The sequence below is a fragment of the Xanthomonas sp. NCPPB 3582 genome (assembly GCF_041475735.2).
GTDB lineage: Bacteria > Pseudomonadota > Gammaproteobacteria > Xanthomonadales > Xanthomonadaceae > Xanthomonas > Xanthomonas codiaei.
Genome location: NZ_CM192968.1, coordinates 1 through 57,671 on the forward strand (window position 1 = coordinate 1; position 57,671 = coordinate 57,671).

Annotated in this window: 45 protein-coding genes, 1 other RNA gene and 2 pseudogenes (1 of these 48 running past the window's edge); 27 read left to right on the top strand and 21 right to left on the bottom strand. The window is 66.7% G+C overall.

Annotation, left to right across the window (positions count from 1 at the left end; genetic code table 11):
- The 13 genes from dnaA (at nt 1) to ACCQ05_RS00065 (ending at nt 14,194) form a co-directional block, all read left to right on the top strand.
- Nucleotides 1-1,329 carry a chromosomal replication initiator protein DnaA gene (gene dnaA, locus ACCQ05_RS00005; RefSeq protein ID WP_104542981.1) on the top strand — a complete coding sequence of 443 codons (1,329 nt, stop codon included), beginning with the start codon at nt 1-3 and terminating at the stop codon, nt 1,327-1,329.
- Between the two features lie 276 nt (nt 1,330-1,605).
- Complete coding sequence (gene dnaN / locus ACCQ05_RS00010) at nt 1,606-2,706, top strand: DNA polymerase III subunit beta (protein ID WP_064507855.1); 1,101 nt, start codon at nt 1,606-1,608, stop codon at nt 2,704-2,706.
- A gap of 974 nt (nt 2,707-3,680) precedes the next feature.
- Nucleotides 3,681-4,787 carry a DNA replication/repair protein RecF gene (gene recF, locus ACCQ05_RS00015; protein WP_372394238.1) on the top strand — a complete coding sequence of 369 codons (1,107 nt, stop codon included), beginning with the start codon at nt 3,681-3,683 and terminating at the stop codon, nt 4,785-4,787.
- A 114-nt stretch (nt 4,788-4,901) separates the two neighbouring features.
- Entirely contained in the window at nt 4,902-7,346 is a 2,445-nt protein-coding gene (gyrB, locus tag ACCQ05_RS00020) for a DNA topoisomerase (ATP-hydrolyzing) subunit B (RefSeq protein ID WP_372392510.1), read from the top strand.
- A gap of 67 nt (nt 7,347-7,413) precedes the next feature.
- On the top strand, nt 7,414-8,250 hold the full coding sequence (locus ACCQ05_RS00025; protein ID WP_372392511.1) for a CPBP family intramembrane glutamic endopeptidase: 837 nt from the start codon (nt 7,414-7,416) through the stop codon (nt 8,248-8,250).
- Between the two features lie 60 nt (nt 8,251-8,310).
- Nucleotides 8,311-8,386, top strand: a non-coding RNA gene (locus ACCQ05_RS00030) — sX9 sRNA.
- A 337-nt stretch (nt 8,387-8,723) separates the two neighbouring features.
- Nucleotides 8,724-9,530 carry a M48 family metallopeptidase gene (locus tag ACCQ05_RS00035; RefSeq protein ID WP_228961739.1) on the top strand — a complete coding sequence of 269 codons (807 nt, stop codon included), beginning with the start codon at nt 8,724-8,726 and terminating at the stop codon, nt 9,528-9,530.
- Nucleotides 9,531-9,807: 277 nt separating this feature from the next.
- Nucleotides 9,808-11,004, top strand: a complete 1,197-nt coding sequence (locus ACCQ05_RS00040; RefSeq protein WP_228961738.1) for a tetratricopeptide repeat protein — start codon at nt 9,808-9,810, stop codon at nt 11,002-11,004.
- A gap of 152 nt (nt 11,005-11,156) precedes the next feature.
- Nucleotides 11,157-11,828: an energy transducer TonB gene (locus ACCQ05_RS00045; RefSeq protein WP_046345197.1), complete on the top strand. Its 672-nt coding sequence runs from the start codon at nt 11,157-11,159 to the stop codon at nt 11,826-11,828.
- Between the two features lie 85 nt (nt 11,829-11,913).
- On the top strand, nt 11,914-12,675 hold the full coding sequence (exbB, locus tag ACCQ05_RS00050; RefSeq protein ID WP_029218134.1) for a TonB-system energizer ExbB: 762 nt from the start codon (nt 11,914-11,916) through the stop codon (nt 12,673-12,675).
- Between the two features lie 46 nt (nt 12,676-12,721).
- On the top strand, nt 12,722-13,144 hold the full coding sequence (locus ACCQ05_RS00055) for an ExbD/TolR family protein (protein ID WP_005912447.1): 423 nt from the start codon (nt 12,722-12,724) through the stop codon (nt 13,142-13,144).
- A 3-nt stretch (nt 13,145-13,147) separates the two neighbouring features.
- On the top strand, nt 13,148-13,561 hold the full coding sequence (locus tag ACCQ05_RS00060; protein ID WP_104542995.1) for an ExbD/TolR family protein: 414 nt from the start codon (nt 13,148-13,150) through the stop codon (nt 13,559-13,561).
- A gap of 225 nt (nt 13,562-13,786) precedes the next feature.
- Nucleotides 13,787-14,194, top strand: coding sequence for an ExbD/TolR family protein (locus ACCQ05_RS00065; RefSeq protein ID WP_372392512.1), 408 nt, complete (start codon nt 13,787-13,789; stop codon nt 14,192-14,194).
- A gap of 359 nt (nt 14,195-14,553) precedes the next feature.
- Here ACCQ05_RS00065 and ACCQ05_RS00070 read toward each other — a convergent pair whose 3' ends face one another.
- The 6 genes from ACCQ05_RS00070 to ACCQ05_RS00095 form a co-directional block, all read right to left on the bottom strand.
- Nucleotides 14,554-15,321 carry a pyridoxine 5'-phosphate synthase gene (locus ACCQ05_RS00070; RefSeq protein ID WP_372392513.1) on the bottom strand — a complete coding sequence of 256 codons (768 nt, stop codon included), beginning with the start codon at nt 15,319-15,321 and terminating at the stop codon, nt 14,554-14,556.
- Between the two features lie 8 nt (nt 15,322-15,329).
- Nucleotides 15,330-15,599, bottom strand: a complete 270-nt coding sequence (locus ACCQ05_RS00075) for a hypothetical protein (protein ID WP_372392514.1) — start codon at nt 15,597-15,599, stop codon at nt 15,330-15,332.
- Between the two features lie 70 nt (nt 15,600-15,669).
- Nucleotides 15,670-17,130, bottom strand: coding sequence for a cardiolipin synthase (gene cls, locus ACCQ05_RS00080; protein WP_372392515.1), 1,461 nt, complete (start codon nt 17,128-17,130; stop codon nt 15,670-15,672).
- A gap of 247 nt (nt 17,131-17,377) precedes the next feature.
- Nucleotides 17,378-18,508: a PA0069 family radical SAM protein gene (locus ACCQ05_RS00085; protein ID WP_372393851.1), complete on the bottom strand. Its 1,131-nt coding sequence runs from the start codon at nt 18,506-18,508 to the stop codon at nt 17,378-17,380.
- Nucleotides 18,509-18,681: 173 nt separating this feature from the next.
- Entirely contained in the window at nt 18,682-19,386 is a 705-nt protein-coding gene (locus ACCQ05_RS00090; RefSeq protein WP_372392516.1) for a 2OG-Fe(II) oxygenase, read from the bottom strand.
- Nucleotides 19,387-19,555: 169 nt separating this feature from the next.
- The gene (locus ACCQ05_RS00095) at nt 19,556-20,896 is read right to left on the bottom strand and encodes an outer membrane protein transport protein (protein ID WP_104543005.1); all 1,341 of its coding nucleotides are present in this window, start codon (nt 20,894-20,896) and stop codon (nt 19,556-19,558) included.
- 218 nt (nt 20,897-21,114) lie between these two features.
- Between ACCQ05_RS00095 and ACCQ05_RS00100 the strand changes: the two genes are divergently transcribed.
- From ACCQ05_RS00100 to ACCQ05_RS00110, 3 genes are read left to right on the top strand one after another with little or no spacing between them, the layout of a single operon-like run.
- Nucleotides 21,115-21,807, top strand: coding sequence for a rhomboid family intramembrane serine protease (locus ACCQ05_RS00100; protein WP_024939139.1), 693 nt, complete (start codon nt 21,115-21,117; stop codon nt 21,805-21,807).
- Nucleotides 21,808-21,860: 53 nt separating this feature from the next.
- Nucleotides 21,861-22,181 carry a DUF1820 family protein gene (locus tag ACCQ05_RS00105; protein ID WP_372392517.1) on the top strand — a complete coding sequence of 107 codons (321 nt, stop codon included), beginning with the start codon at nt 21,861-21,863 and terminating at the stop codon, nt 22,179-22,181.
- Nucleotides 22,181-23,167, top strand: a complete 987-nt coding sequence (locus tag ACCQ05_RS00110) for a D-2-hydroxyacid dehydrogenase family protein (RefSeq protein ID WP_372392518.1) — start codon at nt 22,181-22,183, stop codon at nt 23,165-23,167. The genes ACCQ05_RS00105 and ACCQ05_RS00110 overlap by 1 nt, the downstream gene beginning before the upstream one ends.
- A gap of 208 nt (nt 23,168-23,375) precedes the next feature.
- On the opposite strand, the gene ACCQ05_RS00115 is transcribed toward ACCQ05_RS00110, so the two are convergent.
- Complete coding sequence (locus ACCQ05_RS00115) at nt 23,376-24,887, bottom strand: S41 family peptidase (protein ID WP_372392520.1); 1,512 nt, start codon at nt 24,885-24,887, stop codon at nt 23,376-23,378.
- Nucleotides 24,888-25,176: 289 nt separating this feature from the next.
- Nucleotides 25,177-26,475 carry a murein hydrolase activator EnvC family protein gene (locus tag ACCQ05_RS00120; RefSeq protein WP_372392521.1) on the bottom strand — a complete coding sequence of 433 codons (1,299 nt, stop codon included), beginning with the start codon at nt 26,473-26,475 and terminating at the stop codon, nt 25,177-25,179.
- Nucleotides 26,476-26,572: 97 nt separating this feature from the next.
- Here ACCQ05_RS00120 and ACCQ05_RS00125 point away from each other — a divergent pair, with 97 nt between their 5' ends.
- Nucleotides 26,573-27,229 (top strand): DUF4097 family beta strand repeat-containing protein, encoded by a 657-nt coding sequence (locus ACCQ05_RS00125; protein ID WP_372392522.1) that lies wholly within the window; start codon nt 26,573-26,575, stop codon nt 27,227-27,229.
- A gap of 55 nt (nt 27,230-27,284) precedes the next feature.
- Complete coding sequence (locus ACCQ05_RS00130) at nt 27,285-29,096, top strand: M28 family metallopeptidase (protein WP_228961729.1); 1,812 nt, start codon at nt 27,285-27,287, stop codon at nt 29,094-29,096.
- A 311-nt stretch (nt 29,097-29,407) separates the two neighbouring features.
- Here the strand turns inward: ACCQ05_RS00130 and ACCQ05_RS00135 are convergent, their stop codons facing one another.
- The 4 genes from ACCQ05_RS00135 to ACCQ05_RS00150 all read right to left on the bottom strand — a co-directional run bounded on the left by ACCQ05_RS00135 (nt 29,408) and on the right by ACCQ05_RS00150 (nt 34,090).
- Nucleotides 29,408-29,851: a PepSY domain-containing protein gene (locus tag ACCQ05_RS00135; protein ID WP_146091951.1), complete on the bottom strand. Its 444-nt coding sequence runs from the start codon at nt 29,849-29,851 to the stop codon at nt 29,408-29,410.
- A gap of 230 nt (nt 29,852-30,081) precedes the next feature.
- A complete protein-coding gene (locus ACCQ05_RS00140) occupies nt 30,082-31,185 on the bottom strand; it encodes a glycoside hydrolase family 5 protein (protein ID WP_228961727.1) in 1,104 nt (367 codons plus the stop codon).
- Between the two features lie 362 nt (nt 31,186-31,547).
- Nucleotides 31,548-32,597, bottom strand: a complete 1,050-nt coding sequence (locus ACCQ05_RS00145; RefSeq protein ID WP_372392524.1) for a glycoside hydrolase family 5 protein — start codon at nt 32,595-32,597, stop codon at nt 31,548-31,550.
- Nucleotides 32,598-33,013: 416 nt separating this feature from the next.
- Nucleotides 33,014-34,090 carry a glycoside hydrolase family 5 protein gene (locus tag ACCQ05_RS00150; RefSeq protein ID WP_372392525.1) on the bottom strand — a complete coding sequence of 359 codons (1,077 nt, stop codon included), beginning with the start codon at nt 34,088-34,090 and terminating at the stop codon, nt 33,014-33,016.
- Nucleotides 34,091-34,398: 308 nt separating this feature from the next.
- On the opposite strand from ACCQ05_RS00150, the gene ACCQ05_RS00155 reads away from it, so the two are divergent.
- A complete protein-coding gene (locus ACCQ05_RS00155) occupies nt 34,399-35,457 on the top strand; it encodes an NAD(P)-dependent alcohol dehydrogenase (protein ID WP_372392526.1) in 1,059 nt (352 codons plus the stop codon).
- 102 nt (nt 35,458-35,559) lie between these two features.
- On the opposite strand, the gene ACCQ05_RS00160 is transcribed toward ACCQ05_RS00155, so the two are convergent.
- From ACCQ05_RS00160 to ACCQ05_RS00175, 4 genes are all read right to left on the bottom strand, one after another.
- Nucleotides 35,560-36,138 (bottom strand): hypothetical protein, encoded by a 579-nt coding sequence (locus ACCQ05_RS00160; RefSeq protein ID WP_372392527.1) that lies wholly within the window; start codon nt 36,136-36,138, stop codon nt 35,560-35,562.
- Nucleotides 36,135-37,616: a glutamate synthase small subunit GltD family protein gene (locus ACCQ05_RS00165; protein WP_372392529.1), complete on the bottom strand. Its 1,482-nt coding sequence runs from the start codon at nt 37,614-37,616 to the stop codon at nt 36,135-36,137. The genes ACCQ05_RS00160 and ACCQ05_RS00165 overlap by 4 nt, the downstream gene beginning before the upstream one ends.
- 433 nt (nt 37,617-38,049) lie before the next feature.
- A complete protein-coding gene (gene gltB / locus ACCQ05_RS00170; RefSeq protein WP_372392531.1) occupies nt 38,050-42,522 on the bottom strand; it encodes a glutamate synthase large subunit in 4,473 nt (1,490 codons plus the stop codon).
- Nucleotides 42,523-42,724: 202 nt separating this feature from the next.
- Nucleotides 42,725-43,105: an I78 family peptidase inhibitor gene (locus ACCQ05_RS00175; protein WP_104543027.1), complete on the bottom strand. Its 381-nt coding sequence runs from the start codon at nt 43,103-43,105 to the stop codon at nt 42,725-42,727.
- Between the two features lie 55 nt (nt 43,106-43,160).
- On the opposite strand from ACCQ05_RS00175, the gene ACCQ05_RS00180 reads away from it, so the two are divergent.
- On the top strand, nt 43,161-44,432 hold the full coding sequence (locus ACCQ05_RS00180; protein WP_372392532.1) for a DNA topoisomerase IB: 1,272 nt from the start codon (nt 43,161-43,163) through the stop codon (nt 44,430-44,432).
- Between the two features lie 101 nt (nt 44,433-44,533).
- Here ACCQ05_RS00180 and ACCQ05_RS00185 read toward each other — a convergent pair whose 3' ends face one another.
- Entirely contained in the window at nt 44,534-44,878 is a 345-nt protein-coding gene (locus ACCQ05_RS00185) for a hypothetical protein (RefSeq protein WP_104543031.1), read from the bottom strand.
- 397 nt (nt 44,879-45,275) lie between these two features.
- Between ACCQ05_RS00185 and ACCQ05_RS00190 the strand changes: the two genes are divergently transcribed.
- The 5 genes and pseudogenes from ACCQ05_RS00190 to ACCQ05_RS00210 form a co-directional block, all read left to right on the top strand.
- Entirely contained in the window at nt 45,276-45,611 is a 336-nt protein-coding gene (locus ACCQ05_RS00190; RefSeq protein WP_228961955.1) for a hypothetical protein, read from the top strand.
- Between the two features lie 427 nt (nt 45,612-46,038).
- Nucleotides 46,039-48,435, top strand: coding sequence for a penicillin acylase family protein (locus ACCQ05_RS00195; RefSeq protein WP_228961956.1), 2,397 nt, complete (start codon nt 46,039-46,041; stop codon nt 48,433-48,435).
- Nucleotides 48,436-48,596: 161 nt separating this feature from the next.
- On the top strand, nt 48,597-48,983 hold the full coding sequence (locus ACCQ05_RS00200; protein ID WP_104543998.1) for a BlaI/MecI/CopY family transcriptional regulator: 387 nt from the start codon (nt 48,597-48,599) through the stop codon (nt 48,981-48,983).
- A 3-nt stretch (nt 48,984-48,986) separates the two neighbouring features.
- Nucleotides 48,987-50,160 (top strand): annotated as a pseudogene (locus ACCQ05_RS00205) (M56 family metallopeptidase); the annotation flags it as partial.
- 101 nt (nt 50,161-50,261) lie between these two features.
- Nucleotides 50,262-50,672 (top strand): annotated as a pseudogene (locus tag ACCQ05_RS00210) (M56 family metallopeptidase); the annotation flags it as partial.
- Between the two features lie 580 nt (nt 50,673-51,252).
- Here the strand turns inward: ACCQ05_RS00210 and ACCQ05_RS00215 are convergent.
- Nucleotides 51,253-51,483, bottom strand: coding sequence for a hypothetical protein (locus ACCQ05_RS00215; RefSeq protein ID WP_506191533.1), 231 nt, complete (start codon nt 51,481-51,483; stop codon nt 51,253-51,255).
- Between the two features lie 85 nt (nt 51,484-51,568).
- Between ACCQ05_RS00215 and ACCQ05_RS00220 the strand changes: the two genes are divergently transcribed.
- Nucleotides 51,569-52,135 carry a hypothetical protein gene (locus ACCQ05_RS00220; RefSeq protein WP_372392533.1) on the top strand — a complete coding sequence of 189 codons (567 nt, stop codon included), beginning with the start codon at nt 51,569-51,571 and terminating at the stop codon, nt 52,133-52,135.
- Nucleotides 52,136-52,212: 77 nt separating this feature from the next.
- Complete coding sequence (locus ACCQ05_RS00225) at nt 52,213-53,331, top strand: saccharopine dehydrogenase family protein (protein WP_372393853.1); 1,119 nt, start codon at nt 52,213-52,215, stop codon at nt 53,329-53,331.
- A 125-nt stretch (nt 53,332-53,456) separates the two neighbouring features.
- Here the strand turns inward: ACCQ05_RS00225 and ACCQ05_RS00230 are convergent, their stop codons facing one another.
- The 3 genes in view from ACCQ05_RS00230 to ACCQ05_RS00240 are tightly spaced (each overlapping or abutting the next) and all read right to left on the bottom strand, a layout consistent with a single transcriptional unit that may run on beyond the window.
- Entirely contained in the window at nt 53,457-55,619 is a 2,163-nt protein-coding gene (locus ACCQ05_RS00230) for an FUSC family protein (RefSeq protein WP_372392534.1), read from the bottom strand.
- Entirely contained in the window at nt 55,616-57,061 is a 1,446-nt protein-coding gene (locus ACCQ05_RS00235; protein WP_372392536.1) for an efflux transporter outer membrane subunit, read from the bottom strand. The genes ACCQ05_RS00230 and ACCQ05_RS00235 overlap by 4 nt, the downstream gene beginning before the upstream one ends.
- On the bottom strand, nt 57,058-57,671 hold the 3' portion of the coding sequence (locus ACCQ05_RS00240; RefSeq protein WP_372392537.1) for an efflux RND transporter periplasmic adaptor subunit. The gene runs 310 nt beyond the window's last position; the window shows 614 of its 924 coding nt (coding positions 311-924); its start codon lies beyond the right edge, outside the window — the gene reads right to left on this strand; the stop codon is at nt 57,058-57,060. Before ACCQ05_RS00240 ends, ACCQ05_RS00235 begins: the two co-directional genes overlap by 4 nt.

Below are 57,671 nucleotides of genomic sequence, written 5' to 3' on the forward strand. Positions count from 1 at the left end.
ATGGATGCTTGGCCCCGCTGTCTGGAACGTCTCGAAGCCGAATTCCCGCCCGAAGATGTCCACACCTGGTTGAAACCCCTGCAAGCCGAAGATCGCGGCGACAGCATCGTGCTGTACGCCCCGAACGCCTTCATCGTCGACCAGGTCCGCGAACGCTACCTGCCCCGCATCCGCGAGTTGCTGGCCTATTTCGCCGGCAACGGCGAGGTGGCGCTGGCGGTGGGGTCGCGACCGCGTGCGCCGGAACCGCTGCCCACACCGGCGGCGGCGCCCAGTGCGCCGGTCGCCGCGCCGATCGTGCCGTTCGCCGGCAATCTCGATTCGCACTACACCTTCGCCAACTTCGTGGAAGGCCGCAGCAACCAGCTTGGGCTGGCGGCAGCGATCCAGGCCGCGCAAAAGCCCGGCGACCGTGCGCATAACCCGCTGCTGCTGTACGGCAGCACCGGCCTGGGCAAGACCCACTTGATGTTCGCGGCCGGCAACGCGCTGCGCCAGGCCAACCCGGCCGCCAAGGTGATGTACCTGCGCTCGGAGCAGTTCTTCAGTGCCATGATCCGGGCGCTGCAGGACAAGGCGATGGACCAGTTCAAGCGCCAGTTCCAGCAGATCGATGCGCTGCTGATCGACGACATCCAGTTCTTCGCGGGCAAGGACCGCACGCAGGAGGAGTTCTTCCACACCTTCAACGCGCTGTTCGACGGCCGCCAGCAGATCATCCTGACCTGCGACCGCTACCCGCGTGAGGTCGAGGGCCTGGAACCGCGGCTCAAGTCGCGCCTGGCCTGGGGCCTGTCGGTGGCGATCGACCCGCCGGATTTCGAGACCCGCGCGGCGATCGTGCTGGCCAAGGCACGCGAGCGCGGCGCCGATATTCCGGACGACGTCGCGTTCCTGATCGCCAAGAAGATGCGTTCGAACGTGCGCGACCTCGAAGGGGCGCTCAATACGCTGGTGGCGCGGGCCAATTTCACCGGGCGGGCGATCACGGTGGAATTCGCCCAGGAGACGCTGCGCGACCTGCTGCGCGCGCAGCAACAGGCCATCGGCATCCCCAACATCCAGAAGACCGTGGCCGACTACTACGGCTTGCAGATGAAGGACCTGCTCTCCAAGCGGCGCACCCGCTCGCTGGCGCGCCCGCGTCAGGTGGCGATGGCGCTGGCCAAGGAGCTCACCGAACACAGCCTGCCCGAGATCGGCGATGCCTTCGCCGGCCGCGACCACACCACCGTGCTGCATGCCTGTCGGCAGATCCGCACGCTGATGGAGGCCGACGGCAAGCTGCGCGAGGACTGGGAAAAGCTGATCCGCAAGCTCAGCGAATGAGGGTTCGAGGCCCTTTTCGGCACGCTTGGAAAAAAGCGTGGATCAGTTGGGGTCAAATGCGGGAGAATCTGTGGATAACGTTGCGCCGCGGTTGGTACGGAATACTATCCACAGGTTTTACCGCGCCACCAGGGGCAGTAGTCCAACGGCTTTCGGGTGCTGAAATTCCTTTAAGAACAAGACGTTATGGTGGTTATCCGCTGAAAACGGCCCTACCATCACCACCAAGCTTTTGATTTATCCATTTATTTTTAAAGCATAGGGGCACGGAACCACATGCGTTTTACACTGCAGCGCGAAGCCTTCCTCAAACCGTTGGCCCAGGTGGTCAATGTGGTCGAACGCCGTCAAACCTTGCCGGTTCTGGCAAACCTGCTGGTGCAGGTGAAGGACGGTCAGGTGTCGTTGACCGGTACCGATCTGGAAGTGGAAATGATCTCGCGCACGATGGTGGAAGACGCGCAGGATGGCGAAACCACGATCCCGGCGCGCAAGCTGTTCGATATCTTGCGTGCCCTGCCAGACGGCAGCCGCGTCACCATCTCTCAGACCGGCGACAAGGTCACGGTGCAGGCAGGACGCAGCCGGTTCACGCTGGCCACCCTGCCTGCCAACGACTTCCCGTCTGTTGACGAAGTCGAAGCCACCGAACGCGTGGCCGTGCCGGAGGCGGGCCTGAAGGAACTGATCGAGCGCACGGCGTTCGCGATGGCGCAGCAGGACGTGCGCTATTACCTCAATGGCCTGCTGTTCGACCTGCGCGATGGTCTGCTGCGTTGCGTGGCGACCGATGGCCACCGCCTGGCCCTGTGCGAAACCGAGCTGGAGAAATCCGGTGGTGCCAAGCGCCAGATCATCGTGCCGCGCAAGGGCGTGACCGAGTTGCTGCGCCTGCTGGAAGCGGCAGACCGCGAGGTCGAGCTGGAAGTCGGTCGTAGCCATATCCGCGTCAAGCGCGGCGATGTCACCTTCACTTCCAAACTGATCGATGGCCGCTTCCCCGATTACGAGGCGGTGATTCCGATCGGCGCCGACCGCGAGGTCAAGGTGGATCGCGAAGCGCTGCGTGCCTCGCTGCAGCGTGCGGCGATTCTGTCGAACGAGAAGTACCGTGGCGTGCGCGTGGAGGTCTCGCCGGGTCAGCTCAAGATCAGCGCCCACAATCCCGAGCAGGAAGAGGCCCAGGAAGAGATCGAGGCAGACACCAAGGTCGACGACCTGGCCATAGGCTTCAACGTGAACTATCTGCTGGACGCCCTGTCCGCGCTGCGCGACGAGCACGTGGTCATCCAGCTGCGCGATGCGAATTCGTCTGCCTTGGTGCGTGAGGCCAGCAGCGAGAAATCGCGTCATGTGGTGATGCCGCTGCGCCTCTGACCTTGCGTTCCACGTGGAACACGGAAAGCCCGGCGAAAGCCGGGCTTTTTCGTGGGCGAAGTTCCACTGACGAAGCCGAGCCTTGGATAAAGCAGGACGTCCTGGGAGCGAAAGGGGGCGGCAGTCGTGCATCGATAGTCCCAAGCGTCAGTGGCTCGATGTTGGGGCATACCCGGGGCACATCTCTTGTGACGATAAGCGCTCCCGGCGCGCGGTGTCGACGGACGACAGGCAACAACGGTTGTCTGGGCGAGCTACCGCAGACAGATGCTTGGCTGCAGTGCGGAGTATCGCTGTTGCGGTACGCAACGATGAGATACGCCGGCAAAGACCACGCTCCTCGGAGCAGTGGTCTACATTGAATGCTCTGGATGAATGGAGCTTTTCGCTAGTCTCCGACCCCTATCGCACCGCATGCCTGAAAAGCTGCCAGTAAAAACACACCAAAGAGACCAAGTCTCACATATCGACTTACCAGTGCTCGATCCGTCAACATCAAATGAGATGGGGTGCTGGTCGAGCTCAACCAGCAGGTCTCATAGGTGCGAGAGACAAGTCCGCCGACCTCATCTCTGCTCTCGTCGCTCTTACTTCAGGTTGAAGTCCCTGACTTGCAGCCTGCTCCACCCTCAAGGAGCTGCAAGTTTTGACTTATGCACATCTGCTTTTGCTTTTAAATCTATAAATAACTTAAGAGCTTTGTAGTGATGGTAGGAGCAGATTTCGCCGAAAAGTAGGTTAAGTGTCTGTTTTAGATCGACTTTAATGGCTCGAAACCCTGTGTTTTAAGGCCTGTTTTCAGCCTGATAGCTTGTGGACAAGTCTTTCCAGGGTCTCCATCCGCTTTTTTGTCCCCAAGTTATCCCCAGGCTACGGCCTGCCAGGTTTCGAAGCTGACTGCGCGCACGCCGCTCAATCACGTATCCTCCGCTGCGACCGGAAACGCCGGATCACAGCCCGGAGTACCCCGATCGATGCACGTAGTGCGGTTGTCCATCCATCGACTGCGTCGATTCGAGACAGTGGAGCTCTATCCTGCCGGCGCGCTGAACCTGCTGACGGGTGACAACGGCGCAGGCAAGACCAGCGTGCTTGAGGCACTGCACCTGATGGCCTATGGCCGTAGCTTCCGCGGCCGGGTGCGCGATGGATTGATCCAGCAGGGCGCCAACGAGCTCGAGGTCTTCGTGGAATGGCGCGAGGGCAGCGGCACCGCACTGGCCCGCACGCGGCGCGCTGGCCTTCGCCATAGTGGGCAGGAATGGACGGGGCGGCTCGACGGAGAGGATGTCGCCCAGCTTGGGACCCTTTGCGCGGCGCTTGCCGTGGTGACATTCGAGCCGGGGAGCCATGTCCTGATCAGCGGTGGGGGCGAACCGCGTCGGCGCTTCCTGGATTGGGGCTTGTTCCACGTGGAACCTGACTTCCTGGCGCTATGGCGTCGCTATGCGCGTGCACTCAAGCAGCGCAATGCCCTGCTCAAGCAGGGGGCGCAGCCCAGGATGCTGGATGCCTGGGACCATGAGCTTGCCGAGTCGGGAGAAACACTTACCTCCAGGCGACTGCGCTACCTCGAACGACTGCAGGAGTGCCTGATCCCGGTCGCCACCGCCATCGCACCCTCCCTGGGGCTGTCTGCGTTGAGTTTCGCCCCGGGGTGGAAACGTCACGAGGTGTCGCTGGCAGATGCCTTACTGCTGGCACGCGAGCGCGATCGCCAGAACGGCTATACCTCGCAGGGGCCGCACCGCGCCGACTGGGCGCCGCAGTTCGCTATGCTTCCCGGCAAGGATGCGCTGTCGCGGGGCCAGGCCAAGCTAACTGCTCTTGCCTGCCTGCTCGCCCAGGCGGAAGACTTTGCCCGAGAGCGCGGCGAATGGCCGGTGATTGCGCTGGATGACCTTGGGTCCGAGCTGGACCGTCATCACCAGGCCAGGGTGCTGCAGCGACTGGCGCAGGCCCCGGCGCAGGTTCTGATCACGGCGACCGAGACGCCGCCAGGGCTGGCCGACGCCGGCGGGTTACTGCACCGGTTCCACGTGGAACACGGCTCGCTCATCCAGCAGGCAGCCTTGTCGTGAGCCCAACGGCCGATGCGGGCCGACTGGTATAATTTCAGCGCTAATCCCCCTTTTCCCACGGTGCGAAGCGGCTGCCGCCGTCTGCGCCCGTGTTGTGGAGCCAACGGCACGCGCATGACCGACGAACAGAACACCCCGACGACCCCCAACGGCACTTACGACTCCAGCAAGATCACCGTGCTGCGAGGCCTGGAAGCCGTCCGCAAGCGGCCCGGCATGTACATCGGCGATGTCCATGACGGCACCGGCCTGCACCATATGGTCTTCGAGGTGGTCGACAACTCGGTCGACGAGGCCCTGGCCGGCCACGCCGACGACATCGTGGTGAAGATCCTGGTCGACGGCTCGGTGTCTGTGTCCGACAACGGCCGCGGCGTGCCGGTCGACATCCACAAGGAAGAAGGCGTGTCCGCGGCCGAGGTCATCCTCACCGTGCTGCACGCCGGCGGCAAGTTCGACGACAACAGCTACAAGGTGTCCGGCGGCCTGCACGGCGTGGGCGTGTCGGTAGTCAACGCGTTGTCCGAACACCTGTGGCTGGATATCTGGCGCGACGGCTTCCACTACCAGCAGGAATACGCGCTGGGCGAGCCGCAGTACCCGCTCAAGCAGCTGGAGGCCTCGACCAAGCGCGGTACCACGCTGCGCTTCAAGCCCGCGGTGGAAATCTTCAGCGACGTCGAGTTCCACTACGACATCCTGGCCCGCCGCCTGCGCGAGCTGTCTTTCCTCAACTCCGGCGTCAGGATCACCCTGATCGATGAGCGTGGTGAAGGCCGGCGTGACGATTTCCACTACGAAGGCGGCATCCGCAGCTTCGTGGAGCATCTGGCCCAGCTCAAGACCCCGCTGCACCCGAACGTGATTTCGGTCACCGGCGAGCACAACGGCATCGTGGTGGACGTGGCCCTGCAATGGACCGACGCCTACCAGGAAACCATGTACTGCTTCACCAACAACATCCCGCAAAAGGACGGCGGCACCCACCTGGCGGGCTTCCGTGGTGCGCTGACCCGGGTGTTGAGCACCTACATCGAGCAGAACGGTATCGCCAAGCAGGCCAAGGTCTCGCTGACCGGCGACGACATGCGCGAAGGCATGATCGCCGTGCTGTCGGTCAAGGTGCCCGACCCCAGCTTCTCCTCGCAGACCAAGGAAAAGCTGGTCAGCTCGGACGTGCGTCCGGCGGTGGAAAACGCCTTCGGCGCGCGCCTGCAGGAGTTCCTGCAGGAGAACCCGAACGAAGCCAAGGCCATCACCGGCAAGATCGTCGATGCCGCGCGTGCGCGCGAGGCCGCGCGCAAGGCGCGCGACCTGACCCGCCGCAAGGGCGCGCTGGACATCGCCGGCCTGCCCGGCAAGCTGGCCGACTGCCAGGAAAAGGATCCGGCGCTGTCGGAACTGTTCATCGTCGAGGGTGACTCGGCAGGCGGCTCGGCCAAGCAGGGCCGTAACCGCAAGAACCAGGCGGTGCTGCCGCTGCGCGGCAAGATCCTCAACGTCGAACGCGCCCGCTTCGATCGCATGCTGGCCTCCGACCAGGTCGGCACGCTGATCACCGCGCTGGGCACCGGTATCGGTCGCGACGAGTACAACCCGGACAAGCTGCGTTACCACCGCATCATCCTGATGACCGACGCCGACGTGGACGGCTCGCACATCCGTACCCTGCTGCTGACCTTCTTCTACCGGCAGATGCCGGAGCTGATCGAGCGCGGCTACATATACATCGGTCTGCCGCCGCTGTACAAACTCAAGCAGGGCAAGAGCGAGCTGTACCTCAAGGACGATGCCGCGCTCAATGCCTACCTGGCCAGCAGTGCGGTGGAGGGTGCGGCGCTGATTCCGGCAGCCGACGAACCGCCGATCACCGGCGAGGCGCTGGAAAAACTGTTGCTGCTGTTCGCTGGTGCCAACGATGCGATCGCCCGCAATGCGCACCGCTACGATCCCGCCCTGCTCACCGCGCTGATCGACCTGCCGCCACTGGACGTGGCCCAGCTGCAGGCCGAAGGCGACGTCCACCCCACCCTGGATGCGCTGCAGGCCGTGCTCAATCGCGGCACCCTGGGCACGCCGCGCTACCAGCTGCGCTTCGACCCGGCCACCGAGAACACCGCGGCGACGCTGGTGGCGATTCGTCGTCACATGGGCGAGGAATTCACCCAGGTGCTGCCGATGGGCGCATTCGAAAGCGGCGAGCTGCGTCCGCTGCGCGAGGTGGCGCTGGCGCTGCACGGTCTGGTCCGCGAGGGCGCGCAGATCGTGCGCGGCAACAAATCCCACCCCATCACCAGCTTCGGCCAGGCCCATGCCTGGCTGCTGGAAGAGGCCAAGAAGGGCCGCCAGGTGCAGCGCTTCAAGGGCCTGGGCGAAATGAACGCCGAGCAGCTGTGGGAGACCACGGTCAACCCGAACACGCGCCGGCTGTTGCAGGTGCGCATCGAGGATGCGGTGGCCGCCGACCAGATCTTCAGCACCCTGATGGGCGATGTGGTGGAACCGCGCCGCGACTTCATCGAGGACAACGCGCTGAAGGTCTCCAACCTGGATATCTGAGCCGCCGTTGTCGGACCGGCGCAGCGCCATGGTGCTGTGTCGGCGATACGGCGTTCGCAGGACGACGATGCGCACAGATCTCCCCCATTCCCCGGCGCAGCCCGGTGCCGCTGGCAAGCCGCCGCTGCTGCCGGTGCTGCTCGGGTTCGGCATCGATGCACTGATCGCCATCGGTCTGTTGCTGAGCCTGAGCGTGGCCGGTTTCGCGTTATGGGGCGCGTTCCGCGGCATCGCCCACGTACAGGCGGCCAAGGCGCAGGGCCTGACGCCCTCGCCCGCCGAGGTCATGGCCGCGATCGGCCAACCCGGGGTGATGGTGCAATTGCTCACCGCCCTGGTCAGCACCGCCACCCCGGCAGTGCTGCTGTATTACTGGCGCCGCCGCGCAAGCGCGCGCGAGCAGGCCGACTCGCGCGCGGCAGTGAGGCGGACTTCCACCTGGGGCTGGACAGCATTGGTCGCGGCGGCGGTCTTCCTGCTCAGCAACCTGGTCAGCGTGGCGGCCTCGGCGCTGGGCATCAAGCCGGTGCCGACCAACCTGCCGCTGATGGAAGAGGCGATCGAGCAATGGCCACTGGCGCTGACGGTCTTTGCGGTGCTGATCGCGCCGGCGTACGAAGAACTGCTGTTCCGGCGGGTGCTGTTCGGCCGCCTGCTGGCCGCCGGCCGCCCCTGGCTGGGTGTGGTGCTCAGCGGCGTGTTGTTCGCATTGGTGCATGAGGTGCCCGGCATCAGCGGCAATGGCGCGGCCGCCATCGTCCAGCTATGGCTGGTCTACGGCAGCATGGGTGCGGCATTTGCCTGGTTGTACTGGCGCACCGGCACCTTGTGGGCGCCCATCGCCGCCCATGGCATCAACAATGCCACCGCCCTGGCTGCGCTGTATTTCTTCGGCTTCGGCTAAGAGCAGCCAGCAGACCTACTGCGCGGCCCCTAGGCGGGCGCGGTCGTGCCCGGAATCGGTATGTAGCACTCGTACATCCCGGTTCCTCCGCGCCATCTGTATCCACCTGACGACCGCTCGCCATGTTTCTTGGGCGCTGCAAGCGTGGCGGACAGGCCGCGCAACCGCCTCGCGGGTGCGGACGGGGCCCGGACATGCTGAGCACTGGTCGCCGTTACGGGACCTGTGCGTCATCCACATGATCTCCGGCAATCGACCGCTGCGCTCTCCTCGCCACCAGTCAGCCCGACATCGCCTGAGCCGCTCTCTGACCGTCCTGCGCAGGCAGCTGCATCGCCTGCGCGCGCCGCTTCCAGCGCAGCAACGGTATGCGCGGCCTGCACTTGGCTATGTTTTTACGGGTAATCCAGCTCGCTTGACGAAAAGTTAAGACGAGCCTGCCAAAATGGCCCGCAGGGTTACAGGGGGATCCAATGAAAGCCAAGCGGTTGATCGTTATTGCCGTGCTCGCATTGACGGCGTGTGCCACCACGACCTCGCCGACCGGGCGTCGCCAGGTGGTGGGAGGCGTGTCGCAGGAACAGCTTGACCAGTTGGGTGCGCAGTCGTTTGCGCAGACCAAGGCCAAGGAGAAGGTCAGCACCGACGGCCGGCAGAACGCCTACGTCCAATGCGTGGTCAATGCGCTGGTGGCGCAATTGCCGCCGCAGTGGCGTGAGACCAAATGGGAGACCGCGCTGTTCGTCGATGACGAAGCCAATGCGTTCGCCCTGCCCGGCGGCAAGGTCGGCGTCAATACCGGCATCTTCACCGTGGCCAAGACCCAGGACCAACTGGCGGCCGTGCTGGGGCATGAAATCGGCCACGTGATTTCGCGGCATCACGAAGAACGCATCACCCGCCAGCTCGGCGCGCAGACCGGGCTTGGGATCATCGGTGCCCTGGCCGGTGCGGCGTACGGCGACGGTGCGGCCAGTGCGGTCAACCAAGTCGGCGGCATGACGGCTCAGACAGTGTTCCTATTACCCGGCTCGCGCACCCAGGAAAGCGAGGCTGACGTCGTCGGGCAGCGATTGATGGCCCAGGCCGGGTTCGATCCGGCCCAGGCGGTCAACCTGTGGCAGAACATGATGGCCGCCAGTGGCAACCGTCAGCCGCAGTGGCTGTCCACGCACCCCGATCCGGCCAACCGCATCCGCGAGCTGCAGGCCGACGTCAATCAGCTAGAGCCCGTCTACCAGCAGGCCCAGCAAGCTGGGCGCAAGCCGAAGTGCGGCTGATCGCGCGACCCGGCCGGACGTCCCGGCAGGATCCATGCAATCAACGGTGCGAAGCGTGCCGCGTCGGGCCGAGCGCCCTGCCGCAGCCATGCGCGCCCTGCCGATGACGTCGCGTTAGCCGCCCTAAGCAGAGGCCGTTCATCCGGTTTGTCGCAACACAGCATGGAAACCGTTTTCGGGAACTGGGACTTTCTGCTAAGTTTGCCGGCTCAGATTTTTCGTACAGCTTCCATTCCGCTTTTCGTACCGCCCGACGGCGGCTCGTCCGAGGTGAAACATGAAACTGCTCAACCGCAAGCAAGCCCTGTTGTCCCTGTTCATCGCAGCGTCCCTGGGCGGGGCTGTCATCACCGACGCGGTCGCACAGTCGGACCGCTCGTCCGAGCGCGCCAGCCGCAAATCCAAGAACAGCGGCAAGGCCGAAGAGCTGTACCCGCAGTCCACCCGCCAGGCGCCGACGATCAAGCCCTCGTCCAAGCTCAGCAGCAAGCTGCAGAAGCTGATCGAAACCTTCAACAAGGGCGAAGATTACGCCGCCGTGCGCAGCCAAGCCGATGAAATCCTCGCCAATGGCGCGGCAAACGAAGCCGACAAGGCGCTCGCTGCGCAACTCGCTGCGCAGGCCGCCTACAACCTGGACGACACCGCAGGCGCCAAGAAGTACCTGCAGCAGGCCATCGGCCTGAATGCGCTGGACAACAACGGCCAGTTCCAGTCGATGCTGATGCTGGCCCAGCTGCAGATGCAGGACGACCAGCAGGCCGAGGGTCTGGCCACGCTGGACAAGTATCTGGAAGAGAGCAAGTCGCAGCGGCCGGAAGACCTGATCCTCAAGGGCCAGGCGCTGTACCAGGCCGAGCGCTACAAGGAAGCGATCCCGATCCTGAAGCAGGCCATCGCCGCCTCGCCCGAGCCCAAGGACAGCTGGAACCAGTTGCTGATGGCGTCCTACGCCGAAGCCGGCCAGACCGGCGAAGCGGTCGCCGCCGCCGAAGCCCTGGCCGCCAAGACGCCCAACGACAAGAAGGCCCAGCTCAATCTGGCCAGCATGTACATGCAGGCCGATCAGATGGACAAGGCTGCGGGCGTGATGGACAAGCTGCGCGCCGCCGGGCAGTTGACCGAGGAGAAGGAATACAAGCAGCTGTATTCGATCTACGCCAACACCGAGAACAAGGAAAAGGACGTCATCGCGGTGATCAATGAGGGTATGCAAAAAGGCATCCTCAAGCCCGATTATCAGACATACCTCGCACTGGCGCAGTCGTACTACTACAGCGAGGACGTGCCGAAGGCGATCGAGAACTGGCAGAAGGCCGCACCGCTTTCCAAGGACGGCGAGACCTACCTGAATCTGGCCAAGGTGCTGCATTCGGAAGGTCGCATCCCGGAGGCCAAGCAGGCCGCCCAGCAGGCGATCGCCAAGGGCGTCAAGAAACCCGAAGACGCCAAGAAGATCATCAACCTGAAGTAAAAAAGAAAATAAACCCCCGAAATCCCTGTGTTTTTAGTGGTTACAGGACTCGGGATTGGTATAAGCTTGGGAGTTCCTGCGGTGTCAAAGCCGTCCGAAAACCTGGGGATCATCACAGTGATCCGGGCCCCCACTGAAAGAGCCATTGGCGCATGACGGAACAACTCGTTATCCACAGGCATGACTATGATGCCGGGAACCAGGGTCTGAGCTGGGCCCGCATTATCGGTATTGCTTTTGTAATTGCCCTGCACCTCACTGCACTGATGATGTTGCTGATCCCTGCAGTGGCGCCGAAGGCTCCGGCAGAGAAGGAGCGCACCACCATGGTCACCCTGGTGGATGCACCGCCTCCTCCCCCGCCGCCGCCGCCGCCGCCGCCGCCGGAAGACAAGCCGCCACCGCCGGTCAAGAATCTGTCGCCGCCGAAGCCGTCACCGGTTCCGCCGCCGCCGGAAGCGCCGGTCGTCGATGTTCCCGAACCGCGTCCCAGCGATATCGTCACGCCGCCGAGCCCGCCGGCTCCGCCGCAACCGCCGAGTGACATCGGCGCCAGTGTCGATATCTCGTCCAAGAACATGAACCCGCCGAAGTACCCGCCGGCAGCATTCCGTGCCGGCGTCCAGGGCGAGGTCATCCTGATCGTGGATGTGGACGCCAACGGCAACGTGACCAACGTGTCGGTCGAAAAGTCCAGCCGCAACCGCGACCTTGACCGTGCCGCGATGGACGCAGCACGCAAGTGGAAGTTCAACGCCTCCACCGTCAACGGGCAGAAAGCCGCCGGACGCGTCCGCGTCCCGGTCAACTTTGCTCTGAACTGATCCCACGGGCCGGCTTCGGCTGGCCCAGGATCCTGTCTTCCTTTCGCTCCACCCTTCATCACCACACACAACAAAGGTAAGCGTCATGCTGCAGGAATTCTTTATCGCCGCCGCTGCAGGGGGCTCCAATCCGTCGGCCGCTCTGTCGCAGATGGGCTTCGAGCACTTGATCACCGAAATGACCTCCAGCCCCGGCGACTTCGCCGTGTCCTGGGTCGTGCTGATCACCCTGATCGCCATGTCCGCTGCCTCTTGGTACTGGACCGTCATCAACATCTTCCGTGCCACCCGCCTGAAGAGCGCGGCTGACCGCGTGACCACCGCGTTCTGGGATGCCCCGAATGCACAGGACGCCATCCGCGCCATGGAAGAACAGCCGGCTTCCGAGCCGTTCTCCAAGATCGCACTGGACGCTGCCCAGGCAGCTGCCCACCACCAGCGCGCCGAAGGCAACACCGGTGGCCTGGGCGAGAGCCTGAGCCGTTCGGAATTCGTCGATCGCGCCCTGCGTCAGGCCGTGACCCGCGAAAGCACCAAGCTGCAGTCGGGCATGACCCTGCTGGCCACCGTCGGTGCGACCGCTCCGTTCGTCGGCCTGCTCGGTACGGTGTGGGGCATCTACGGCGCGCTGATCAAGATCGGTGCGACCGGTTCGGCCTCGATCGACGCCGTTGCCGGCCCGGTGGGTGAAGCGCTGATCATGACCGCGATCGGTCTGTTCGTCGCCATCCCGGCCGTGTTCGCCTTCAACTTCTTCTCCAAGGTCAACAGCTCGGTGATCGCCAAGTTCGACACCTTTGCCCATGACCTGCACGACTTCTTCGCCACCGGTTCGCGGGTTCGCTAATCCGGTCGTCAAGAACGCCTTCGCAACGATTTAGACGGAGCCCGTTATGGCCTTCAGTAGTGGAAACAGCGGCGGCCCGATGGCCGACATCAATGTGACGCCCCTGGTGGACGTCATGCTGGTGCTGCTGATCATCTTCATCATTACGGCGCCGCTGATGTCCCACAAGGTCAAGGTGGAGCTGCCAGAGGCCAACTTGATCCAGAAGGAAGATGCGGAGAAACGCGCCGCGCCGATCACCCTGGCCGTCAAGGAAGACGGGTCGCTGTACTGGAACGACGAGCCGATTTCCAAGGAAGCCCTGGAATCGCGCCTGTCCACCGCCGCACAGCAGACCCCGCAACCGCCGCTCAACCTGCGCGGCGACCGCACTACCAAGATGCGTACGATCAACGAGATCACCAAGATCGCGCAGGGTCAGGGCATGCTGGACGTCGGTTTTGTTGCAACCAAAGTCAAGGGGCAATAAGCCATGGCATTTAGTACTGGTGGAGGCCGTGGGCCGATGGCCGACATCAACGTCACGCCCCTGGTGGACGTGATGCTGGTGCTGCTGATCATCTTCATCGTGACCGCGCCGATCATGACCTACCCGATCGCCGTGGACCTGCCGCAGCGGGTACTCAACCCGCCACCGCAGACGACCGAACCGCCGCCGCCGATCGAGCTGCGTATCGACGCCAGCAACCAGGTGTTCTGGAACAACAGTCCGACACCGGTCGATCAGCTGCAGCAGAAGATGGAAGAAGTGGTCCAGGCCGATCCGACCAATCAGCCGGAACTGCGCATCGACGCCAACGAAGATGCCGAGTACGACGTGATGGCCAAGGTGCTGGCCGCTGCGAAGAACTCGCAGATGAAGAAAATCGGCTTCATGCAGCAGTAAACGTATCTGTACGACCGCAACACCACAGTCATGACGCGACTGCAACGCCACCGGAAACGGTGGCGTTTTTTTCTGCGTGCCACGGTCCGCTGACGCGCTTTCGATCGCACGAAAGCACGTCAGCACCGCGCCTCTTCGACCCGCCGACAAGCCGCTCTACCAAGTGGTTATGGCAGGTGTATGCTCGCTCGAGCAGTACCCACGATCACAGAACCGGAGGCAGTCATGGCTTTCAGTACGACAGGGACTCGGGGACCGTTGGCCGACATCAACGTCACGCCGCTGGTGGATGTCATGTTGGTGCTGTTGATCATCTTCATCGTGACCGCACCGATGGTGACGCGCACGATCGCGCTGGACCTGCCGCAAGCCAGCCGCCAGCCGCACACGCCACTGGAACCGCCTGCACCCATCGCCTTGCGCCTGGATGCCGATGGCCAGCTGTTCTGGAACGCCAGCCCGGTGAGCCTGCAGGCGCTGCAGTCGCGATTGACCGAACAGATGCGCGAAAGGGCCGGCAATCAGCCCGAGCTGCGCATCAGCGCCAACCCGGATGCCGAGTATGCAACCCTGGCGAAGGTGCTCGCCGCGGCCAAGAACGCCCAGGTGCAACGCATCGCGTTCGTGCAATAGTCCCGCAGTCGCAGCGCGGTCGCTGCATCACGGCAGCGACTGCGTTGGTCGTAGGCGTCGCAGCGGCCGTGGCCGCGGGCCGGGCCACCGCCATCTGGCCGCAACCCGCACCTCATCTCCAGGCCTGTGGGTCCGGGTGCTGCCGTTCGCTCATCTGTGCCGCGCCAATGCCCGCTGCGAGCGCCGCTGCGCCGCTGCACGCGACACCGCGGCGCGACCAGGCGAGCGCACTTGCCGGCATGCGCTGCATTGTCCGTCGACCTAGGTGGCGCGATGACGGCTACCGCGCGGAGCGCTGCGTTGGCCTGCCGCGATGGTTGGCCGGGCGTCAGCACAGCGCTCGTGCCCGGGCACGGTTGCTATGCCGGCGCGCCTGCCGTGTGCAGCAGGTGCACGTAGGCGCGGACTGTCGCGTCCAATCCCTGGTAGAGCGCTTCTCCGATCAAGGCGTGGCCGATCGAGACTTCCAGCACGCCCGGCACGCTGGCGAGAAAATCGCCAAGGTTGGCCTGCGACAGGTCATGGCCTGCATTGATCCCCAGGCCATGTGCTGCGGCGCGACGCGCGGCGTCCGCGAACCCGGCCAACGCATCGGCTGGCTGTCCGTCGGCATGCGCCTGTGCATAGGGGCCGGTATACAACTCGATGCGGTCCGCACCCAGCACCGCCGCCTCGCCGATCCGGGCATTGCCGGCATCGACGAACAGGCTGACGCGGCTGCCCAGTGCCTTGAAGGCGGCGATCAATTCGCCCAGCTGGGGGGTGTCCTGCGCGAAATCGAAGCCATGGTCGGAGGTGAGCTGGCCGTCGCTGTCGGGGACCAATGTCACCTGCTCCGGACGCGTGGCACGGCACAGCTCCAGCAACCCCGGGTAGCCGGGGCGTGGCGGCGCGAACGGATTGCCTTCGATATTGAATTCGACCCCGTGTTCGCGGGTCAGCGCACTCAGCGCCAGCACGTCGTCGGCGCGAACATGCCGCTGGTCCGGGCGCGGATGCACGGTGATGCCGTGCGCACCGGCGGCGATGCAGGCGCGTGCGGCCTCCACCACATCCGGGTCGCGGCCGCCGCGCGAATTGCGCAGCACGGCGATCTTGTTGACGTTGACGCTGAGCCGGGTGGTCACAGGTGCACTCAGGCCTGCGGCTCGCCGTCGCGCGCCGCGGCCGGTGCCGCCGCCTTGCGGGCCTCGGCCACTTCGCGCAGGCGGCGCAGCTCGGCCGGGTCGATCATGCTGCTGGTGTCGCGCTGGGTGTCGCCCATGCGCGAGGCAAACCAGCCGCGTGTCCACAGCAGCAACAGCACCAGCGCCACCAGCAGCGAGACCACCAGCAACCACACGTGCGGCGTGCTGAAGGCCAGCACCAGCGCACCTAGTGCCATAAGCAGAAACAGCCAGTGCATGACGAGCTCCCCATTGAGTGGCGGCAGTGTAGCGCTGCGCCCGGTCCGGTTCTACGTGGGGCGGGCGGTGTCAGAGCAGCGGCGACAATAGCCGCGCGAAGGCCTCGGGCAGGCGCGAGCGCCACAACGGGCGCAGGCGCACGAAGAGGACCTCCTGCGCGTGCTGCAGGTCGGTGCCGATCATGCCGGCCAGCTCGGCGGCCAACGCCTGGTCGCGGAACAGCATCGACAGTTCGAAATTGAGGCGGAAGCTGCGGCTGTCGAAATTGGCGCTGCCGACGATGCAGACCTCGTCGTCGGCCAGCAGCGCCTTGGTGTGCAGCATGCGCGGGCCGTACTCGTAGATGCGCACGCCGGCCTCCAGCAGCTCGTCGAAATACGAGCGTGCCGCGTAGGTGACCAGGCGCGAATCGCTGACCCGCGGCACCAGCAGGCGCACGTCCAGCCCGCCCAGCGCGGCCGAGGTCAGCGCCATCCGTGCGGCTTCGCCGGGTACGAAGTACGGGGTGACCAGCCAGACGCGATGCTTGGCCTCATGGATGGCGGCCACCATCAGCCGGTGGATCGCCTCCCATGACGAATCCGGCCCGGATACCAGCACCTGCGCATCGACCGTGCCCTGCGCGCGGGTGGGCACATCCTCCGGCCACAGCTGCTGGCCGTGGAAGGCAGCGCGGCCCTGGCCGGTGGCATACAGCCAGTCTTCCAGGAACACCAGCTGCAGGCTGCGCACCACGTGGCCCTGCAGGCGCACATGCAGGTCGCGGTAGGCATCGGCGCGCACCCGCTCGTTCTCCTCGTCGGTGACGTTGATGCCGCCGGTGAAACCGACCCGGCCGTCGACCACCACCAACTTGCGGTGAGTGCGCAGGTTGAGCCAGGGCCGCTTGAACGGCTTGAGGAACTGCGAGGGGTGAAACCAGGCGGTTTCCACGCCGGCCTCGCGCAGCGTGCGCAGGACGCGCCGGGTCATCGCCGAGGAGCCGATCGCATCCATCAGCAAGCGCACCTTGACCCCGGCGCGGGCGCGTTCCATCAGCGCATCGCAGATCGCGGTGCCGCTGTGGTCGGGCTGGAAGATGTAGTACTCCAGATGGATGTGGTCGCGTGCGTCGCGGATGGCCTCGATGATGGCGGCGTAGGTGGCCGCGCCATCCACCAGCCAATGGACTTCGGTGGCGGTGCTGGGTGCCAGGCCGGTGGTGGATTGGCCGATCTTGGCCAGCTCGGTGCAATCGGCATCCGGCGGGCACACGCTGCTGTAGCTCTCCATGCCCGAGCGCGAGCGGCCGCGGCGCAGACGCTGCCGCTTCACCTTCTGCGGGCCCAGCCAGTAATAGATCAGCAGCCCCAGGTACGGCAGTGCCGCCAGCGACAACACCCAGCTCAGCGTGGCCACTGGCTCGCGTTTCTGCAGCACGATCCAGCTGGCGATCCACAGCAGGTAGAGCACGTAGGCGGCCAGAAGGAGCGCTTCGAGATGGGGAAGGTTGGCCAGCCAATCCCAAGCGCCCTGTGCAAGTGCGGGCATGCGCGGATTCTACGGGGCGCACACGGTGTTGCGATGACCGTTGGCACCGACCTGGCGCCAGCAACGGTGCGAGCCAAGCTGCTGGCCTGTGCACTGCTGGGCGTCATCCGGTACCGCCGATGTCGACCCGGGAGGCGATTGCCGACAGCGTGCTTGGCACCCGCCTGGCACCGGACGCGCCGCACACACGAGTCAGAGCCGACGCCCATTCCGGCATCGCGGGTGGGCAGGACCCCACCCAGCAGGATCAGAACAGGGCCAGCTGCGGTGTCTGCGGCCTGGGTGCACGGAACTGGCTGGTATCGAGCCGTGGCAGCCGCCCGAAGCCAAGGCGTCGATACGCAATCGAAAAGCGTTGCGCGATCAGCTCCGCAAACGGGCCTTCGCCGACCATGCGCCGACCGAAGCGGCTGTCGTAGTCCTTGCCGCCACGCATCTGCTGGATCAGGCTCATGACGTGCCTGGCGCGATCCGGATAATGCAGCTCGAGCCATTCGCGCCACAGCTGGGTCAGCTCGTGTGGCAGGCGCAGCACCACATAGCCGGCCGAGCGCGCGCCATGCGCCCTGGCCGCTTCCAGAATGCGCTCAAGTTCGGTGTCGTTGATCATCGGAATCACTGGAGCCACCAGCACGCCCACCGGGACGCCGGCCTCGTGCAGGGCCCGCATTGCGCGCAGCCGTGCATGCGGCGCCGCGGCGCGCGGCTCCATCTTCGCCGCAAGGCGATTGTCGAGCGTGGTCACCGAGAAATACACCGACACCAGGTTGTGCTGGGCCATCTCGGCCAGCACATCGATGTCGCGTTCGATCAAGGCCGCCTTGGTCACGAAGCTGACCGGGTGCCGCGCCTCGGCCAGCACCTCCAGGCATTGCCGGGAAATCCCGCGGTGCCGTTCGGCCGGTTGATAGGCGTCGGTATTGATGCCCAGCGCGATCGGCGAGCACTGGTAGGAGGGGCGCGCGATCTCTGCGCGCAGCAGCGCCGCGGCATTGGGCTTGGCGAAGATCCGCGTCTCGAAATCCAGGCCGGGCGACAGATCCAGATAGGCGTGCGAGGGCCTGGCAAAGCAGTACACGCAGCCATGCTCACAGCCGCGATAAGGGTTCACCGACTGCGAGAAGCCGATGTCGGGCGAGTTGTTGCGGCTGATGATGCTGCGCGCAACCTCTTCCGTCACCACCGTCCTGGGACGTACGACGGTCTCGGCTTCCGCCTCCACCGTGCCCCAGCCATCATCGATCTCGGTGGCAGTGGTGACCGAGAAGCGACCGGGCACATAGGACGTGGTGCCGCGCCCCTTGATCACCGTCCGCGAGCTACGAACATCCCGATCGGCCCCGTCGCTAGCGCCCGCTTGAACATTCTTGGTAGGCATGCCGTTAGTATTAATGCTAACAACCCGCGCAGCAAGCAGGGCGGCTGAAATGCCGCCACCGGCATAGAAGCGCGCGACCAAGCCCGCCGCCGCTGAAGCCTGCCTACAAAACACAGCCAACCCGCACCGCCGATCAACCAGCCTTTAACCAATCCCCAATCCCGACTCCCGAATCACCGCTCAGCTCCATACAACACCTGCGCCGACTGGAACAAAATCCAGCTGGTGGCGATGAACTTGTCGCCGCCCACCGGGCGGTTGCCGCGGTGGGTATGGGTGAAGGCGGTGGGCGCGATCAGCAGGCTGCCGGTGCGCGGGCGCGCCTTGCGTTGCTGGAACAGGAATTCGGTTTCGCCTTGCGCGAAATCGTCGTTGAGGTACAGCGTCCATAGCAGGTGCCGGTGCAGCGTGTCGGCGCTGGCATCGCGGGGATACAGCTCGCAATGCCAGTACGGGTAGCCGCCCTGATCGGCGGCGTACCACTGCAGATTGATCGCGCCCGGACGCAGGCAGGTGCGTGCCAGATCGCCCAGCGCCTGGTCGCTCATCTGCACGATGTCCTCGGCCACCAGCCGGTGCGGCGTGCCGTCCGCCGTGGTCACCTGCAGCATCAACGGCGAGATCAGCGCCTGTGGATAGGTGCGCAGATAGGTCAGCACACCGTCGAACACGGCCTGTTGCAGGCGACTCTCCACCGCGGCCCATGCGTCCACGCCGCTGATGCGCAGATCGCGGCTGTGTTTGAGCTCGGGAAATACGCCGCCACCGATGCGGCCCGGATGCAGCTGCTGGCTTTCGCGCATGCGCTGCACGATGGCCGCGCAGTCGTCGGCCGCAATGGCGTTGTCGGTGATCTGGATGAAGTCGGGTTGGCTCATGCGCACGACCATAGCAACCCACGCCGCCGACTGCACCGGTCCCCTTGCCTGCCGCACGTCGGGCCGGCACGTCGCAGGCCTTGCCCCCGTGCGGCGCATGCATCCGGCAGCGCAAAGAAAAACCCCGCCGAAGCGGGGTTTTTCCGGGACGCGTTGCCTGCTGCGACGATCAGAACTTGTAGTTGATCGAAGCGGCCAGGATGTTGCCCTGCACGTCGTAGCTGCCGGCCAGTCGATCGCCGGTGGCGCTGCGGGTGTCGCTGGTCGGGTCGCTGACGAACAGGTGGGTGTAACCGAAGTTGTATTCGGCCTGCTGCGACGGACGCCAGCTCAGACCCAGCGAGACCCACTTGCGGCTGGCATCGGGTACGCGCACGTCGCGGTGCTCGGCGGTGGTCGGGGTCTGGTCGTAGGCCAGGCCGCCACGCAGGGTCAGCGTGTCGCTCACGCGGTAGTCGGCACCGATCGAGGCGAAGGTGGTGTCGCGGTAGGAGAAGTCCAGCAGGCTGTCGGGCTGGTTGGAGGCGAAGTCCACCGTTACCTGGTCGAACTTGCTCCAGGCAGTGCGGGTCACGTCGGCCATGATCGACCACTGCTCGTTCACGTTGTGAGTGAAGCTGGCGGTGGCACTGGCCGGCAGCTTGACGGTGGCGCGGCCCTTGGTGTCGACGAAGGTACCCGGCGCAGCGATACCCAGCACGGCAGCGGCGTTAGGCGGGGTGGTGAAGTCGGCATCGCCGTCGGTGATCTTGTGCTCCACTTGCGAGCGGTAGCTGAAACCGATGTGGGTGTTCTCGTCGATGCTGAACAAGCCACCCAGGGTGAAGCCCACTTCGGTGCTGTCGCCCTTGATGCGCGAGTAGCCATCGGCGCTGCCCGGCGCGAAGCCCGGCACGCGACGCGCAGCCAGGATGCTGCCGAAGTCCACTGCATTGGCCAGATCGATATCCAGACGCTCGGCGAACACCGAGGCACCGAAGGACACGTACGGGTTCACGTCGTAGGAGAACGCGACGTTGAAGTCCAGCGCCTGCAGCTCGGTCTTGGTGCCGTGGTAGCGGCCCACCCAGTCACGGTCGTAGTCGGTCTTGAAGCCGAACGGCACGGTCAGCGAGGTGCCCAGGTGCATGTTGTCGTTCTCGCCGAACGGCACGTGGAAATACATCGCCGGCACCGGCGCGATCATGCCGGCGTCGCCGCCGTTGCCGCCGGAAACCGGCGCGCCGTTGGCGTAGTTGGCGGTCTCGGGATCGAACTTGGCCGAGAAGTGGATGGCGCTGACGTCGGCTTGGAACATGCGGCCGTCCAGCTGGCGCATGCCGGCTGGGTTGTTGACGATGATCGAGGCGTCATCCGGGGCGCTGCCCGAGCCTGCGAACGCGCGGCCGAGGCCCTTGGCGCTGTTTTCCTTCAGCTGGAATGCGGCGCCGTGCGCCTGGCCAACGGCCAGCACACCGGCGATACCAACGGCCAGCAGGGTGGCGCGGCTGAGAGTGGAAGCGGTAGACATAAGTTGTAGCTCTCCGGATAAAGACTGCAATGGTCGGTTCAGCGCCCGCGCCCAGCACCAATCCAGTGCCTGGAGCGCGCCGGAGACCCCCCCCCGACATACGACGCCGTACGCAGTATACCCACCACGATTAACCGAACAATAACGGCTTTAGTCCTGAACGCGCGGCTGGGTTGGGGCTGGGTTCAGGCCCGTGGACCGGCTATTGTGCCAATCCGATGTTCGTCTCCCTCCCCTCCCGCAAGAAGCCCACCCCGCGCTGGGCGGTGCCGCTGCTGTTCGCCGCGGTATGGCTGGCGTATCTGTGGTCGATCAGCCGGCCGGGCGAGGCGCGCAATACGCTGTGGCTGGACTGGGGCGCGCTGTCCAGCGGCGTGTCCAACCTGGGCGACTGGTGGGCGACGCTGCGCGACGGCAGCGTGCTGCGGCTGTTCACCGCGCTGTTCCTGCATGCCGATTGGTCGCACCTGCTGGGCAACCTGGTGTTCCTGCTGATCTTCGGGCTGCCGGCCGAACGCATCCTGGGGCCGTGGCGACTGTTGCTGCTGTTCCTGGTGGGCGGCGCGGCATCCAACCTGGCGGCGATCTTCGCCATCGGCACGCCGGATCGGGTGATCATCGGCGCCTCGGGCGCGGTGTCGGCCCTGATCGGCACCTACCTGGCGCTGTTTCCCGGTGCCAAGCTCGGGGTGGTGCTGCCGCTGGGGCTGTTCCTGGAATTCATCCGCGTGCCGGCGCCGCTGCTGATCGGCGCATGGGCGCTGCTGCAGGTGGTGTTCGCCTATATCGGCCCGGCGTTCGGCATGGTGGCGTGGTCGGCACATATCGCCGGCTTCGTGTTCGGCATCGTCTACGGGCTGTATGTGCGCGCGGCCATCGCCCGGCGCCTGCGCAAGCGTCACGGGTTCTAGCGCGTCACGCGGCGCGACTGCGTCCACTGCATTGGCGCGCCTATAATCGGCGCATGTCCAAGCCTCTGTACAAGGTCACCTTCCTCAATCACGGCAAGGTGTATGAGCTCTACGCACGCGAGGTGACCGGCAGCCATCTGTGGGGCTTCAACCAGATCGGCGAGCTGGTCTTCGACGTGCACGACGGGCTGGTGGTGGATCCCACCGAAGAACGCCTGCGCGAAGAATTCGGCAACACCAAGACCTTGCACCTGCCGATGCAGAGCATCGTGCGCATCGAAGAGGTGGAAAAGAAAGGCCAGTCGGTGATCCGCGATGCCGCCACCGGCGACAAGGTGGTCACGCCCTTCCCGCTGCTGGGCAAGCCACGCTGATGCGCATTGTGGTGCCCGATGATGACCAGGGCGCCGTGCGTCAGCTGCACTGCCTGCAGCGCTTGCAGGGGCATGACGTGCAGGTCCTCGGCGCGCTCGCCACCGATCCCAACGAATGGGCCGAGCGTCTGGTCCAAGCCGATGCGCTGGTGCTGATCCGCGAACGCACGCGCGTGGATGCCACGCTGCTGCTGCGGCTGCCACGGCTCAGGTTGATCAGCCAGACCGGGCGCGTCGGCGTGCATGTGGACGTGGCCGCCTGCACCCAGTTCGGCGTGGCGGTGGCCGAAGGCGTCGGCTCGCCGGTGGCGCCGGCCGAACTGACCTGGGCCTTGATCCTGTCGGCCAGCAGGCGTCTGGGCGATTACCAGCGGGCCCTGCATCAGGGCCGCTGGCAGGCGCTTGGCGATCCCGGGCTGGGCCGCATGCTGCATGGGCGCACGTTGGGCATCTGGAGCTACGGACGCATCGGCCAACGCGTGGCGCACTTCGGGCGCGCATTCGGCATGCAGGTGCTGGTGTGGGGCGGCAAAGAATCGTGCGCACAGGCGGCGCGCGATGGCTTCGCCATCGCCGACAGCCGCCAGGCGCTGTTCGAACGCAGCGATGTGCTGTCGCTGCATCGCCGGCTGACCGCGCAGACCCGCCACCAGGTCACCGCGCAGGATCTGACGCGCATGCGCACCGATGCCTTGCTGGTCAACACCAGCCGCGCCGAGCTGATCGCCCCCGGTGCCTTACTGGCCGCGCTGGAGACCAGCCGGCCTGCGCAGGCGGCGGTGGATGTATTCGAGCGTGAGCCCGTGCTCGATGCGCACGACGCCCTGCTGCAGCATCCGCGCGTGCTGGCCACGCCGCATCTTGGCTATGTGGAGCGCGACAGCTACGAGCAGTATTTCGAGGCCGCATTCGACAACGTACTGGCGTTTGCCGCCGGTGCACCGCGCAATCTGGTCAATCCAGAGGCGTCGGCGATAGCGCGATAGCGCATGTTTGAAAATGGGGCGATCGGGCAGGCGTGTCGCGGCCAGGGTCGTTCCTGCAAGCGCCTCGGGGTCGATTGCTGATGTTGGATCTGGCCAGCGCCGTGGCGCCGCGTATCGGCGACTGCATGCAGTGGCGCGGCAGTGCCGTCGCACATCGCCTGCGCCCGGCGCGCAGCGGAGGTGATTCCCTCGCTGCGCTATGGCCGGATTACTTGACCGGTTCGGCTGGCGCAGGCGCGGCCGGTTCCACTGGCGCCGCCGGCTTGGTTTTCTCGGCCGGTGCGCTCGGTGTGTCGGCGGGCTTGGGCTTGTCGGTCGCTGCCGGCCGCGCTGCCGCCGGCTTGGGCTCGGCGGCGGTCTTGGCGGCCTTTGCCTTCTGCGCTGCCTGGGCCTTGGCCTTGCGCGCGGCCTGTGCCTTGGCGGCCGAGCCGGGCTGCTTGAGTTCGGACAGGGCCGCGGCGATCGGGCCGTCGCCCGGCAGCACGTCGCCGGCGCTGTAGCCCTCCTCGCCTTCGTCGTCGCCACGCAGATGGCCCGGCAAGGTGGCTTCGCTGTAGTCGGCCAGGCTGGCCGGCACATCGGCGTCGCCCGGCTGCGGCTCGGGCGTCAGCTGCACTTCCGGCACGATGCCGCTGGCCTGGATCGACTTGCCGCTGGGCGTGTAATAGCGCGCGGTGGTGAGCTTGACCGAGTCGCCGTTATCCAGCGGCAGCACGGTCTGCACCGAGCCCTTGCCGAAGGTGCGGCTGCCGACGATGCGCGCGCGCTGGTTGTCGCGCAGCGCGCCGGCCAGCACCTCCGAGGCGCTGGCCGAGCCGGCGTCCACCAGCACCACCACCGGTGCGCCGCCGAGCAGGTCGCCCGGGGTGGCATCGAACTTGGCGTCGCTGATGGAGATGCGCCCGCGCGTGCTGACGATGTTGCCCTTGTCGAGCAGGTCGTCGGCCACCTGCACCGCCGAGGTCAGCAGCCCACCCGGATTGCTGCGCAGATCCAGCACCAGGCCGCGCAGCTTGCCGCCGGCCTGCAGCTGCTTGAGGTTCTTCTGGAAGTCGGCGCCGGTGTCGGCCTGGAAGGTGCTGATGCGGATATAGCCGTAGCCCGGCTCCAGCAACTTGCTGCGCACGCTGGCCACGCGGATGGTCTGGCGTTGCAGGGTCACATCGAACGGCTTGGGTGCCTTGTCGCGCACGATGGTCAGGGTGACCTTGCTGCCGGATTCGCCGCGCAGCGGTTCCATCGCCTTGCTGGCATCGATCGGCTTGCCGTCGATGGCCACGATCACATCGCCGGCGCGGATGCCGGCACGCGCGGCCGGGGTGTCGTCGATCGGTGCGATCACCTTGAGCGTGTTGTCCTGCTGCTGCAGCAATTCCACGCCGATGCCGTCGTAGGCGCCGCTGGCCTGTTCGTCGAATGCTTCGGCGTCTTCCTTGTCGAAATAGGTGCTGTGCGGATCCAGGTCCGAGAGCAGGCCGCGCACGGCCGCATGCATCAGCTTCTTGTCCTCGACCGGGTCGACGTAGGCCTGCTTGACCGCGTTGTACACCGCCACGAAGCGGCGGATCTCGTCCAGCGGCACCTTGGAGACGGCGGCTTCATCGGCTTCCGGGTCGTCCGCGGTGGCCTGGGCGGCGGCGGCGGGACGGGCGGTCTGCGCCCAACCAGGCGACGCGAACAAGGCCAGCGACAGGGCAACGGACAGGACGGCTACGCGCATGAAGCACTCCGACAAAGAGATAAGACGCCCCGCAGCGCGGGGCTGACCGGATTATGCGCGAAGCAGCGGTAAATCCGCGTTGAATTGCGCGGGCATTGCGCAGGCGGTTGCAGGGCAGCCAGCTGCAAGGCCGGTAGCGGACGGGGTGCCCTGTGTCGTGGTGCTGCTCTGGCGCAACGCATTGCATCTGGCAGGCAAGGCGCCCGGCGGTCACACCGCCGGCAGCATCGCCCCTGTGCCCTGCTGGAAGGCTGCAAGCGCTCCCCATCACCGCCATCGCGCGCGGCGACTAACGGCGCTGCAGCCAGCTCGACGGATCCACCGGCTGGCCGTTGCGGCGCAATTCGAAATACAGCGCCGGCACGCCCTGCCCGCCGGAGCTGCCGACCTTGGCCACCGCATCGCCGCGCTTGATCGCCGCGCCTGCATCGCGCAGCAAGGTGTCGTTGTGCGCGTACAGGCTCATGTAGCCGTTGCCGTGATCGACGATCAGGATCATGCCGTAGCCGGTCATCCAGTCGGAGAACACCACCGTGCCATCGGCCACCGCGCTGACGGTGGTGCCCTTGGGCGCACCGATCAACACGCCCTTGCTGGTGTGGCCATCGGGCAAGGTGGCGTTGAAGCGCGCCAGCAGATTGCCCGACACCGGCCAGCTGAGCCCTCCCACCTTGGGCGCTGGCGCGCTGGCCACGACCTTGGGCGGTGTCTTGCCGGCACGCTCGGGGCGCTCGGATTTGCTGCGTTTGGCCTGGGCGGCGGCTTCGGCGGCGGCGCGCTTGGCCGCGGCGCGTCGTTCGGCTTCGGCCTTGGCGGCAGCGGCACGCAGATTGGCGAGCAGCTGCTCCAGCGCCTTGGCGTCCTGGCCCAGCGCCTTTTCGCGTTCGGCGCGTTGTCTGTAGCGGTCGTCCAGTTGCGCGACGGTGGCGGCCTGTTGCGAGCGATCCTTCTGCAGGGCTGCAGCCTGCGCCTTCTGCTGCGCGTGCGCAGCGTCCAGTGCCTGGCGACGGCTGGCGATGTCCTGTTCCACCTGCGCCAATGCGTCCAGCTGGCTGGTCAGGGCATGGATCTGCTGCGCGCGTGCGTTCTGCACGTAGCGGTGGTCGGCCAGCATGCGCGTGGCATCGCCCACGGTGTCCTGCGATAGCAATACCTTCAACGGTGCATTGCGGCCAACCTGGTCGGCGGCGCGCAGCAACGCGGCCAACTGCGCGCGCCGGCCCTGCAGGCCACGCTGCAGGCGCGCGCGGTCCTGCTGCAGCGTGGACAGGTGCTGCTGCTGGGTCTGCATCGCCGCTTCGGTTTCGCTGAGCGCGCGGGCGGCCCTGGCGACCTTCTCATCGGCCTGACGCAGCTGCTGGGCGGCGGTGCCGCGCTTGCCTTCCAGCTCGCGCCGATCGGCGCTGATGGTCTTGAGTTCGTCGCGCAGCTGCTGCAGCTTGCGCTCGGTCTCGCGCTGGCTCTGCGCTGCCACGCCGGCGCTGCCCAGCAGTGCGCACGCCAACGCGGCCGCGGCCAAGCACGCGCGGCCACGGCCGCTGGCGAGGGCGAACGGCGGGCGCGGCAGCGATGCGGGCGAAGAGGCCAACGAACGATCCAGTGACTTCAGGCAGGTGCGCGATTGTAGCCACCCATGGTGTGATCGCCGCCACGTCCCACATTGCCGCCACCGCGCGAGGTTCAGCATGAAGCCCCGAGTTCTTCTCCTGACGTTGTCCCTGGCCTGCGCGAGCGCCTGGGCCGACGACGACATCAGCAAGGTCAATGGCCGCATCAGCGCCGAAGCCGGCAAGGTGTATGGCGGCCTGGAAACGGTCAACGGCGCGATCGAGGTCGGTGCCGGCGCGCAGACCAAGGACGTGGAGACCGTCAACGGCGGTATCCAGATCGGCAATGGCGCACGCACCGGCGACGTGTCCACGGTCAACGGCGCGATCTCCCTGGGCCAGAAAGTAACCGTGTCCGGCGGGCTGGAAACGGTCAACGGCAGCATCCTCACCGAGCGCGGCAGCCAGATCAGCGGCGGGGTGGAAACGGTCAACGGCAGCATCGGCCTGGTGGGCACCGAGCTCGGCAAGGGTATCGAGACGGTCAATGGCGACATCACCGTCGGGGTAGATTCGCATGTGCGCGGCGGCATCCAGGTGACCAAGCCGAACTTCGGTTTTTCGTTCAAGCCGGCGCGCAAGCCGCGCGTGGTGATCGGCCCCAAGGCCGTGGTCGACGGGCCGCTGCATTTCGAGCGCGAGGTGGATCTATACGTGCACCGCAGCGCCAAGATCGGTACGGTCAGCGGAGCCACTGCCCGCAGCTTCGACAGCGACGTGGCGCCCAAGGACTGACGCGCTCACCACACGGACGCTCTAAGATCGGAACTCCGTTGCACGAGGAGTTCCGATGCCCCGCAAGATCCTGTTGTGCCTGGCCGCGACCCTGGCCATGGCCGGCTGCAAGCGCGAATCGGTCGATGCGCCGGCCGCCCCGGCGGCGCAGACGCCAGCCGACGCTGCGCCCAACGCTCCGCTCAGCCGGCACGCGTTCTCGCCGGAGCTGACCGCCGGTGACTTTGCCGAGCTGGTCAAGACGCTGGCCTCGGACGACTTCGAAGGCCGCGGCCCGGGCACGCCCGGCGAAGAAAAGACCGTGACCTACATCCGCGACCAGATGCAGCGCATCGGCTTGCAGCCGGGCAACGGCGACAGCTGGTTCCAGGACGTGCCGATGGTGGAAACCACCGCCGATGCGGCCACCGCGCCCAGCCTGCGCAGCGGCGAGCGGACCCGCACCCTCGCCTTCGGTACCGACATCGTGGTGGGCACGCGTACCGGCCAGCCGGAGGTCAAGCTGGACAACAGCGCGCTGGTGTTCGTCGGCTACGGCGTGGATGCGCCCGAGCAGCAGTGGAACGATTACGCCGGCCAGGACTGGAAGGGCAAGACGGTGGTGATGTTCGTCAACGACCCCGGCTTCCATTCTGGCGATGCCAAGCTGTTCGACGGCAAGCGCATGACCTACTACGGACGCTGGACGTACAAGTTCGAGGAAGCCGCGCGCAAGGGTGCGGCCGCCGCATTGATCGTGCACGACACTCCTGGCGCCAGCTATGGCTGGGAGGTGGTCAAGAACTCCTGGTCCGGCCCGCAATACGACCTGCCGGCCAAGGACGACCCGGACCCACGCCTGCCGGTGCAGGGCTGGATCAGCGCCGACACCGCCAAGCAGCTCTTCGCCGATGCCGGGTTGGATCTGGCGCAGGCGTACAAGGACGCCGGCAAGCGCGGCTTCAAGCCGGTGCCGTTGAAGGCCAGCTGGTCGGTGGACCTGAAAAGCAGCATCGCCGAGAAGACCTCGCGCAACGTGGTCGGCGTGCTGCCGGGCACCAGCCATGCCGACGAGGCGGTGCTGTACATGGCGCACTGGGATCACCTGGGCAAGCATGCGGGCGAGAGCGGCGACAACATCTACAACGGCGCGGTGGACAACGCCACCGGCGTGGCCGGCATCCTGGAAATCGCCGATGCGTTCGCGCACCAGGACCCCAAGCCGGAGCGGTCGGTGGTGTTCGTGGCGGTGACCCTGGAAGAGTCCGGCCTGCTCGGCTCCAAGTATTACGTCGCCAACCCGAGCTTCCCGCTGGACAAGATCGCCGCGGTGATCAACATCGACGCGATGTCGGTGGCCGGCCGCGCGCGCGACATGACGGTGGTGGGCATGGGCAGTTCGGAGCTGGAGGACATCCTCAAGCCGATCGCGGCGATGCAGGGCCGCAGCCTGCATGCCGAAGCCACACCGGAAAGCGGCTCGTATTTCCGTTCGGATCATTTCAACTTCGCCAAGGCCGGCGTGCCGGCCCTGTATGCCGACGGCGGGGAAGACCTGCGCGAAGGCGGCACCGCGGCCGGGCGTGCGGCGGCCGAGGACTACGGCCGCCATCGCTACCATGCACCCGGCGATCAATACGATGCGGCCACCTGGAAACTCGATGGCACCATCGAAGACCTGCAGGCGATGTATGGCGTGGGCAAGGAAGTGGCGGCGGGTGGACGTTGGCCGAACTGGTACGCCGGCAATCCGTTCAAGGCCGCGCGCGACCGCATGATGGCCGGCAAGCCGGCCGCCAGTGCGAGCACGGCGCAGCCAGCCGGCGGCGAGCCTGGCGCAACCAGCGGCAAGACTGTGGAAACGAACAAGGCCTCATCCGCGCGCTGACGCTTGCGGCTGCGCCGCCGCCGCGACTGTGGCGGCGCAGCCACGAAAGAGTCGCGCGCGGTGGGTGGTGAGACGTGGAATGCATCACGCAAAGGGCCTCCGCTGGGAGGCCCTTTGCGTTGCCGGGGTAGTGTGATGCATTGGCTGCTGGCCAAGCGATGCGGTGAGACGCCACGCCGCCGGTCTAGGAATGCGTAGCTGCCGCGGCAGACACGCATGTATCGATCGCATCGTGGCAGGTCGGTCGCAGCGCCTGCAGCACGAGCAGCAACGCCTCACGCACTCAGCGTGCTGGCATGAAGCCGCCGCACTCAATCGCCGTCGACGCTGACAACATGGCCGTCGTCCGGATCGACATGCAGCTCGACCTCCTGCCCGTTGCGCTTGGCATCGGCTTTCCACAATCCGTCCTTGAACTTGAGGTCGTGCACATCGCTGTAGCCGCCGGTGGACAGCGCTGCGCGTACATCGGCCTCGCTCAGGCGCGAGGTGGTCTGATCGCCGTACACGCGGCCGGTCACCGGATCGATGTGCACGTCCACATCCTTGCCGTCGCCACTGCGGGCATCTGCGGTCCACACGCCATGCTCGAACTTGACGTCGTGCACCTTGGTGTAGCCCTTGGCGGTCAGCATGCTGGTGACTTCGGTGGAGGTCAGCGCCTTGGCCGGCTTGGCGGCGTCCTGTGCGAACGCGCCCTGCGAGGCCAGGGTCAATGCGCCGATCAATGCGGTGGTCATCATGCGATGTGCCATGAGAGGCTCCTGCTGTTGAAGTGGAGCCATGCTGGCTGCGCCGATATCGTGAAAGGGTGAAGAGATCGCCAAGGCGGCAAGCAAAGTTCAGTTAACTGAAGGCGCTGTGCATCCGGCCCACGCTGTCATCGCTGAGTCACGACGTGCACCGCTTGGATTGCCACTTCGGCGTGCGCATCGCGCATGGCCGGCTGCAACCAGGCCGCCCTTCGGCGGTCTGGTCGATGCGCTCAGCGGGCTTTTTTTGCAGCGGCCGGCGCGCGCGCCGCAGCGGCCGGTGCGCGTGTTGCGCGCGCTGCCTGCGGCGACAGGATGGTCATCTGCGGCTTGTCGGTGCCGTCCTTGTTCGGGTGCACGTTGTAGGCATACGACAGGTTCCACCACGAGCCCGCCGCCCACCAGGTCCAGCCCATCCACACATCGGCGTTGCTTTCCATGTAGGCCAGCATGCCTTGCAGGGCGGCGTTGCAGACCGCGTTGTGCGCCGTGCCGAACTCGCCGAGAAAGCCACGCTTGCGATTGGCGCGCAGCCACTCGGTGAAATTACGCAGACGCTCCGCGCCGATGGTGGCGCTGACGCAGACGCTGTTGGTGCCGCTGGAATCGGCATCCAGATACTGATGCACCTCGAAGGCGTAGCGATTGAGCGGGTCGTAGATCGACGCCAGCGCGGTGGCGTTGGACTGACCGTCGCTGGTGGGCGAGTACCAACTATGCGCACCGGTCCACAGTGCGCCGGGCACCAGGATCAGGTTGTTGGCGCCGGTCCTGCGGATTGCATCGATGGCGGCCTGCGCAGTTGCGGCCCATTCGCTGGAAGAAATGTTGTTGGGCTCATTCATCAGCCCGAAAATCACCGCATTGTCGCTGTTGAACGCCAACGCCAGACGACGCCAGAGATCGGTGAACGTGGACACCGGTACTTCCGGCCCGCCGATCCTGTAGCCGTAGTACTTGGCATAGTTGTGGACATCGATCACCAGATACATGCCGGAAGCCTTGGCACGCGCCACTGCCTGTTGCAGCAATGCCAGCTGCGCAGGATCCAGCTCGCCACGCGCGCTGGGTTGCAGGCGCTCCCAGAGAATGGGCAAGCGGATGGTGTTCATTCCAACTCCGGCGAAATAGCTGTAATCGCTCGCCGAGGCGTACATGTAATCCTTGTTGAGTACGCCGGGTTTTTTCGACGATGCGAATTCGGCACCGGAAAGATTGACACCGGCATAGCTGAGTGCGCGCGTCTGGGCCTGTGCGGGCGACTGCCCGGCCAGCAACAGCAAACACAGGGCGCACGCGGCGGCGAAATGCTGCAATGAGAGAGACAGACGTGACATGAAGCAACTCCTGGACGGGGAAGATGCGTCGCAGCCCCGTTGGCGTGCGATCGGCGCAGGCTGCGCTGCATCTGCCTGTTGCAATGCATCACGTGTGCCAAAGGGCAGCGCCGCGATGAATCGCTCCAGAAGTGCCACTTGCCGCACATTCGATGCGGTTGAGCACGTTCAGTTCGGCGTATCACATGGGTATCGAAGACGGCGTGATTCCACGCGCGTGCTGGGAGTGCCGACATGCTGGCGTTGCCACGCGCTGCGCCAGTTGCGTGGCGCCATTACGGTGACGCGTTGGTCGCGCGCACTTCATAGAGAGCGATGCCGTCGCGCGACGGCATCGCGTGGGGAACCGGCGGTGGTATCGGTCAGCGCGTGACGCGGCGCGCATGCGCGCTCAGGATGGACAGCTGGGGTTTGTCGCGCCCGTTGGCATCGGGCTGTAGCGTGAATGGGTAATCCGCGCGCCACCACACACCGGCCGCCCACACGCTGGAGCCCACCCAGACATCGCGATTGGCTTCCAGGTAGCGCAACATGTCGTCCAGCGCACGCATGCACGTCGGGTTGCTGGAGGCGCCGAATTCTCCGAGAAATCCACGCTTGCGCTGGCTACGCAGCCAGCCGGTGAAACTGCGCAGGCGCTCGGAACCGATGGTGGGACTGACGCATCCGGCACGGGTGCCGCTGGAATCGGCATCCAGGTACTGGTGCACTTCGATGGCGTAGCGATTGAGCGGATCTCGAATAGCGGCCATCGCCACGGCATTGGATTGTCCGGCGATGGTGGAGTACCAACTATGCGCACCTGACCACAGCGCACCGGGCACAAGGATGAGGTTGTTGGCGCCGGTGGCGCGAATGCTGTCGATCGCCGCTTGCGCGGCGGCCGCCCAGTTCTCTGGAGCGATGTCGTAAGGCTCGTTCATCAGCCCGAACATCACCGCGTTATCGCTCCTGAAGGCCACGGCCAGGCGCCGCCACAGATCGGTGAAAGTCTTGATCGGTACGCGCGAGGTCCCGATCTTCTGGCCGTAATACTTCGCGTAGTTATGGATATCCAGGATCAGCACCATCCTGGCAGCCTTGGCATTGGCCACTGCCTGCCGAATCAATGCCAGCTGGGCGGGATCGAGTTCGCCCTGAGCCTTGGGTTGCAGGCGTTCCCAGGCAATGGGCAAACGCACCACGTTCATGCCGGTATCGGCGAAGTGCCGGTACTCGTTGGCGGCGGGATAGCGATAGTCGACATTGACGATGCCAGGGCGTTTGGCCGAGGCGATTTCTGCACCGGATAGATTGATGCCTGCATAGCGCAACGCACCGCTTTGGGCCTGCGCCTGCGGAAGCGCGGCCACAAACAACAGCAATAGCGCACAGCACAGCAGCTGGCGCGGCCAGGTGGGGGAGGGGGACATGGGGGAACTCCTAAAGCATCTGCGGGGGAAATGCGTTGCAGCTGCCTTTCGCTCGGCAACACAACACATCGCCATCAGCGTATGCGCATCGATGGCGTGCAACTACGGATGCGAGGTATCACTGGATCAAGCTGTGCGCGACTTCGCAGTGCGGAGTGGTCGTGGTCGATGCAATGCGCCATCGCCACACGGGTACATCGATGCCGTCCGTCGCAACTGCCGCACCATGCCTGCACGCGGCGCAGCGCAGAGTATCTCCGGCCGAAGTGATTGCCAGGCCAGGGGCCCCAACCTGGCAACGAGGGCGATTAGTCGCCCCCTCCGCGCCGCGCACCTGCCTGCACGCTGCGCGGCGCGTTACGGCGCGGGCGACCGCCAGCGCCTTGCCGGCCCCGTACGCGCCTGTTCCACGGGTGTCAGTGCCTGCCGGCACGCCGTGCGTATTTGCTCAGGATGCGCATCTGCGGCTTGTCGCTGCCATCCTTGCCCGGCTGCACGGTGAAGAAGTAGTCCGGCTTCCACCACGCGCCGGCCGCCCACCAGGTCCAGCCCAGCCAGACGTCGCTGTTCTTCTCCATGTACGTCAGCATGCCTTCCAGGGCCTTGTCGCAGACCGGATTGTCGGCGGTGCCGAATTCGCCCAGGAAGCCCTTCTGTTTGTTCTCGCGCAGCCAGTCGGTGAACCCGCGCAGCTTCTCTGCGCCTACGCTGTCGCTGGTGCACTGCGGCTTGGTGCCGCTGTAGTCGTTGTCCAGGTACTGGTGCGCTTCGAACGCCAGGTGGTTGCCGGGATCCTTGAGGATGGCCAGCGCCTTGGCGTTGGACACGCCATAGCTGGCGCTGCGCCAACTGTGCGCACCGGTATACGCGGTGCCCGGCACCAGGATGAGATTCTTCGCACCGGTCTTGCGGATCGCATTGATCGCACCTTGCGCGGCGGCTGCCCAATCCGGCGCGGAGATGCCATTGGGCTCGTTCATCAATCCGAAGATCACCGACTTGTCGTCCTTGAACTCCAGCGCCAGCCGGCGCCACAGGTCGGCCAGGGCGCCGGCGGGAACCTCGTCGGTGCCGATGCGCTTGCCGTTGTACTTGGCGTAGTTGTGCAGATCCAGGATCAGGAACTGTTTGTTGGCCTTGGCCGCTGCCAGCGATTTCTTGATCAGACCGAGCTGAGTCGCATCCAGATCGCCATTGAGCTGGGGCTGCAGGCGCTCCCACAGGAACGGCAGCCGCACCGTGTTCATGCCCTTGCCGGCGAAATAGCTGAAGTCCGAGGCGGCAGGATAGGTGTAGTCCTTGAACAGCACGCCCGGCTTCTTGCGCGAATTGAATTCCGCGCCGGACAGATTGACGCCAACGTACTTCAGGCCGGTGGGCGAGGTGTGCGGGCCGCCCGGCTCCTTGGCGTGGGCCAGCGGTACCGCTGCAAGCAGGGAAAGCGCCAGCGCTGCGATATGCAGGCGGACAGGGCGTGGGGGAGCGCGGAACATGGAAGCCTCCTTCGGCATCGACGTGGTGGCCGCGGGGGGAGGGCACGGCCAAGTGGGATGGTGCAGGGCGATGGGTGCCCCGACGAGACTAGAAGCTCGCGCGTTAGCGCGTCATTCACGCGTGCAACGTGGATTTGATCGCGCAAGAACACCTGCACGGCGCATGCTATGCCAACGGTCGCGTCCGCAAGAGGACAGGTAAGACGCACTGTCGCACGAGCGCAACCGGTCGCTGTCTTAAGCTACCAGGCCTGTTTTCCCGTCGTTCGCACCTCGTGCGCACGGCCCAATGCCCCCCGGAGTTTCCCATGAGCCAAGCCCACGCCTTTGCCGCCCAAGCCGCCGACCAGCCGCTCGCACCGTTCGTGTTCGAACGGCGCGCGCCTGGCCCCAACGATGTGCAGATCGACATCGCCTACTGCGGTGTCTGCCACTCTGACCTGCACACCGCGCGCAACGAATGGCACAACACGCTGTACCCGTCGGTTCCTGGCCACGAGATCGTTGGCCGTGTCACCGCCGTCGGTGACGCGGTGACTGGCTTCAAGGTCGGCGACCTGGCCGGCGTCGGCTGCATGGTCGACAGTTGCCGCAGCTGCGCGTCCTGCCAGGAGGGTGAAGAGCAGTACTGCGAAGCCGGTTTCACCGGCACCTACAACGGCCCGATGTTCGGCGGCGGCGAGAACACCTACGGCGGCTACTCCGACCATATCGTGGTCGACCAGAAATACGTGTTGCGCATTTCCCACGCCGACAACCTGGCCGCGGTGGCGCCGCTGCTGTGCGCCGGCATCACCACCTACTCGCCGCTGGCGCACTGGAAGGTGGGTCCGGGCCACAAGGTGGGCGTGGTCGGCCTGGGTGGCCTGGGCCACATGGCGGTGAAGATCGCCAAGGCGATGGGCGCCACCGTGGTGCTGTTCACCACCTCCGAGGGCAAGCGCGCCGATGCGCTGCGCCTGGGCGCCAGCGAAGTGGTGATCTCCAAGGACGAGGCGCAGATGGCTGCCCAATACAACACCCTGGATTTCATCCTCAACACCGTGGCCGCCCCGCACAACCTGGACCCGTTCCTCAATGCGCTCAAGCGCGACGGTGCGATGGTGCTGGTGGGCGTGCCGGAGCAGTCGCACCCGTCGCCGGCGGTGTTCAACCTGGTGATGAAGCGCCGCACCCTGGCCGGCTCGCTGATCGGTGGCATCCGCCAGACCCAGGAAATGCTGGACTTCTGCGCCAAGCACAACATCGTCTCGGACATCGAAACCATCCGCGCCGACGAAATCAACACCGCCTACGAGCGCATGCTCAAGGGCGACGTGAAGTACCGCTTCGTGATCGACATGGCCACGCTGGATAAGGCGGCCTGATTCGGGACTGCGCCACAGCCGAACGAGACCACTGCTTGCGTTTCCATAAACGCAGGCAGTGGCGTATTGCGATACGTAGCGGGCCGAAAGAATCTCTGCTGGTCAACGTCGACCTGATGCTTGCTTGATGACATCCTTACAAAGCAGTACCCATTGCCCAGAGAATTTTGCGTAGTTGGTTAAGACATCATAGAAGCCATCTGCATCCATCTCCGAGAAGGCATGCAGATGCACAACGAAAGACGGGTCATAGTGATGACCAACCTTGTTTCGGAAGTTTGAAAAAGCGTCGATGCCAGCCAGTGGACAGCGCTTTTTAAGTTCTTTCAGCCTAGCCTGAATTGCGGATACGTCGTTCCCGTTTTCGGATGCGATAGTTTGCAAGTTCATATGGCCAGTTTCATAGAACCATATCCTGGCTTCAAAGAGCATGGAGACGATATCACCCATCCAAAGTAAACGAACAAGTCCTTCTCTGGTTGAGTTTTCGAAAGTAACAACGTACCGAAGAATGTCGCAGTGAAGGATGGCAGCAGCGGCCCACGTATATCGCTGCACTTCTGGATAGTGAAGATTTTCGGAAGATGTCGCAGCCTTAAAAGCTCGTTCGGCGTTGATTGAGGCTGTCGTAAGTCCCTCAAGGTGGCGAGGTGATTGATTCAGTGGCATAACATCGCTCACGCCGCAGCCGGCTCCTTGACCTGCGCTTTCACACCCAGCATCTGCACGATGCTGCCAGCCGCATCGCGGCCTTCGGCCACTGCGGTGACCACCAGGTCGGCACCACGCACGCAGTCGCCGCCAGCGAACAGGCGGGAGTTGCTGGTCTGGTAGGGCAGGCGGCCGTGGCCGTCGGCCGGGGCGACGATGCGGCCGTTGCTGCCGGCTTCCACGCCTTGCGAGGCCAGCCAGTCGGGCAGGGTGGGCGAGAAGCCGAAGGCGATGATCACCACGTCCGCTTCCAGCAGCGATTCGCTGCCTTCCACCGGCACCGCATTGCGGCGGCCACTGGCATCGGGCTCGCCGAGTCTGGTTTCCACCACGGTGACGCCGATGGCCTCGTCGTCGGCGCCGGATTCGATCGACAGCGGCTGACGGTTGAACAGGAAGCGCACGCCTTCCTCGCGGGCGTTGGCCACCTCGCGTGCCGAGCCGGGCATGCTGGCCTCGTCGCGGCGGTAGGCGCAGGTGACCTTGGCCGCGCCCAGGCGAATCGCGCTGCGCACGCAGTCCATGCCGGTATCGCCACCGCCGAGCACCACCACGCGCTTGCCGGTGAGGTCGGGCAGGGCGAGCTGGTCTTCCCAGCCGGCGATCGGCCGGCCGTGCGGGTCGTTGCCGCCGACGATGCGGCTGTTCTGCACCAGGAACGGCAGCGCCGGCAGCACGTTCTTCAGGTCCTGCCCGGGCAGGCCGCCGTCGGTGTAGCGGTAGGCACCGGTGCCCAGGAACACCGCATCGTATTCGCCCAGCAACTGCTCGATGCCGATGTCGCGACCGATCTCCACGCCCAGGCGGAACTGCACGCCCATACCTTCGAGGATCTCGCGGCGCTTGCCAATCACCGACTTGTCCAGCTTGAAGCTGGGGATGCCGAACTGCAGCAGCCCGCCGATCTGCTCGTAGCGGTCGTAGACCACGGCCGCGATGCCGGCACGTGCCAGCCGGTCGGCGCAGGCCAGGCCGGCCGGGCCGGCGCCGATCACCGCCACGCGGTGGCCGCTGGGCTGCACGTTGCCCAGGTCCGGGCGCCAGCCCATCTTGAAGGCGGTATCGACGATGTATTTTTCCACCGCGCCGATGGTGACCGCGCCGAACTCCTCCAGCGTGCAGCTGCCTTCGCACAGGCGGTCCTGCGGACACACGCGCCCGCACACTTCCGGCAGCGGATTGGTGGAATGGCACAGCGCAGCGGCTTCCTCGATGCGGTTTTCCTGCACCAGCTGCAGCCACTGCGGGATGGCGTTGTGAACCGGGCATTTCCAGCTGCAGTACGGGTTGCCGCAGTCCAGGCAGCGGCCGGACTGGTACTGCGCATCGGCCTTGTCGAACTTACCGTACAGCTCGCCCCAGTCGCCGGAGGTACGCAGTTCCACCGGAATGCGCGTGGGCATGGTCCGCGGCAGGTCGAGGAATTGGAAGGCTTGTTTGCGGCTCATAAGAAAATCCGTGGCTGATTCCCTTCTCCCGCATGCGGGAGAAGCTGCCCCGAAGGGGCGGATTGAGGGGCGGCGGGGCCTGAGCCCTCACCCCCGACCCCTCTACCGCAGGCGGGAGAGGGGAGCACTGCGATGACTCTGACGATGTGCTGCCAGCATTGCGACTGCGCTGTCCTTCTCCCGCGTGCGGGAGAAGGTGCCCCGAAGGGGCGGATGAGGGGCGCGGGGCCTGAGCCCTCACCCCCGACCCCTCTCCCGCAGGCGGGAGAGGGGAGCACTGCGATGACTCTGACGATGTGCTGCCAGCATTGCGACTGCGCTGTCCTTCTCCCGCTTGTGGGAGAAGGTGCCCCGACGGGGCGGATGAGGGTGATGGCAGGCCACCGGCCCTCACCCCCGACCCCTCTCCCGCGGGCGGGAGAGGGGGCACAACTCAGGCGGCGCGTCGCAGCGACTCCGTCAGCGACTCGATGCTGGCGGCCTTGGGTTTGACCAGCCAGAACTTGCCGATGTAGTCGCGGAATTCGTCCAGGATCTGCTGTGCCCAGATGCTGCCTGTCAGTTCGCGGTGGCGGCTGATCAGGGTGTGCAGATGCTGGCGATGGTTCTCGAAGCCTTCGGCCGAGACGCGGTGGATGTCGATCAGCTCGTGGTTGTAGCGGTCCACGAAGTCGCGCTCGATATCCAGCACGTAGGCCAGCCCGCCGGTGAAGCCGGCGCCGAAGTTCAGGCCCACCTTGCCCAGCACCAGCACCACGCCGTCGGTCATGTACTCGCAGCAGTGATCGCCGGCGCCTTCCACCACCGCCAGTGCGCCGGAGTTGCGCACCGCAAAGCGCTCGCCCGCGCGGCCGGCCGCGAACAGCTCGCCGCCGGTGGCGCCGTACAGGCAGGTGTTGCCCACGATCGGCGTGTTGCGCGCCTCGAAGCGCGCTCCGCGCGGCGGGCGCACCACCAGCCGGCCGCCGGCCATGCCCTTTCCGACGTAGTCGTTGGCTTCGCCTTCCAGTTCCAGCTGCAGGCCGCCGGCATTGAACGCGCCGAAGCTCTGTCCGGCGGTGCCGCGGAAGCGCAGGTTCAACGGCGCATCGCTCATGCCGTGGTTGCCGTGCGCGCGCGCGATGGCACCGGACAGGCGCGCACCGATCGAGCGGTCGGTGTTGTGGATCAGGAAACGATGGTCGCCGCCGGTCTTGCGGGCGATCGCGTCGGCCAGCAGGCCGTCCATCTGGGTGGCCAGGCTGTCCGGCGATTCGTACAGGCGCTGGGCGGCGCAATGGCTGCCGTCGTACTGCGCATGGGTGAGCAGGCGCGAGAGGTCGACCTTGACGCCCGGGCGCGGCGAGACTTCCAGCTGCTCCAGCAGGTCGGTGCGGCCGACGATCTCGTCCAGCGAACGCACGCCCAGGTACGACAACCACTGCCGCACTTCCTCGGCCAGCAGGCGGAAGAAGTGCTCCACGCGCTCGGGCAGGCCGGTGAAGTAGCCGGCGCGCAGGCGCTCGTCCTGGGTGGCCACGCCGGTGGCGCAGTTGTTGAGGTGGCAGATGCGCAGGTACTTGCAGCCCAGCACGATCATCGGCGCGGTGCCGAAGCCGAAGCTGTCGGCGCCCAGCAATGCGGCCTTGACCACGTCCAGGCCGGTCTTCAGGCCGCCGTCGGTCTGCAGGATGGTGCGTTCACGCAGGTCGTTGGCCACCAGCGCCTGGTGCGATTCGGCCACGCCCAGTTCCCACGGCACGCCGGCATAGCGGATCGAGCTGACCGGGCTGGCACCGGTGCCGCCGTCATGGCCGGACACGGTGATCAGGTCGGCGCCGGCCTTGACCACGCCAGCGGCGATCGTGCCGACGCCGGCATGCGCCACCAGCTTCACCGATACCAGCGCGCTCGGGTTGACCTGCTTGAGGTCGTAGATCAGTTGGGCCAGGTCTTCGATCGAATAGATGTCGTGATGCGGCGGCGGCGAAATCAGGCCGATGCCGGGCTTGGCGTAGCGCAGCCGGGCGATCAGCTCGTTGACCTTGTGGCCGGGCAGCTGGCCGCCTTCGCCGGGCTTGGCGCCCTGGGCGACCTTGATCTGCAACACCTCGGCGTTGACCAGGTATTCCGGGGTCACGCCGAAGCGGCCGGAGGCCACCTGCTTGATCTTGGAGCGCTTCTCGGTGCCGTAGCGGGCCGGGTCTTCGCCGCCTTCGCCGGAGTTGCTGCGCCCGCCCAGGCGGTTCATTGCGATGGCCAGCGCTTCGTGCGCCTCGGGCGACAAGGCGCCCAGGCTGATCGCGGCGCTGTCGAAGCGGCGCAGCACATCCGATGCCGGCGCCACCTCGTCCAGCGGGGTCGGGGTGGCGGCACGCTTGAGCTGTACCAGATCGCGCAGCGTGGAGGCCGGGCGCGCATGCACCGCATCGACGTACTTCTGCCAGTCGCCGGCATCGCCGGTGCGGGTGGCGCGCTGCAGCGTCATGACCACGTCCGGGTTGTACATGTGGTACTCGCCGCCGTGCACGTACTTGAGCAGGCCACCCACTTCCGGCTTGAGCTGGTCGTTCCAGGCGCGCGCCGTCAATTCGCGCGCTTCGGTATCCAGCCGCGACAGGCCCACCCCGCCGATGCGCGCGGGCGTGTCGGCAAAGCACAGGTCCACCACATCCGGGTCCAGCCCGACGATCTCGAACAACTGCGCGCCGCGATAGCTGGCGATGGTGCAGATGCCCATCTTGGAGATGATCTTGGACAGGCCCTTGTAGATGCCCTTGCGGTAGCGGCGGCCGATCTGCGACTGCTCGCCGCCCTTGCTCAGCTGCAGGATGCCGCGCCGGCCCAGGTCGAACAGGGTCTGGTAGGCCAGGTACGGATACACCGCGGTGGCGCCGAAGCCGAGCAGGCAGGCCATGTGGTGCGCATCGCGCGCAGTGCCGGTTTCGATGATCAGGTTGACGTCGCAGCGCAGGCCCACCTTGCACAGATGGTGGTGCACCGCGCCGGTGGCCAGCAGCGCGTGCGCCATCGGCCGGTCCGGCACCGGGTAGCGGTCGGACAGCAGCAGCATCACCGCACCGTCGCGCGCGGCCGCTTCCACTTCCTGGCAGATGCGCTCCAGGCCGGCCTTCAGGCCTTCCTCCAGGCTGTAGGACAGGTCGATCAGGCGGTTGCGCTCGACGTACTGCTCCATCTTGAGCAGCTGGCGCAGCTTGCGCTGGCTGAGCACCGGCGAGTTGAGGATGACGTGGTTCACCGTCTCCGCACCGGCGTGGAAGATGTTGGTCTCCTTGCCGAGCTGGGTGGTGAGCGACATCGCGATGCCTTCGCGCAGCGGGTCGATCGGCGGGTTGGTGACCTGCGCGAAGGCTTGGCGGAAGTAGTCGTACAGCGGCCGGGTCTGGCGGCTGAGCACCGCCATCGGGGTGTCGTCGCCCATCGAGCCGGTGGCTTCCTGCTCGGTCTCGGCCAGCGGGCGCAGGATCTGCTCCACTTCCTCGGTGCTGAGCTGGAACAGCTTGTGGTAGCTGCGCAGGGTCTGCTCGCTGAAGGGTTCTTCCACCAGCGAGGGGTCGATCAGCTCGGTCTGCAGATAGGTCACGCCCTGCTGCAGCCATTGCTTGTATGGGGCACGCGCACGGTTGATGCGGTCGATGGCATCCGAATCGAGCAGGTCGCCGCGCTTGAGATCGATGGCCATCATCTCGCCCGGGCCCAGCTTGCCCTTGCGGGTGATGCGCTCGGCCGGCAGTTCCCACACGCCGGCTTCGGAGGCCACCAGGAAATGGCGGTCGGAGGTCAGCATCCAGCGCGCCGGGCGCAGGCCATTGCGGTCGAGCATGCAGGCCGCATAGCGGCTGTCGCAGGCCACGATGCCGGCCGGGCCGTCCCACGGCTCGGTGTTCAGGCCGTAGAACTCGTAGAACGCGGCCAGGTCGGCGTCCTTGAACTCCAGCGACTGGGTGGCCGGCGGCACCAGGATGCGCAACGCCTGCAGCAGGTCCATGCCACCGGCGATCAGCAGCTCCAGCATGTTGTCCAGGCTCTGCGAGTCCGAGCCGTGCATGGAGATCACCGGATCGAACTGCGCGATATCGAAGCGCGGGGTCTGCCAGACCTTGCTGCGCGCCTGCGCCCAGCGGCGGTTGCCTTCGATGGTGTTGATCTCGCCGTTATGGGCGAGCAGGCGGAACGGGTGCGCCAGCGGCCAGCGCGGCAGCGTATTGGTGGAAAAGCGCTGGTGAAACACAATCGCGCTGGACGACAGGTCGCTGCGCTGCAGGTCCGGGTAGAACGTGCTCAGCTTGTCCGGCAGCACCATGCCCTTGTAGCTGATGCCGTTGGGCGAAAGCGTGGTGACATAGAAGTCCTGCACGCCCTGCAGCTGCTGTTCGGCGCGGCGGCGCGCCAGGAACAGTGCCAGGGTAAACGCGTCTTCGCTCTGCTCGGCACCGGCATCGACGAATACCTGCTCGATGCGCGGCAACGTATCTCGCGCCAGCTGGCCGCACACGCTGTCGTCGGTGGGCACCACGCGCCAGCCGCGCAGCTGAACGCCGGCGCTGAGCAACTGGCTTTCCAGTTCGGCGCGGCACCGCGCCGCATCGTTCTCGTCCAGCGGCAGGAACACCACGCCGGCCGCATAGCGCGTGCCCAGGGCAATGCCGGCATCGCGCGCCAGCCCGCGCAGAAACGCGTCGGGTTTGCGGATCAGCAGGCCGCAGCCATCGCCGGTGAGCCCGTCGGCGGCCACGCCGCCACGGTGGGTCATGCGCGACAGCGCCGCAATCGCGGTATCCACCAGCGAACGGGAAGGCTGGTCGTCCAACTGGGCGACCATGCCGAACCCACAGGCGTCGCGTTCGTCGCGCACGCCGTTGTAGAGACCGTGGTCGTTAAGCCCTTGGCGAGTGCGGGGGGCCATGTCTGCCTCTTTGCGATCTTGGGAGAGCGGCGACGACGTTGCACCGCTCGATCCGTGGAGCGTTCGAAGAGGTCACCGGATGATCGACTAGACCACAGTTGATGCGGTGCCGCAATACACCGTTACAGCTGCAACGAGAACCGTGCAAATCCCTTGCGGCAGCTGGCCTGGCGCCGCTCCGGCGAGCGGCGCCACACGCCGCTCAGCCGCAGCGCACCGAGGTGACGACGTTCTTGGCATCCACTTCCAGATTCAGCCGCTCGCCGTTGAATTCCATGGTCACCATCTGGCCGGGTTTCAGGACGCGCACCGACTTGGCGCCGGCATCGCTGCGCGCCTGCTCGCTCGCCGCATCGGTCACCGGCTGGCCCACCAGCGACTGCACCTGGGTGGCATCGCAGCTGCCGATCGGCGGCGCTTCGGGGGCCGCGTCGGGGGCAGGCGCCGAGGCCTGTTCGGCCGCGTGCTGGGCCTTGGCGGCGACGGCTTCCTGCTCGTCGGGTTGCGGCTTGTTGCAGGCGCTCAATGCAGCCAGCACGACCAGGGTGCAAGTCAGGCGGGCAATAGGCAGGACGGCGCGCATCGATGACTCCAGCAAAGGGGGATGCCCAAGCATAAGCACAATTTGCAGAACCGGCATGGCTTGCGCACACGCCGTTGTCATTGCGTTGACGTGGCCTAGTCCGGCGCGCCCCAACAATCGGCCGACCACCTTCGATGTGCATGCAATGAAAGCCAAACGCGTCCTTCGCAATGCCGCCGTCGCGGCCACTACCGCCGGCAAGCTCGCCACCGTCGCTACCGGTGCGGCTGTAGCCACGGCGGCGGCTGCCACCGCTGCCGCAGTCGCACAGGCCAAGGCCACCGCGCGCGCGGCCGGGCTGACCTATGTCAACGACCAGCAACCCGGCATCAGCCGGCGCAGGGCCGGCAAGAGCTTCAGCTACCGCAGTGCGGACGGGCAGCGCATTGCCGATGCCGATACCTTGCAGCGCATCCGCGCGCTGGCCATTCCACCGGCCTACACCGAAGTGTGGATCTGCGCCAAGCCCAATGGCCACCTGCAGGCCACCGGCCGCGATGCACGGCGGCGCAAGCAATACCGCTATCACGCCGACTGGGCGCAGGTGCGCGGCGAAGGCAAGTTCGAGCGCGTGATCGCCTTCGGCACCGTATTGCCGAAACTGCGCCGCCGGCTGCGTCGCGATCTCGGTTTGCCGGGCTTCCCGCGCGAAAAGGTGCTGGCCATCGTGGTGGCACTGCTGGCCGATACGCTGGTGCGCGTGGGCAACGCCGAATATGCGCGCAGCAATCGCTCGTATGGACTCACCACGCTGTGCAACCGGCACATGGAATTTCTCAAGGGCGGGCGCGCACGGCTCAAGTTCCGCGGCAAGAGCGGGCAGGAGCACGACATCGAGGTGGACGATAAGCAGCTGGTCAAGCTGATTCGGCAATGCCAGCAATTGCCGGGGCAGTCGTTGTTCCAGTACCGCGACGACGATGGCCAGTTGCAGCCGGTGGATTCGGGGCAGGTCAACGACTACCTGCGCGAGGCGATGGGCGAAGACTTCACCGCCAAGGATTTCCGTACCTGGGGCGGCACGTTGGCCGCCTTGCAACGCCTGGCCCGGCTGCCATTGCCCGAGCGCAGCAGCGAACGTGCGCTCAAGCAGGTGCAGAACGATGTCATCCGCGAAGTGGCCGATGCCCTGGGCAATACGCCCTCGGTCTGCCGCAAGGCCTACATCGACCCCTGCGTGTTCGAAGGCTGGCGCGCCGGCGAGTTGCAGGCCATGGCGACCGGCGTGCGCGGCGAGCGGCAGTGGGAAGCAGCCACGCTGAAGTTCCTCACCGCCTCGCGCGCCAAGCTGAAGACACCAGCAAAGAGCACTTCGAAACGCAAATGAATGGGCTGGATCGGGAACCGAAAAGCCGCGATGCTTTTCGAATCCCGAATCCCGAATCCCGAATCCCGAATCCCGAATCCCGAATCCCGAATCCCGAATCCTCAGCCGCAATAGACCGCGGTGATGTTGTTGTTCGGCCCGGTCTCGATGGTGAGGTGGTCGCCGCCGCTGGCACTGGCGCCTTGCGCCGGATCGGCCAGACCGCTGGCGGTGGTGCCGCCGGTGGCGCGCTCGCCCGAGCGCACGCTTACCTGCAGGCTGTCGCTGTCCACGCGCGCGCGCTCCACGGTCTGCCTGGCTGCAGCCAGACCCACGATGCCGCGCACGCTGTCGATATGGCATTGGCCGGAGATCACCCCATCGATCGGCTGCACCTGTGCCACCTGGTTGGAGGCGCAGGCCGAAAGCAGCAGAACGGCGGCCAGCGGGGCAAGAGCACGGATCATGGGGGCAACTCCAGGCGGGGGACGTGGCTGCCAGCGTGAATGGGCCACCGTCGCGGTGACATGAAGGCGTCTTCGGCGAGGGCGGCGCAATCTGCATAAGCGGCGGGGGGAACGCGCGCTGATCCTGCGCTGCAGCCGCTGTGACCGTGCGCGCCGGCACCGCGCCGTCATCGGGATGGCGCAGGCGTCGGCGTGCGGTTGCGATCGGGTAACCGTCGCTGCTGGCGCCTGTTGCGAAGCAACTGCGGCACACGCCGGCACCGCTACGCATTCGCAGGGGCAAGTTCGTTCCTGGCCGTTTGCAGAGTCTGGCCGCTGCGCACACTCGGTGGCCTGCCTGGAGCGATGCCAGATGACCACACCCCAGCAGCACGACAGATTCCAACGTTTACCGGCAGTGCCCGCCGAGCGGCCGATCGGAGTCAGGCGCACTGCCCACGCGCGCAGCGGCGAGCCTGCGTCCGGGCCGGGGCTGATCGCCTGTCTGGCACTGGCCTTGGTGGGTTGCATGGTGCTCATGTTCGCGCCCTGGAAACAGCGCGAGATGTCGGCATTGGTCGGCTTGCATCCCCAGCCGCACGCACGCCGGTGCGATGTGGGCGCAAGCGCGGCCACCGCCACGACTGCAGCGGCCACGGCCGGGAAAAACGATGCGGCCGATGAAAGCAACCTGCCAAGCTGGCGCCAACTCATGCGCGCGCTGCAGGCGTGGCTGCACACCGACTGCCACTGATGCGACTGCCACTGATGCGATCGGCGGGCCGCGAAACACGCCGGCTGACGCATCCACCACGACGTCAGCAGACGCCCAGCTCGGGCACCTCACCGCAGTGGTGCGACGTGGGCGCGGAACACGGGGGTGTGCAGCGGCCATCTGCCATGATCGGTTTGCTTGGCCCATACCCTGTCGTGTGGTCTGCCTGGGGCATCGTCGTGGCATGTACGCCATGTACGCCATGTACGGCATACACGCGCTCGCACCGCACCGCTGAGGCGCATGCGCGAGCATGGCGCGCCGGTGCGCATCCATGCGTATGCATGGCGAACGTGGCAGATCGTGGTACCGAGCGTCTGCGTCGCAGTCCTCCGCAATCGCTCACCTTCCAACGCGGCAGCTGCATCCAGCGCATCGCCGCAGTCATCCACCAGGATCATCCCGCATGTTCGCTCCTTCGTTCCGGCTAATCTGCAGTGTTCTCATCGGCTCGCTCGCGTTCGCCAGCGCCGCCGCCGAACCGACCCGCACCACGCTGACGGTAGCGGGCCTGCAGCAACCGGCGCAGATTCGCGTGGACCGCTGGGGTGTGGCGCATATCTACGCCAGGACCGACGACGATGTCTTCTTCGTGCAGGGGTTCAACGTCGCCCGCGACCGCCTGTTCCAGCTGGACTTGCTGCGTCGCAAGGGCCTTGGTCACCTGTCCGCCGCGTTCGGCCCGGGCTATGTCGACCAGGACCGTGCATCGCGGCTGTTCCTCTACCGCGGTGACATGGCCGCCGAGTGGGCCAGCTACGGGCCGGACGCGCGCCGCGATGTCGGCCGCTTCGTCGCCGGTATCAACGCCTACATCGCGTGGCTGGACAGCAATCCGCGGGCGCTGCCCTACGAATTCCGCACGCTCGCCTACCGCCCGGAACGCTGGGTGCCGGAAGACGTGTTACGCATCCGCACCACGGGGCTGAGCCGCAACGTCAAGAGCGAGGTGGCGCGCGCGAAGGTGGCGTGCAAAGCGTCGTTGAAAACCGATGCGATGCGGGTGATGTTGCAGCCGGCCTGGACTCCCGTGCTTCCGCAAGGGCTGGACCCCTGCCTGCCGGAGCAGGTGTTGAAGGTCTACGAACTGGCCACGCAGCCTCCCAGGCTCACCGCCGAGACGCGGCTGGCGGCGAGCGAGCCGGCGCGCGCTGCCCTCGACGCCGAGGCCAGCGCCGAGGGCAGCAACAACTGGGTGATCGCACCGTGGAAATCGGCCACCGGCCATGCGCTGCTGGCCAACGACCCGCATCGGGCCTATACCGTGCCCAGCCTGCGCTACTTCGTGCATCTCAGCAGCCCCGGCCTGGACATCATCGGCGCCGGAGAACCCACCGCGCCGGGCATCGCGATCGGGCATAACCGCACCAGCGCCTTCGGCCTGACCATCTTCAACATCGACCAGGAGGACCTGTACGTCTATCGGCTCAATCCTGACGACAATGCGGCGTATTGGTACCAGGGCAGGTGGGAGCCGCTGCGCACCGAGCGCGAACTCATCGCCGTGCGGGATGCGGCGCCGGTGGAGGCGACGCTGCAGTTCACCCGCCACGGGCCGGTGGTGTACGTCGATCGCGACAAGCATCTGGTCTATGCGATCCGCTCGGTGTGGAGCCAACCCGGCACTGCGCCGTATCTGGGTTCGCTGCGCTATCTGCGCAGCGCCTCGTTCTCGCAGTTCCGACAGGCGCTTGCGCACTGGGGCGCGCCCTCGGTCAACCAGGTGTACGCGGATGTGCACGGCACCGTCGGCTGGGCCACCGCAGGCATGGTCCCACGCCGCGACCGGGGCGATGGCCTGTTGCCGGTGCCGGGCGATGGCCGCTACGAATGGAACGGATTCTGGAATAGCGCTGCACTGCCGTGGTCGACCAACCCCGCGGCCGGCTTCATCACCACCTCCAACGAAATGAATCTACCGAAAGACTATCCCTACGCGCAGCGCAAGCTCGGCTTCGAGTGGGCCAACGGCGCGCGCCATGCGCGCATCACGCAGGTCTTGTCGCAGCTGCCCAAGGTAACGCTGGAGGATTCGGAAAGACTGCAGAACGATCAGGTCTCGCTGCCTGCGCAACGTCTGGTTGCGCTGCTGAAGCCGCTGCGTTCGCAGGATCCTGAAACCAACGCCGCGCTTGCGCTGCTGCACCCCTGGAACGGCGAAGTCAGTGCCGCGTCTGCCGCTGCAGCGCTGGAAGAGGTCTGGTTCAGTCGTTATCTCGGCGAGGCATACAAAGCGCTACGATTGCGCCCGTCAGAAGCGGCCAGCTTCGGTGCGCCCGATGCCGCGGCCATGCTGGATGCGCTGGAACAACCCGGCGCCGCGTTCGGCCCCATGCCGGCCGCACGCCGCGACCAGCTGCTGCTGGAATCGCTGCGCAGCGCGTATCGGGCACTGGTCTCGCTGCAAGGACCAGACGCCACGCAATGGCAATGGGGCAAACTGCACACCAACACGATCTCGCATGCAATGAGCGCTGTGGCCGGTGGCGATCGCGCCCTGCTCGATGTCGGCCCGTTCGCCAAGGGCGGCAGCCCGTATACGCCCAATCAGTCCAGCTACGACCCAAAGGATTTCCACCAGACCATCGGCCCCTCGGCACGGCTGATCATCGACCTGGGCAACTGGGACAATTCGCGTGCCATGAATCATCCGGGCCAGTCCGGCGACCCGGCCAGCCCGCATTACCGCGACCTGGCGCCGATGTGGCTGCAGGGTCGCTACTTCCCGCTGCTGTACACGCGCGCTGCGGTCGACGCGGCTACCGAGCAGACGTTCGATCTGCTGCCGGCTGCGGCGCATTAGCTGTAGCGCTGTGTGGAAGGTGGGCAAACGTGAGTCTGCCAATGAAGGTCTGAGCCTTCGGTCATCCGTCACCCACGGAGCCGCCTACCCCTGCCATCCGACCTATTGACTACAGCTGTCGTCAGGCCTACGGTAGCGACAACTGTAGTCAGGAGGATGCCATGCGCGGCAAGACCATCGGGGACCAGGAACTGGCCCTGCTGCAATACGTCGAAGAACAGCGGCACGCCAGCGTGGGCGAAGTCGCGGCCGCGTTCGGCGAGCCGCGCGGGCTGGCGCGCTCGACCGTGCTGACCATGATGGAGCGGCTGCGCACCAAGGGATTCCTGCGACGCAGGCAGGTCCAGGGCGTGTACCGCTACAGCGCCACCGCCGGGCAGGAGGATGTGGTGCGCTCGGCGGTCGGGCAGTTCGTGGAGAAGACGCTGCAGGGCTCGGTGTCGCCCTTCGTGGCGTGGATGTCGCAGCGTGCCGAGGTCAGCGATACCGAGCTGGCCGAACTGGAAGCGTTGGTCGCCAAGCTGCAATCGCAGCGCAAGGAGGATTGAGCCATGTCGCCGCTGATCGAATCGATGCTGTGGAAACTCGGAGCCACCAGCGTACAGACCGCCGTGCTGGTGTTGGTGGTGTGGGGGCTGTGCCGCGGCCTGCGGCGTCTGCCGGCCGCCACCCAGACCTGGCTGTGGTGGCTGGTGGGGGTGCAGGCGGTGATTGGCCTGCTGTGGCGCGATCCGGTGCAGCTGCCAGTGCTGCCGGCGCACGCCCCCGCGGCGCTGGATGCGGCTGCCAGCCTGGCGCCGATGGCGGCCACCGGTGCCGCTGTACAGGCCGCTGTCGCCGCCAGCGGGGCGGCGTCCGGGCAGTCGTGGATGGCGGCGGTGTTGGCGCTGTGGGCGGCGGGGGTACTGGTGCTGGCCGCCGGCACGGTGCGCGCCTATCTGCGCAGCCGCGCATTGGTACGCGCGGCCACGCCCTGCACCGACCGCGCGCTGGTCCAGGCCCTGCAGATGGCGGCCGAAGCGCACGGCTTGTCGCGCCCGCCTGCATTACGGCTATCTGCGCAGATCGATTCGCCGCAGTTGATCGGCCCGTGGCGGCCGGTGCTGCTGTTGCCCGCCGCGCGCCTGCCGCAGATGGCCGACGACGATCTGGACATGGCGCTGACCCACGAGCTGATCCATCTGCGCCGCGGCGACCTGTGGTGGGGATTGCTGCCGGCGCTGGCCCAGCACCTGTTCTTCTTCCATCCGCTGGTGCACCTGGCCGCGCGCGAGTACGCCATCGCCCGCGAGGCGGCCTGCGACGCCGCCGTGGTCGCCGGGCACCGCCATTGCCGTCACCACTACGGGCGGCTGCTGCTGCAACTGGGCGTGGCGCCGCGTCCGCACGGTGGCGTGGCAAGCGCTTCACCCTCGTTCCTCAGCCTCAAGCGCCGCCTGTCGATGCTGCAGGACACCCGCACGTTTCCGCGCCTGGGCGCTGCGATGATCCTGGCATTGGTGGCGGTCTGTGGCGTGCTGCCGTTGCGCCTGGTGGCCATGCCGGCACCGGTGGCCTCGCCCAGCGTGCAGCCGATGGTGGTGAGCGCGCCGGCGATCGCGGCGCACCCGGAGCAGGGTGCGGCCGCGGGCGAACCGATGCGCGCGTTGCCGGCACCGGCGCAGCCGGCCATGCCTGCGGCCGCAGCAGCACCGGCCACGCAGGGCGTCATCGCCAAGGTGCTGGACAGGGCGTCGCTTCGAGATGACGCTGCGGACGTGTCGTCCGCGGACTGGGATGCCTATGTGGAGCGGGTCACCCACGAGGCACTGGCCTCGGCCATGCCGCAGGCGCGCGCCGCGCTGCAGGAAGCATTGGCCAACGACAACCGTGATGTCGAACTGCAGCAGGAACACATGCAACAGGCGCAGGACGCGTTGCAGGCAGCCCGCGAACAACTGGCTGCACTCGGGCCCGAACTTGCACAGGCCAGGCAGGACGCGCAACAACAGGCACGCGAAGCCGAGCAACGGATCCACGAGGCGGCGCAGCAGCAGCGCCATGCGCAATACGCCTATGCCGCAGCGGTACGCCATGCAGCCGAGCAGGCCGAGATGGGCAAGCAGGCCGCACGTCAGGCCCGGCTCGAGGCCGCGCGCGGGCAACAGGAAGCGGAGCAAGCGCAACGGCAGGCGGAGCTTGCGCAGGCGCAAGCCGAACGAGCGCAAGCAGAGGCCGAACAGGCGCAGCACGACTAGAAGCCATCAACGACGCGACCGCGCGCGGCGTCGGGCGGGAGCGGTCGGTGGTTGGAATCGGTAGGCGCCCCGTGCACGCTCCGGTTCTGGGCGCGGCCTCGCCTGAGCGCACCCTCGGCACCGGTTGACGGCCGGTCGCACCGTTGTGCAGATCGCCCCAGGTACCGAAGAGATGCAACGACCGAACATCCAGAGCCAATCGCCGCGGGTGCCCTGCCGACCACACGTCAGGCCAGCAGCGGTCTCTGGCGCACGCACAGCGGCACTGTGCGGGATGCGGCCGCACTCCACTTCCGGCCGTGCACGGCCGGTAGAGACGCGATCGCAGTAGACACGTCCTGACCCACGCAGCTGCCGGTGCAAGGCGCCGATCGCGTCAGGGACAGGCAGCACCTGCACCACCACGGGCCCGCCACAGCCCGGCATTCCTGCGTGACGACGCCTGCCGCATCGGCAACGCCGTGGCCGCGCCATCGTTGTGCCCTCCGCCTGCGTGTCCTGCACAGGCGGTCTCCCTTGCCCTATACCCTTTGTGGAGATCTCCCATGATCCAGACCAGGTGTCTTTCGTCGTGCCTGCGTCAGGCGCTGTTGCTGGCGCTTGCTGCTGTCGCCGCCCCATCGTCGATCGTCAGTGCCTGCGCGTCGGCGCAGTTGGCACCGATGGTTATCGCCGTGTCGCCGGTGGCCCCGGCGCAGCCGGCGGCAGTTGCCTCACCGATCGCACCGATCGCACCGGCAGCGCTTGCGGCGCCCCGCGCACCTGATCTGCCTGTTGCACCGGTCGCACCCATCGCGCCGGTCAGACCCATCGCACCCCTGCCGCCGATGGCTCCGGCCGCACTGACGCGCACACGCTCCGTGGCCTTGGCCGGGGCGGGCCGGCACTGCGGTAAGGTGGCTACGCCCGACACTGCCGCACCTGCAACCGAGGGCGATGCCTATGTCCTGGTGCAGGGCGACCGCCAGGCCATGCACGGGTCGCTGCGCGACCTGCAGACCGCGCGTCGCCATGTGCGCAAGGGCGAGCAACTGCTGTGGTTCCGCGCCGATGGGGTGGACTACGTGGTACGCGACCCCACGCTGCTGCATCGCATGGCGGTGGCGCATGCGCCACTGCGTCAGCTTGGCCAGGCGCAAACCGCAGTGGCCGCGCGCCAGCAGGCCCTGAGCGAGCGGCAGGCCGCGCTGGCCGCGCAGCTGTCTGCGCAGGCCCGGCCGCGCGTGCTGCAGGCATCCACCGGCACACCGCCTGCGCCCGTGTCCGCGGATGCTTCGTCGGGCGTGACGCCGGCGGCGCTGCAGGCACTGGCCGGCCAGCAACGCGCATTGGCCAACCGGCAGGCCACGCTGGCCCGCAAGCAAGCCGCCGCGCAGGCGCGCGCCACGCGCCAGGCGCTGCAGGTGCTGCGCGATGCGCTGAACAGCGGGCTGGCCACGCAGGTCGCCGGCCAGTTGCACTGAGCCCCGGCTCAGCGCCGCATGGCGTCAATGTCGCCGTGCTCGCCGATACTGTGCGGCAGGCAGACGGCGAGCAGGCGATGACGTATCGGGTGGTGGTGTTGGGAGGCTTCGGGCACTTCGGTGCGCGCATCGTGCGGGCGCTGGCGGCCACGCCGCAGATACATGTGATTGCGGCTGGCCGGCACCCCGGCGAGGCTGCCGTGCAATGGCCCGATGCCGCACCCGGATGCATTTCCACATGCCGGCTGGATATCGATGCCGCCGATTTCAGCACCCAACTGGCGGCCACCGGCGCCGATGCGCTGGTGCACACGGCCGGGCCATTCCAGGGGCAGGCTTATGCGGTGGCCCGCAGCTGCCTGCAGGCCGGCATGCATTACATCGATCTGGCCGATGGCCGTGCCTTCGTCCGCGATTTTGCCGCGGCGCTGGATGCACCTGCGCGCCAGGCGCAGCGGGTCGCCATCAGCGGTGCCAGCACCTTGCCGGCACTGTCCAGCGCGGTGATCGACGCGCTGCTGCCGCGCTTTTCTGCCTTGCACGAGATCCGCATGGTGATCGCACCGGCGCAAGGCACGCCGCTGGGGTTGGCCACCGTGCGCGCGGTGCTGTCGTATTGCGGCACGCCGTTTACGTGGTGGAGCGAGGGCCGTTGGCAGGCCGTGGTGGGCTGGGCGGCGCCGCAGCGCGTGCAGTTCGCACAGTTGGCAGCGCGGCTAGCGTCGCCCTGCGATGTGCCCGATCACGACCTGCTGCCGCAACGCTATCCCGGGGTGCGGACGGTGCAATTCCGCGCCGCGCTGGAAGTGCCGTTCCTGCAGCGTTGTCTGGCGGCCATCGCCTGGCTGCGCCAGCGCGGCGTGCCGCTGCCGATGGCGCGCCTGGCCACGGTGCTTGCGCGCGCCGGGCGCTGGTTCGACCGCTTCGGTACCGACCTGGGCGGCATGCGGGTGTGCTTGCGCGGCATCGGACAGCAGGGGCAGCCGCTGCAGCTGGACTGGGACCTCACCGCGCCGATGTTGCATGGCCCGGAGATCCCGTGCTTCGCCGCCATCTTGCTGATCCGCAAACTCGCCGCCGGGCAGCCGCTGCCGGTGGGCGCACATGCCTGCATGGGGTTATTGACGCTGGACGACTTCGAACGCGCCTTCTCGGCCTGGCAGATGACCACGGCGGTGACGCGAACGCCCACATGACCGCCCAGCGCGCGAGGTGGGGACGGCGCGCAGACGATTTCGACGCCATGCCGCCATGATGCCATGCCGGGGAGGCTGCCTGCGCGGGCACGTGCCGTCATCTCGGCGTGCATGCCTGCGGCGTTTCAGCCAGGTGCCGGATCCGACGGCCGCCGCGCCAGGGCCGATCGCATGCGCGGCGGCGGCGCGTTGGCGCCTGCGGGGTCCGCGAACAGGTTGTGACGCAGGCCGATCAAGCCCAGCAGCGCCGCATCGTGTCGCGGCCCGGGCGGCAGCGTGTCCATGCGTGCCAGTGCACCGTCCAGCCGTTCGCGCAAGATCGCCGGGCCAGGGAGCGGGCGTCTGTGCAGCGCCTTTTGCCGGTAATACGCTGCCACATCGGCCAGGATCGCATCGATCGCTTCCACGCTCGCGTGCGGCAGGCCGTGGCGGGCGCCGCGCAGCTGCAGGATGTTCAAGCCCACTCGCACTTCGCCGAGCATGTCCAGCGCCGCCAGTGTGCTGCCCTGCGGTGCCAGGGCCAGTCGCGGCGCGAGCAGGCCGAGCAGGTCGAGCATGTGCGCGGCGAACTGGTGGCGGTTTTGCGTACCGCGTCCGTCTGCGGCATCGGCCAGCGTGCGCCACGTTTGCCGTACCAGGCGGCGGGCACTCCATTCGGCGCCGACCGAGCGGAACAGACGCGTCAGCACCACCGCGAAGACCACTCCGAGCACCGTTCCCACCGCTGCGTTGACGAAGCTCTGGAAGTCGGCGCTGTAGGTGTTCTGCAGGTTTAGCAGGATGGGGATGTTCACCACCAGCGGCAGCGCGATCATCGTGGTGGCCGGTCGGTGCAGCAATGCGCCCAAGGGCAGCAGGACCACTGCCAGCAGCAGGACCAGCACCGGGAAGTCGTGGACCGCAGGGAAGATGCCGAACAGGTAGATGCCGGCGATCGCGCTGGCCACCACCGACCACAGCAGGAACGACAGCATGCCGGGGGCGGGATCGTCGTGCGAGGCGAAGAACGCAGCGGTGACCGCGGCCATCATCGCGCCACTGCCGCCGCCTTCCCAGCCGATGCCGATCCACAGCATGCAGTAGGCCATCAACGCGACCCCGGCGCTTGCCGCTGCGAACGCGATCATGCCCAGGTCGACATGCCGTGCAGGCGTGGCGGCCTCCGCACGCACTCCGCCGCGTCGCCGTGCCCACCCGATCAGCGGCCGGCGCGCCTGCGTGGCGATCTGTGCCGGTTCCGGCGAGGCGGCGCCGATGTCAGCGATTGCATGCAGCGTCGGTGGCGCGCGGCCGTTCACTACCGCCTGCTCCAGCGCACGGCAGTCCTGCCAGAGATCGAGCAGCTGCTCCAGGCGCAACAGCAGGCTGGTGAGAAGCAGATGCTGCAGGCGATCGTCCATCACCGGGCGCAAGGCGGCCATGCGCGCGCGCAGATCGGCCAGCGCGGCAGCATCGGCCGGTCCGGGTTGTTCCACCCACGCGCCCACATCGCGTAGCAATTGCGCCAGCGCAGGCGTGGCGGCCCCCATGGTCGCTTGCAGCGCGTCCAGCCGGTCCGCGATCGAGGACAGCACCGGCAACAGCATCAGCAGGCGCGCATGCAGCTGTTCCAGCAGCGGAGTGGTATCGGCATGGCGCGGGTCGTCGTGGCGCACGAAGGCGATCAGTGCATCGAACTGCATCAGGCTGGCCGCCAGCCGGTCGCGTGGCGCCTGCGCCGGGTCGCGCTGCAGCACCTGGCGGCACCAGTGCGCAGCATCGAGCATCCAGCCGCCCACGCGCGCATCCAGCATCGGGCGCACCGAGGCGGGAAACACCACCGATGCGAACACCACCGCCATCGCCGTGCCCAGCACGATCTCTTCGCTGCGCGCCACGACCGTGTCGAAGATACCCTCCGGCGCGGTCACCGCCGGAAAGCCGATGAAGGCGACGGTGTAGCCGGCCAGCAGGAACGCATAGCCGCGCGGGCCGCGGTCGCGCAGGGCCAGGAACAGGCATGCCGACAGCCACAGCGCCATGGCCGCGCTCAACAACAGCGGTGTCTGCACCAGGTTGGGCAGCATCAACAGGGTCGCCGCGCCGGCCAGCAAGGTGCCGAGTACGCGATACACGCCTTTGGCGCGGGTGGGGCCGAGCAGCGGTTGCGAGACGATATAGACCGTGGCCACGGCCCAATACGGCCGCGACAGATTGCCGGCCAGCGCGACAAGCAGTGCGGCGATGGCCGCCGCGAAGGTCTTGAGCGAGAACAGCCAGGCCTGGCGGTCGCGCGACAAGGCGATCATGGCGCAGCGGTGGCGGTGGCCGCGCCCTCCCAGCCGCCGCCCAGGGCCAGGAACAGCTGGACCTGATCCTGCGCGACCTGTGCCTGGACCTGCGCCAGGCTCGTCTCGGCCGTGGCGAGGCTGCGCTCGGCATCCAGGCTGGACAGATACGGCGCCCGTCCGCCCTGATACAGCTGGCGATTCTGCGCCGCCGCCAGCGCGGCCTGCTGTTGCGCCTGTTGCAGCAGGTGCAGGCGCTCCAGATCCCGCGCGTAATGCGACAGCGCGGTCTGCACCTCGCGTAAGGCCTGCAGCACGACGCCATCGAACTGCGCCAGTGCGGCATCGGCACCGGCTTCGGTGGCGCGCACGCGCGCATGCGCGCCGCTGGAGGGCAGCGTCCACGCGAGCAGCGGCCCGAACGACCAAGCGCGCGTGGCGGCTTCGCCGATGTCGGCCAACTGGCCGGTGGCGCCGATCGAGCCACCCAGGCGGATATCCGGATACAGCTCGGCGGTGGCCACGCCGATGCGCGCGGTGGCCGCGGCCAGATGGCGCTCGGCCTGGCGCACATCCGGGCGACGCGCCAGCAAGGCGCGGCCGTCGCCGATGGGAATCGGCTGCTGCGGGCTGGGCGCGTGCGCGCAGCCGTCCACGCCGGGCGGTACCTCGCCGGGCGTCTTTCCGAGCAGCGCTGCCAATTGGTAGCCGGCTGCCTGGCGGCGCGCGCGTAATGGTGGCAACGCCGCTTCCAGCGCGGCCACCTGCGCAGTGGCGCGCGCCAGATCGGGCGGGGTTCCGCGGCCGGCGGCGATCAGGCGTTGGGCTACCTCGCGGCTGCGCTGCTGCACCTGCAGCGCATGCCCGGCCACCCCCAGCTCATGGTTGGCGTTGCAGATCTCCACATAGCTGGCGGCGACCTGCGCAGCCACGTTGACGCGCGCCAGGTCGATCGCCGCCTGTGCTGCCTCGGTGTCCGCATGCGCGGCTTCGGCGCCGCGTTGCAGCTTGCCGAACAGGTCGAGCTGGTACGACACACCGAACTTGCCATCTGCGAGGTTGAGCACGGGCAGCTGTTCCCGTTGCAGGAACGCCTGGGCGGAAAGCTGCGCGCGGCTTGCCCTGGCGTCGACCGTGTACTCGACACCGCCAGCGTCCAGCGCCTGTTCGTACACCGCCGCTGCGCGGCGCAGGTTGGCGCCGGCCACCCTCAGGTCGCTGTTGTCGCGCAGCGCCTGTTCGATCAGGCCATCCAGCACCGGATCCTGGTATAGCGCCCACCAGCGTGCCGGCAGCGGCGCGCCCGGCTGCACCCGGTCGTTGCCGGTGTCCACGAAGGTGGCATTGGCGGCCGGGCGCCTGGCGACGGCCTGGTCGGGCACGGCGTAGTCCGGACCGACCGTGCTGCACGCCGCCAGGCCGGCGACGACGGTGCTCAGGACCAAGCGGCGCAGGCGGTTCACGGGGTCGCCCCGGCCGGCGCATGCCCCGGTGCCGCCACCGGTGCGCCGTGCGCGGCATCGGGCAGGATCGACACCGTCGCCGTGCGCCCGGCGATCAGACGGACCTGGGCCGGCACCGCGTCCAGGGCAATGCGCACCGGAATGCGTTGTGCCAGCCGCACCCAGTCGAAGGCTGGAGTGACATTGGGCAGCGCACCGGCATCGCCGCTGCGGTAGCGGTCCTCGATGCCGGCGGCGATGCTCTGCACGTGCCCGTGCAACGCCGCCGGCTCGCCCATCAGGCGCACCTCCACGCGCTGGCCCGGATGCACCCCACGCAGGCGGGTCTCTTCGAAATAGCCATCCACGCGAAACGCGCCGGTCTCCAGCACCGCCAGTACCGGGCGCCCGGCGCTGACGTAGTCGCCCACGCGCACGGTGCGATCGCTGACATGGCCATCGGCGGGGCTGCGCACCTGTGTGCGATCGAGGTTGAGCTGGGCCAGCGCGAGCGCCGACTGCGCGGCGGCCACCGCAGCTTCGGCCTTGCGCACATCGGAGCGGCGCATCTCGGCGTCTTCGACGGCCACCAGATCCTGCAGGTGGCGATCGCGTGCGCTCTCGCGGCGCA

What these genes read in the sequence shown, in the direction of transcription:
- ACCQ05_RS00100 (WP_024939139.1), top strand. Translation starts at nt 21,115, where the DNA reads ATGTTCGTCTCCCTCCCCTCCCGCAAGAAGCCCACCCCGCGCTGGGCG.
- recF (WP_372394238.1), top strand. Translation starts at nt 3,681, where the DNA reads ATGCACGTAGTGCGGTTGTCCATCCATCGACTGCGTCGATTCGAGACA.
- ACCQ05_RS00175 (WP_104543027.1), bottom strand. Translation starts at nt 43,105, where the DNA reads ATGCGCGCCGTCCTGCCTATTGCCCGCCTGACTTGCACCCTGGTCGTG.
- ACCQ05_RS00055 (WP_005912447.1), top strand. Translation starts at nt 12,722, where the DNA reads ATGGCCTTCAGTAGTGGAAACAGCGGCGGCCCGATGGCCGACATCAAT.
- ACCQ05_RS00075 (WP_372392514.1), bottom strand. Translation starts at nt 15,599, where the DNA reads ATGCACTGGCTGTTTCTGCTTATGGCACTAGGTGCGCTGGTGCTGGCC.
- ACCQ05_RS00185 (WP_104543031.1), bottom strand. Translation starts at nt 44,878, where the DNA reads ATGATCCGTGCTCTTGCCCCGCTGGCCGCCGTTCTGCTGCTTTCGGCC.
- ACCQ05_RS00125 (WP_372392522.1), top strand. Translation starts at nt 26,573, where the DNA reads ATGAAGCCCCGAGTTCTTCTCCTGACGTTGTCCCTGGCCTGCGCGAGC.
- ACCQ05_RS00225 (WP_372393853.1), top strand. Translation starts at nt 52,213, where the DNA reads ATGACGTATCGGGTGGTGGTGTTGGGAGGCTTCGGGCACTTCGGTGCG.
- ACCQ05_RS00150 (WP_372392525.1), bottom strand. Translation starts at nt 34,090, where the DNA reads ATGTTCCGCGCTCCCCCACGCCCTGTCCGCCTGCATATCGCAGCGCTG.
- ACCQ05_RS00025 (WP_372392511.1), top strand. Translation starts at nt 7,414, where the DNA reads ATGCGCACAGATCTCCCCCATTCCCCGGCGCAGCCCGGTGCCGCTGGC.
- ACCQ05_RS00200 (WP_104543998.1), top strand. Translation starts at nt 48,597, where the DNA reads ATGCGCGGCAAGACCATCGGGGACCAGGAACTGGCCCTGCTGCAATAC.
- ACCQ05_RS00145 (WP_372392524.1), bottom strand. Translation starts at nt 32,597, where the DNA reads ATGTCCCCCTCCCCCACCTGGCCGCGCCAGCTGCTGTGCTGTGCGCTA.
- ACCQ05_RS00105 (WP_372392517.1), top strand. Translation starts at nt 21,861, where the DNA reads ATGTCCAAGCCTCTGTACAAGGTCACCTTCCTCAATCACGGCAAGGTG.
- ACCQ05_RS00095 (WP_104543005.1), bottom strand. Translation starts at nt 20,896, where the DNA reads ATGTCTACCGCTTCCACTCTCAGCCGCGCCACCCTGCTGGCCGTTGGT.
- ACCQ05_RS00180 (WP_372392532.1), top strand. Translation starts at nt 43,161, where the DNA reads ATGGCTTGCGCACACGCCGTTGTCATTGCGTTGACGTGGCCTAGTCCG.
- ACCQ05_RS00140 (WP_228961727.1), bottom strand. Translation starts at nt 31,185, where the DNA reads ATGTCACGTCTGTCTCTCTCATTGCAGCATTTCGCCGCCGCGTGCGCC.
- ACCQ05_RS00060 (WP_104542995.1), top strand. Translation starts at nt 13,148, where the DNA reads ATGGCATTTAGTACTGGTGGAGGCCGTGGGCCGATGGCCGACATCAAC.
- ACCQ05_RS00090 (WP_372392516.1), bottom strand. Translation starts at nt 19,386, where the DNA reads ATGAGCCAACCCGACTTCATCCAGATCACCGACAACGCCATTGCGGCC.
- ACCQ05_RS00195 (WP_228961956.1), top strand. Translation starts at nt 46,039, where the DNA reads ATGTTCGCTCCTTCGTTCCGGCTAATCTGCAGTGTTCTCATCGGCTCG.
- gyrB (WP_372392510.1), top strand. Translation starts at nt 4,902, where the DNA reads ATGACCGACGAACAGAACACCCCGACGACCCCCAACGGCACTTACGAC.
- ACCQ05_RS00085 (WP_372393851.1), bottom strand. Translation starts at nt 18,508, where the DNA reads ATGCCTACCAAGAATGTTCAAGCGGGCGCTAGCGACGGGGCCGATCGG.
- ACCQ05_RS00135 (WP_146091951.1), bottom strand. Translation starts at nt 29,851, where the DNA reads ATGGCACATCGCATGATGACCACCGCATTGATCGGCGCATTGACCCTG.
- ACCQ05_RS00155 (WP_372392526.1), top strand. Translation starts at nt 34,399, where the DNA reads ATGAGCCAAGCCCACGCCTTTGCCGCCCAAGCCGCCGACCAGCCGCTC.
- exbB (WP_029218134.1), top strand. Translation starts at nt 11,914, where the DNA reads ATGCTGCAGGAATTCTTTATCGCCGCCGCTGCAGGGGGCTCCAATCCG.
- ACCQ05_RS00045 (WP_046345197.1), top strand. Translation starts at nt 11,157, where the DNA reads ATGACGGAACAACTCGTTATCCACAGGCATGACTATGATGCCGGGAAC.
- dnaA (WP_104542981.1), top strand. Translation starts at nt 1, where the DNA reads ATGGATGCTTGGCCCCGCTGTCTGGAACGTCTCGAAGCCGAATTCCCG.
- ACCQ05_RS00110 (WP_372392518.1), top strand. Translation starts at nt 22,181, where the DNA reads ATGCGCATTGTGGTGCCCGATGATGACCAGGGCGCCGTGCGTCAGCTG.
- cls (WP_372392515.1), bottom strand. Translation starts at nt 17,130, where the DNA reads ATGCCCGCACTTGCACAGGGCGCTTGGGATTGGCTGGCCAACCTTCCC.
- ACCQ05_RS00165 (WP_372392529.1), bottom strand. Translation starts at nt 37,616, where the DNA reads ATGAGCCGCAAACAAGCCTTCCAATTCCTCGACCTGCCGCGGACCATG.
- ACCQ05_RS00035 (WP_228961739.1), top strand. Translation starts at nt 8,724, where the DNA reads ATGAAAGCCAAGCGGTTGATCGTTATTGCCGTGCTCGCATTGACGGCG.
- ACCQ05_RS00215 (WP_506191533.1), bottom strand. Translation starts at nt 51,483, where the DNA reads ATGGGTCTGACCGGCGCGATGGGTGCGACCGGTGCAACAGGCAGATCA.
- ACCQ05_RS00065 (WP_372392512.1), top strand. Translation starts at nt 13,787, where the DNA reads ATGGCTTTCAGTACGACAGGGACTCGGGGACCGTTGGCCGACATCAAC.
- ACCQ05_RS00040 (WP_228961738.1), top strand. Translation starts at nt 9,808, where the DNA reads ATGAAACTGCTCAACCGCAAGCAAGCCCTGTTGTCCCTGTTCATCGCA.
- dnaN (WP_064507855.1), top strand. Translation starts at nt 1,606, where the DNA reads ATGCGTTTTACACTGCAGCGCGAAGCCTTCCTCAAACCGTTGGCCCAG.
- ACCQ05_RS00115 (WP_372392520.1), bottom strand. Translation starts at nt 24,887, where the DNA reads ATGCGCGTAGCCGTCCTGTCCGTTGCCCTGTCGCTGGCCTTGTTCGCG.
- ACCQ05_RS00230 (WP_372392534.1), bottom strand. Translation starts at nt 55,619, where the DNA reads ATGATCGCCTTGTCGCGCGACCGCCAGGCCTGGCTGTTCTCGCTCAAG.
- gltB (WP_372392531.1), bottom strand. Translation starts at nt 42,522, where the DNA reads ATGGCCCCCCGCACTCGCCAAGGGCTTAACGACCACGGTCTCTACAAC.
- ACCQ05_RS00130 (WP_228961729.1), top strand. Translation starts at nt 27,285, where the DNA reads ATGCCCCGCAAGATCCTGTTGTGCCTGGCCGCGACCCTGGCCATGGCC.